Origin of the sequence: Mesorhizobium sp. BR1-1-4, from assembly GCF_020165375.1 — a bacterium.
GTDB lineage: Bacteria > Pseudomonadota > Alphaproteobacteria > Rhizobiales > Rhizobiaceae > Mesorhizobium > Mesorhizobium australicum.
Genome location: NZ_JAIUIB010000002.1, coordinates 399168 through 455190, shown reverse-complemented (window position 1 = coordinate 455190; position 56023 = coordinate 399168). Strand labels below are relative to the sequence as shown.

56 protein-coding genes (1 of these 56 running past the window's edge) are annotated in these 56023 nt (G+C 63.7%); 30 read left to right on the top strand and 26 right to left on the bottom strand.

Going from position 1 to position 56023, the window contains the following annotated elements:
• Positions 1–364, top strand: the 3' portion of a protein-coding gene (locus tag LB571_RS05425; RefSeq protein WP_224592787.1) for a CapA family protein. It extends 710 nt beyond the left edge of the window; only the last 364 of its 1074 coding nucleotides appear in the window; its start codon lies off the left edge, out of view; it ends in the stop codon at positions 362–364.
• A gap of 95 nt (positions 365–459) precedes the next feature.
• Positions 460–1419: a DUF3137 domain-containing protein gene (locus tag LB571_RS05420; RefSeq protein ID WP_140721749.1), complete on the top strand. Its 960-nt coding sequence runs from the start codon at positions 460–462 to the stop codon at positions 1417–1419.
• Between the two features lie 17 nt (positions 1420–1436).
• Here the strand turns inward: LB571_RS05420 and LB571_RS05415 are convergent, their stop codons facing one another.
• Complete coding sequence (locus tag LB571_RS05415) at positions 1437–1934, bottom strand: YegJ family protein (RefSeq protein ID WP_140823230.1); 498 nt, start codon at positions 1932–1934, stop codon at positions 1437–1439.
• Positions 1935–2014: 80 nt separating this feature from the next.
• Positions 2015–2374, bottom strand: coding sequence for a hypothetical protein (locus LB571_RS05410; RefSeq protein ID WP_224592785.1), 360 nt, complete (start codon positions 2372–2374; stop codon positions 2015–2017).
• Between LB571_RS05410 and LB571_RS05405 the strand changes: the two genes are divergently transcribed.
• Together LB571_RS05405 and LB571_RS05400 are read left to right on the top strand one after the other, a co-directional pair.
• Complete coding sequence (locus LB571_RS05405; RefSeq protein WP_015316128.1) at positions 2373–2615, top strand: DUF1344 domain-containing protein; 243 nt, start codon at positions 2373–2375, stop codon at positions 2613–2615. The two genes, LB571_RS05410 and LB571_RS05405, sit on opposite strands and share 2 nt — an antisense overlap.
• Positions 2616–2795: 180 nt before the next feature.
• Complete coding sequence (locus LB571_RS05400) at positions 2796–4418, top strand: FAD-binding oxidoreductase (RefSeq protein ID WP_224592784.1); 1623 nt, start codon at positions 2796–2798, stop codon at positions 4416–4418.
• A 17-nt stretch (positions 4419–4435) separates the two neighbouring features.
• Here the strand turns inward: LB571_RS05400 and LB571_RS05395 are convergent, their stop codons facing one another.
• From LB571_RS05395 to LB571_RS05385, 3 genes are all read right to left on the bottom strand, one after another.
• Positions 4436–4957 carry a hypothetical protein gene (locus tag LB571_RS05395; protein WP_140664885.1) on the bottom strand — a complete coding sequence of 174 codons (522 nt, stop codon included), beginning with the start codon at positions 4955–4957 and terminating at the stop codon, positions 4436–4438.
• Between the two features lie 162 nt (positions 4958–5119).
• Positions 5120–6250, bottom strand: a complete 1131-nt coding sequence (locus LB571_RS05390; RefSeq protein ID WP_224592782.1) for a hypothetical protein — start codon at positions 6248–6250, stop codon at positions 5120–5122.
• 6 nt (positions 6251–6256) lie between these two features.
• Positions 6257–6691, bottom strand: coding sequence for a hypothetical protein (locus LB571_RS05385; protein ID WP_224592780.1), 435 nt, complete (start codon positions 6689–6691; stop codon positions 6257–6259).
• Positions 6692–7575: 884 nt separating this feature from the next.
• On the opposite strand from LB571_RS05385, the gene LB571_RS05380 reads away from it, so the two are divergent.
• A complete protein-coding gene (locus tag LB571_RS05380) occupies positions 7576–8514 on the top strand; it encodes a diacylglycerol/lipid kinase family protein (protein ID WP_224592778.1) in 939 nt (312 codons plus the stop codon).
• Positions 8515–8857: 343 nt separating this feature from the next.
• Here LB571_RS05380 and LB571_RS05375 read toward each other — a convergent pair whose 3' ends face one another.
• The 3 genes from LB571_RS05375 to LB571_RS05365 are packed head-to-tail and all read right to left on the bottom strand — an operon-like array spanning position 8858 to position 12599.
• A complete protein-coding gene (locus LB571_RS05375; RefSeq protein ID WP_224592776.1) occupies positions 8858–9775 on the bottom strand; it encodes an NAD(P)-dependent oxidoreductase in 918 nt (305 codons plus the stop codon).
• Positions 9772–10986, bottom strand: a complete 1215-nt coding sequence (locus tag LB571_RS05370; protein ID WP_015316135.1) for a mandelate racemase/muconate lactonizing enzyme family protein — start codon at positions 10984–10986, stop codon at positions 9772–9774. The genes LB571_RS05375 and LB571_RS05370 overlap by 4 nt, the downstream gene beginning before the upstream one ends.
• Positions 10983–12599, bottom strand: coding sequence for a GMC family oxidoreductase (locus LB571_RS05365; RefSeq protein ID WP_140665064.1), 1617 nt, complete (start codon positions 12597–12599; stop codon positions 10983–10985). Before LB571_RS05365 ends, LB571_RS05370 begins: the two co-directional genes overlap by 4 nt.
• Positions 12600–12856: 257 nt before the next feature.
• Between LB571_RS05365 and LB571_RS05360 the strand changes: the two genes are divergently transcribed.
• Together LB571_RS05360 and LB571_RS05355 are read left to right on the top strand one after the other, a co-directional pair.
• Positions 12857–13798 (top strand): phosphoribosylaminoimidazolesuccinocarboxamide synthase, encoded by a 942-nt coding sequence (locus tag LB571_RS05360; RefSeq protein WP_140721768.1) that lies wholly within the window; start codon positions 12857–12859, stop codon positions 13796–13798.
• A gap of 425 nt (positions 13799–14223) precedes the next feature.
• Positions 14224–14619, top strand: coding sequence for an acyl-CoA thioesterase (locus LB571_RS05355; RefSeq protein ID WP_013893544.1), 396 nt, complete (start codon positions 14224–14226; stop codon positions 14617–14619).
• A 495-nt stretch (positions 14620–15114) separates the two neighbouring features.
• On the opposite strand, the gene LB571_RS05350 is transcribed toward LB571_RS05355, so the two are convergent.
• Positions 15115–15483: a winged helix-turn-helix transcriptional regulator gene (locus tag LB571_RS05350; protein WP_015316139.1), complete on the bottom strand. Its 369-nt coding sequence runs from the start codon at positions 15481–15483 to the stop codon at positions 15115–15117.
• 90 nt (positions 15484–15573) lie between these two features.
• Between LB571_RS05350 and LB571_RS05345 the strand changes: the two genes are divergently transcribed.
• Complete coding sequence (locus tag LB571_RS05345; protein ID WP_015316140.1) at positions 15574–16179, top strand: NADPH-dependent FMN reductase; 606 nt, start codon at positions 15574–15576, stop codon at positions 16177–16179.
• A 327-nt stretch (positions 16180–16506) separates the two neighbouring features.
• Here LB571_RS05345 and LB571_RS05340 read toward each other — a convergent pair whose 3' ends face one another.
• Positions 16507–17028 (bottom strand): hypothetical protein, encoded by a 522-nt coding sequence (locus LB571_RS05340; RefSeq protein WP_224592774.1) that lies wholly within the window; start codon positions 17026–17028, stop codon positions 16507–16509.
• Positions 17029–17693: 665 nt separating this feature from the next.
• On the opposite strand from LB571_RS05340, the gene LB571_RS05330 reads away from it, so the two are divergent.
• The 4 genes from LB571_RS05330 to LB571_RS05315 all read left to right on the top strand — a co-directional run bounded on the left by LB571_RS05330 (position 17694) and on the right by LB571_RS05315 (position 23517).
• A complete protein-coding gene (locus LB571_RS05330) occupies positions 17694–18620 on the top strand; it encodes a DMT family transporter (protein ID WP_140617724.1) in 927 nt (308 codons plus the stop codon).
• 323 nt (positions 18621–18943) lie between these two features.
• Positions 18944–20425 (top strand): family 16 glycosylhydrolase, encoded by a 1482-nt coding sequence (locus LB571_RS05325; protein WP_224592772.1) that lies wholly within the window; start codon positions 18944–18946, stop codon positions 20423–20425.
• 34 nt (positions 20426–20459) lie between these two features.
• On the top strand, positions 20460–22196 hold the full coding sequence (locus LB571_RS05320; protein ID WP_224592753.1) for a type I secretion system permease/ATPase: 1737 nt from the start codon (positions 20460–20462) through the stop codon (positions 22194–22196).
• A gap of 1 nt (position 22197) precedes the next feature.
• Positions 22198–23517 carry an HlyD family type I secretion periplasmic adaptor subunit gene (locus LB571_RS05315; protein WP_224592750.1) on the top strand — a complete coding sequence of 440 codons (1320 nt, stop codon included), beginning with the start codon at positions 22198–22200 and terminating at the stop codon, positions 23515–23517.
• A 67-nt stretch (positions 23518–23584) separates the two neighbouring features.
• On the opposite strand, the gene LB571_RS05310 is transcribed toward LB571_RS05315, so the two are convergent.
• Entirely contained in the window at positions 23585–24895 is a 1311-nt protein-coding gene (locus LB571_RS05310; RefSeq protein ID WP_015316146.1) for a hemolysin family protein, read from the bottom strand.
• A 254-nt stretch (positions 24896–25149) separates the two neighbouring features.
• Positions 25150–25857, bottom strand: coding sequence for an LssY C-terminal domain-containing protein (locus LB571_RS05305; protein ID WP_224592747.1), 708 nt, complete (start codon positions 25855–25857; stop codon positions 25150–25152).
• Positions 25858–25968: 111 nt separating this feature from the next.
• Here LB571_RS05305 and LB571_RS05300 point away from each other — a divergent pair, with 111 nt between their 5' ends.
• The gene (locus tag LB571_RS05300; protein ID WP_224593032.1) at positions 25969–26679 is read left to right on the top strand and encodes a gamma-glutamylcyclotransferase; all 711 of its coding nucleotides are present in this window, start codon (positions 25969–25971) and stop codon (positions 26677–26679) included.
• A 7-nt stretch (positions 26680–26686) separates the two neighbouring features.
• Here LB571_RS05300 and LB571_RS05295 read toward each other — a convergent pair whose 3' ends face one another.
• The 3 genes from LB571_RS05295 to LB571_RS05285 form a co-directional block, all read right to left on the bottom strand.
• Complete coding sequence (locus LB571_RS05295; protein WP_140617732.1) at positions 26687–27493, bottom strand: extensin family protein; 807 nt, start codon at positions 27491–27493, stop codon at positions 26687–26689.
• Positions 27494–27609: 116 nt separating this feature from the next.
• On the bottom strand, positions 27610–28737 hold the full coding sequence (locus tag LB571_RS05290) for an extensin family protein (RefSeq protein ID WP_411961401.1): 1128 nt from the start codon (positions 28735–28737) through the stop codon (positions 27610–27612).
• Between the two features lie 116 nt (positions 28738–28853).
• Positions 28854–29279 (bottom strand): DUF3775 domain-containing protein, encoded by a 426-nt coding sequence (locus tag LB571_RS05285; protein WP_140664934.1) that lies wholly within the window; start codon positions 29277–29279, stop codon positions 28854–28856.
• A 141-nt stretch (positions 29280–29420) separates the two neighbouring features.
• On the opposite strand from LB571_RS05285, the gene LB571_RS05280 reads away from it, so the two are divergent.
• Both LB571_RS05280 and greA read left to right on the top strand, forming a co-directional pair.
• On the top strand, positions 29421–29957 hold the full coding sequence (locus tag LB571_RS05280; protein WP_140617735.1) for a tetratricopeptide repeat protein: 537 nt from the start codon (positions 29421–29423) through the stop codon (positions 29955–29957).
• A gap of 269 nt (positions 29958–30226) precedes the next feature.
• Complete coding sequence (greA, locus tag LB571_RS05275) at positions 30227–30700, top strand: transcription elongation factor GreA (RefSeq protein WP_015316152.1); 474 nt, start codon at positions 30227–30229, stop codon at positions 30698–30700.
• A 118-nt stretch (positions 30701–30818) separates the two neighbouring features.
• Here the strand turns inward: greA and waaC are convergent, their stop codons facing one another.
• Genes waaC through rfaD form a run of 3 tightly spaced genes read right to left on the bottom strand, consistent with a single transcriptional unit; the run spans position 30819 to position 33726 of the window.
• Entirely contained in the window at positions 30819–31799 is a 981-nt protein-coding gene (gene waaC, locus LB571_RS05270) for a lipopolysaccharide heptosyltransferase I (RefSeq protein ID WP_224592741.1), read from the bottom strand.
• Positions 31796–32803, bottom strand: coding sequence for a lipopolysaccharide heptosyltransferase II (gene waaF / locus LB571_RS05265; protein ID WP_224592737.1), 1008 nt, complete (start codon positions 32801–32803; stop codon positions 31796–31798). The genes waaC and waaF overlap by 4 nt, the downstream gene beginning before the upstream one ends.
• Positions 32776–33726 carry an ADP-glyceromanno-heptose 6-epimerase gene (gene rfaD / locus LB571_RS05260; protein WP_224592734.1) on the bottom strand — a complete coding sequence of 317 codons (951 nt, stop codon included), beginning with the start codon at positions 33724–33726 and terminating at the stop codon, positions 32776–32778. Before rfaD ends, waaF begins: the two co-directional genes overlap by 28 nt.
• A gap of 143 nt (positions 33727–33869) precedes the next feature.
• Between rfaD and LB571_RS05255 the strand changes: the two genes are divergently transcribed.
• The 5 genes from LB571_RS05255 to gmhB all read left to right on the top strand — a co-directional run bounded on the left by LB571_RS05255 (position 33870) and on the right by gmhB (position 38027).
• On the top strand, positions 33870–34106 hold the full coding sequence (locus LB571_RS05255; RefSeq protein WP_015316156.1) for a type II toxin-antitoxin system Phd/YefM family antitoxin: 237 nt from the start codon (positions 33870–33872) through the stop codon (positions 34104–34106).
• 446 nt (positions 34107–34552) lie between these two features.
• The gene (locus LB571_RS05245) at positions 34553–35185 is read left to right on the top strand and encodes a LysE family translocator (protein WP_224592731.1); all 633 of its coding nucleotides are present in this window, start codon (positions 34553–34555) and stop codon (positions 35183–35185) included.
• A gap of 136 nt (positions 35186–35321) precedes the next feature.
• Complete coding sequence (rfaE1, locus tag LB571_RS05240; protein ID WP_224592728.1) at positions 35322–36815, top strand: D-glycero-beta-D-manno-heptose-7-phosphate kinase; 1494 nt, start codon at positions 35322–35324, stop codon at positions 36813–36815.
• A gap of 8 nt (positions 36816–36823) precedes the next feature.
• Positions 36824–37396 (top strand): SIS domain-containing protein, encoded by a 573-nt coding sequence (locus LB571_RS05235; protein ID WP_140823249.1) that lies wholly within the window; start codon positions 36824–36826, stop codon positions 37394–37396.
• A complete protein-coding gene (gene gmhB, locus LB571_RS05230; RefSeq protein WP_224592726.1) occupies positions 37389–38027 on the top strand; it encodes a D-glycero-beta-D-manno-heptose 1,7-bisphosphate 7-phosphatase in 639 nt (212 codons plus the stop codon). The genes LB571_RS05235 and gmhB overlap by 8 nt, the downstream gene beginning before the upstream one ends.
• Before the next feature lie 3 nt (positions 38028–38030).
• Here gmhB and LB571_RS05225 read toward each other — a convergent pair whose 3' ends face one another.
• Together LB571_RS05225 and LB571_RS05220 are read right to left on the bottom strand one after the other, a co-directional pair.
• Positions 38031–38825, bottom strand: coding sequence for a glycosyltransferase family 2 protein (locus LB571_RS05225; RefSeq protein WP_015316162.1), 795 nt, complete (start codon positions 38823–38825; stop codon positions 38031–38033).
• Between the two features lie 241 nt (positions 38826–39066).
• A complete protein-coding gene (locus tag LB571_RS05220; protein ID WP_023770207.1) occupies positions 39067–39546 on the bottom strand; it encodes an Lrp/AsnC family transcriptional regulator in 480 nt (159 codons plus the stop codon).
• 263 nt (positions 39547–39809) lie between these two features.
• On the opposite strand from LB571_RS05220, the gene trxB reads away from it, so the two are divergent.
• A complete protein-coding gene (gene trxB, locus LB571_RS05215; RefSeq protein WP_127873462.1) occupies positions 39810–40784 on the top strand; it encodes a thioredoxin-disulfide reductase in 975 nt (324 codons plus the stop codon).
• Positions 40785–40874: 90 nt separating this feature from the next.
• A complete protein-coding gene (locus tag LB571_RS05210; protein ID WP_015316165.1) occupies positions 40875–41771 on the top strand; it encodes a LysR family transcriptional regulator in 897 nt (298 codons plus the stop codon).
• 1 nt (position 41772) lies between these two features.
• Here LB571_RS05210 and LB571_RS05205 read toward each other — a convergent pair whose 3' ends face one another.
• From LB571_RS05205 to LB571_RS05195, 3 genes are all read right to left on the bottom strand, one after another.
• Positions 41773–42270: a methyltransferase family protein gene (locus LB571_RS05205; RefSeq protein ID WP_224592723.1), complete on the bottom strand. Its 498-nt coding sequence runs from the start codon at positions 42268–42270 to the stop codon at positions 41773–41775.
• A 741-nt stretch (positions 42271–43011) separates the two neighbouring features.
• Positions 43012–45063, bottom strand: coding sequence for an elongation factor G (locus LB571_RS05200; protein ID WP_140713701.1), 2052 nt, complete (start codon positions 45061–45063; stop codon positions 43012–43014).
• Positions 45064–45253: 190 nt separating this feature from the next.
• On the bottom strand, positions 45254–46783 hold the full coding sequence (locus LB571_RS05195) for a putative bifunctional diguanylate cyclase/phosphodiesterase (protein ID WP_224592720.1): 1530 nt from the start codon (positions 46781–46783) through the stop codon (positions 45254–45256).
• 234 nt (positions 46784–47017) lie between these two features.
• Here LB571_RS05195 and LB571_RS05190 point away from each other — a divergent pair, with 234 nt between their 5' ends.
• The gene (locus LB571_RS05190) at positions 47018–47413 is read left to right on the top strand and encodes a cupin domain-containing protein (RefSeq protein ID WP_140617749.1); all 396 of its coding nucleotides are present in this window, start codon (positions 47018–47020) and stop codon (positions 47411–47413) included.
• A 72-nt stretch (positions 47414–47485) separates the two neighbouring features.
• Here LB571_RS05190 and LB571_RS05185 read toward each other — a convergent pair whose 3' ends face one another.
• Positions 47486–48688: a pyridoxal phosphate-dependent aminotransferase gene (locus tag LB571_RS05185; protein WP_224529284.1), complete on the bottom strand. Its 1203-nt coding sequence runs from the start codon at positions 48686–48688 to the stop codon at positions 47486–47488.
• 216 nt (positions 48689–48904) lie between these two features.
• Between LB571_RS05185 and LB571_RS05180 the strand changes: the two genes are divergently transcribed.
• The 3 genes from LB571_RS05180 (at position 48905) to LB571_RS05170 (ending at position 51344) form a co-directional block, all read left to right on the top strand.
• The gene (locus LB571_RS05180) at positions 48905–49801 is read left to right on the top strand and encodes an EAL domain-containing protein (protein ID WP_224592717.1); all 897 of its coding nucleotides are present in this window, start codon (positions 48905–48907) and stop codon (positions 49799–49801) included.
• On the top strand, positions 49798–50652 hold the full coding sequence (locus tag LB571_RS05175) for an EAL domain-containing protein (RefSeq protein WP_140713721.1): 855 nt from the start codon (positions 49798–49800) through the stop codon (positions 50650–50652). The genes LB571_RS05180 and LB571_RS05175 overlap by 4 nt, the downstream gene beginning before the upstream one ends.
• A gap of 83 nt (positions 50653–50735) precedes the next feature.
• Complete coding sequence (locus LB571_RS05170; RefSeq protein WP_015316173.1) at positions 50736–51344, top strand: glutathione S-transferase family protein; 609 nt, start codon at positions 50736–50738, stop codon at positions 51342–51344.
• A gap of 249 nt (positions 51345–51593) precedes the next feature.
• On the opposite strand, the gene LB571_RS05165 is transcribed toward LB571_RS05170, so the two are convergent.
• A complete protein-coding gene (locus LB571_RS05165; RefSeq protein ID WP_015316174.1) occupies positions 51594–51806 on the bottom strand; it encodes a cold-shock protein in 213 nt (70 codons plus the stop codon).
• A 275-nt stretch (positions 51807–52081) separates the two neighbouring features.
• Between LB571_RS05165 and LB571_RS05160 the strand changes: the two genes are divergently transcribed.
• Positions 52082–52408, top strand: coding sequence for a hypothetical protein (locus tag LB571_RS05160; protein WP_224592714.1), 327 nt, complete (start codon positions 52082–52084; stop codon positions 52406–52408).
• 23 nt (positions 52409–52431) lie between these two features.
• Here LB571_RS05160 and LB571_RS05155 read toward each other — a convergent pair whose 3' ends face one another.
• The gene (locus LB571_RS05155) at positions 52432–53001 is read right to left on the bottom strand and encodes a methylated-DNA--[protein]-cysteine S-methyltransferase (RefSeq protein WP_224592711.1); all 570 of its coding nucleotides are present in this window, start codon (positions 52999–53001) and stop codon (positions 52432–52434) included.
• A 181-nt stretch (positions 53002–53182) separates the two neighbouring features.
• Between LB571_RS05155 and LB571_RS05150 the strand changes: the two genes are divergently transcribed.
• The 3 genes from LB571_RS05150 to LB571_RS05140 all read left to right on the top strand — a co-directional run bounded on the left by LB571_RS05150 (position 53183) and on the right by LB571_RS05140 (position 55992).
• Positions 53183–54115, top strand: a complete 933-nt coding sequence (locus LB571_RS05150; RefSeq protein WP_224592708.1) for a lytic transglycosylase domain-containing protein — start codon at positions 53183–53185, stop codon at positions 54113–54115.
• Between the two features lie 5 nt (positions 54116–54120).
• Positions 54121–54609, top strand: a complete 489-nt coding sequence (locus LB571_RS05145; protein WP_224592706.1) for a GNAT family N-acetyltransferase — start codon at positions 54121–54123, stop codon at positions 54607–54609.
• A gap of 114 nt (positions 54610–54723) precedes the next feature.
• On the top strand, positions 54724–55992 hold the full coding sequence (locus LB571_RS05140) for an ABC transporter substrate-binding protein (RefSeq protein ID WP_224592703.1): 1269 nt from the start codon (positions 54724–54726) through the stop codon (positions 55990–55992).
• The last annotated feature ends 31 nt before the right edge of the window (positions 55993–56023 follow it).

Genomic DNA, 56023 nt, shown 5'->3' with positions numbered 1-56023 from the left:
GGCGCGGCGGCTGGCCGGGCAGGGCGTCGGTCTGATCGCCGGCCATCACGCCCATGTCGTGCAGCCGGTGGAGCGGATCGGCGGGACGGTGATTGCCTATGGGCTCGGCGATTTCCTCGGCACGGCTTTTGCCCGGCAGCCATGGCCGGGGCGGATTGGCGGGATTTTCATCGTGGACGTCAGCGCCGATGCGGAGACGCGCGGCGCTGTCGCGTCCTACTGGTTTCATCCCTTTGTGCGCTTGCGTGCGGGAGACCACGAACGGCTGCTGCCGGTCGAGGCATTGGACGAGCCCATGCGGCAAAAAATCGAGGGCCGGCTGGACGCGATCTTTCCTGCTTCGCTTGTGGACGCGTCGCCCTGACCGCGTGACAGGTCCACGACAGGGCAGGGGTAAGCGCTGGCGACTTTCCCGCGAAAATGGCTATCATGCGGCAACACTGGCGGCGGGGATTGGCGATGGAGACAGCGGATTTCATGCCGGGCGCGGCTGCTATCGCAGCCATTAAGAAAGACATTGAGGTCTACGAAGCGAAAAGGGCCTCGGTGGCACGCGCGGCCAAGTGGCGCGCACCGTTGTTCGTTGGCCTGGTGGTCGTCTTCGTGGCGCTCATTGCGTGGCTGTTCAACAAGGTCGCCGATCCCAACGAGCAATGGTTCTCAACGCCGCACGTATTTCTGTACGTGGTCGGCTTCGTGGTGGCGATCGTGCTCTATTTCCGGGCGATCAGGCCGGCGGCGAGGCTGCAGCAATCATTTCGCCAGACGCTGATGCCGATCATCTTCGGCTTCATTGGGGATATGCGCTACCAGCATGACGTGACGCCGCATTCCTTTGACCGACTGCCGCGCGAGACTGTCGGCGGTTTCACCATGAGCCGCTTCGATGACATCATCTCCGGACGCTATGACGGATTTGCGTTCGAACTGTACGAAGCCGACCTATGGGACGGGGGCGCCACCAAGAACAAGGCGACCACATTCAAGGGCGTCGTCGTCGCCTTCGAAACCATCGAGCCGTTTCCAGGTATACTGGTCGCGGCGCGACGTGCCAGTGGCGTGATCGGCTTTTTCCGCGGCATGTTCGCGCCCAGGATGCAGGAACTGCCGTCCGGCGTGCCGGAGCTCGACGCCGCCTACGAGTTCCGCACCAACAATGTCGAGGCGGCGCGGCCGCTGGTGACCGGCCGGCTGGCGCAAGCGTTGAAATGGCTCGGCGAAACCTGGCCGGACGAGCCCGCGCGCGTCGCGCTCAACGGCAGCGACGGCTTTCTGCTCCTGCCGCAACCGAAGAACTTTTTTGAGCTACCTGATATTTCGGTGCCGCTCGACTACGCCAGCCATGTCGCACCGATGATTTCGGACCTGGGTGCCATGCTGGCGACCGCGGCACTGGTGCGCAAGATCGGCGCAAGCTAGTCCGGCTGGGCAAACGATCAACAATCGTAACCGGATTTGTCGCGCAGGTAGTCCGCTTCTTCCTTCGACATCCTCTTGAACATCACACACACCGTGAAGCTCCCTACTTGCCGCCCGTCGTGTCTGTATCCCCAGTCCGAAATATCGTCCCTGGTGAATTCTATCTCCTGGCCGAGGACGACATTGCGCACAGCTGCCGGTTCGTTTGCCAATATGCCGACGAACCCCGTTTCGGTACGCTGGAACGGGATGACCCAGAAGTGCTCGCTGATATCCCCATCGCGCACCTCGACCTTCAATTTGAACCTGTCCGTCCCAGAGGGCGGCGTTCCGGCCAGGGCCAGGAACTCATCCAGGCTGGCAAGAGCCTTTGCAGTCGCCGTCGCCATCTCGGGGTCGTCCGTAGCAAACATAAGCGCTTTGTCATCGTTAGGATTCGCGGCTTGCGCGCCGGCCGATCCCGGAGCACACGCCAATATCATCAAGGACATCATCGACCGAACTGCAAGCTTCATGGAAAGGGCCCCTTCATGGTAACGGCGCACCATCCTGCATCCGTTCCAGATTTGCAACCGGAGCGCGAGTTTCGTCCATTTCAATTGGCGATCTGAACTGATCCATGACACAAAATGTGTATCGATAACCGCTCGGCGGTCTGTTTCGTGATGCTGCTCGAGACGGATTGCGGCGGCCGCGCCGTAATCGCAAACGCGCGCCACAATCCGTCTAAACGACTCTTTTCACGAACGGAAATGCGCTCGCCGGGGGAACCGAAGCGGCCTGAAATGATGTCGGCCGCAGACAATATGTCGGAATTAAGCCTATGATATCCTTTGCGAAAATTCGCCCAACGTGATTTGCCGATGATGACTGTTTCGTTCCAGTTTCGGGCCGTTCGGTGCTGCCCTCTCCCAAGCGGTACCGGAAAACCGAAACAGCACGGAGTGATATCCATGAAGAAGACCCTCGCAACCACCGCCGCTTTGCTCGCCTTCCTCGGCACGGCCTATGCCGCGACCGTTCAGGGCACCATCCAGGCCGTCGATCCGACAACCAAGTCGGTCACTCTCGACGACGGCAAGATCTACCAGCTGTCGCCCGATGCGTCGGTCGGGAAACTGAAGGTCGGCGCCAAGGTGGCGGTGACCGTCGACGACAAGACCGGCATGGTGACGTCGATCAAGAAGGCCTCATAGAGACTGCCGACCGGACTTTGAGACCCTGCTCCAATCTGGCCGGTTCCTTGGGGAACCGGCCATTTTCATTGGCTTGGACACTCACCGCCGGGCGACGACGGTGGCGGAACGCCGTTGCGGCAGCGCCGCTATGGTCTTTGCCAAAAGGCCGCGCTATTCCTTGGCTGCCGGGGGATCCGCATGGCCGAGGAACAAAAGGGATTTCGCCTGTCGCGGCGGCTGCTGCTGGGTGCTGCGGTCGTCGGCGGCGCGGTGCTGTGGGGCGGCACGACCATGGCGCGGCTGGCGCGAGGCCCGTCAGGGCCGAAGAACAGCGGACGCATCGCCGATGTAGACGGCATCGCGCTGCCGCTGAAGCCGATCGCGAGCCCGCCCGCCTTCGATCCGTCGCTGCCCTGGCTGGTCAAGGGCGGCGACATCAACGATGCCAGCGGTCTGTCGAGGACGCCGATCTATGGCGTCGTCGAGGTCAGCGAGGAAGAGCATATCACCAAGGCGCTCGCCTTCGCGCGCGCCAACGGGCTGAAAGTGTCGCTGGCGGCCATCCGCCATTCGATGGGCGGGCATGCTTTCGACGACAATGCGCTGGTCCTGGATATGAGAAAGTTCAACAAGGTTACGGTGGACGCCGCGGCCAAGACCATGACCTTGCAGCCGGGCGCGTGCTGGCACGACATCCAGACCATGCTGCATCCGCGCTTCGCGGTGAAGGCGATGCAGTCGACCGACATCTTTTCAGTCGGCGGCTCGCTGTCGGTGAACGCGCATGGCATGGACCATCAGGCGGGCTCGGTAGCCGGCTCCATCCGCTCGATGCGGGTGATGCTGGCGGACGGGTCGGTGACCACCTGCTCGCCAACCGAAAACATCGAGCTGTTCCGACATGTCGTCGGCGGCTACGGTCTGTTCGGCGTGGTGCTGGAGGCGACGCTCGATATCGTCGACAATGCCGTCTACCGCACCTTGCGCGAGATCATCAGATCCGACGATTTCCCGAAATTCTTCGCCGAGGTGCTGGAGCCGAACAAGGACATTGGCCTGTTCTACGGGCACCTGTCGACGGCGCCGGGCAATTTCCTCGAGGACATGATCGTCTACCGCTACGATAGAGTGGCGGAGCAGCCGCCGGCCGACCAGCCGGCGCTCGGCGAACCCGATGGCGTCGGCCTGAAGCGGGTGATCATGAACATGGCCAAATGGGGCAGCGCGTTCCAGGAACTGAAATGGTTCACTGAAAAGACGCTGGAGCCGAAATTCGAAAGCTGCACGGTGCCGCGTAGCTCGGCGCTTGCCCAGGGCGAGGCCTGTCTCGTCACCCGCAACAACCCGATGCACGATTCGGTGCCGTATCTGTTCAACGACCTGATGAACGAGACCGACATACTGCACGAATATTTTATTCCTCGCGCGAGCTATAATTCATTCGTCGCGGAAGCGCGCGAGATCCTGCGCAACCAGGATCTGCCGGTGCTCAACGCCTCGGTGCGCATCGTCCACAAGGAGGACGTGGCGCTGACCTACGCGCCGGAGCCGGCCTATTCGCTGGTGCTCTATATCAACCAGCCGGCCGATGCCGATGGCAATGCCAGGATGCGGGCGCTGACGCGGGCGCTGATCGACGTGACGATCAAGCATGGCGGGCGCTTCTTCCTGCCTTACCAATTGCACTATACGGCCAAGGAATTGCTGGCGTCCTATCCCGAACTGCCGGCCTTCCTGACGGCAAAGCGGCACTATGACCCGGCGGAATTGTTTTCCTCGACCTTCTACCGTGCCATCAAGGCGCTGAGCGGGACGGTGTAGACGGCATGCGGGCCGTCCTACAGGCCCGTCGGCATCAGCCCAGCCAGCCAGTTCACGGAGCGCTTTGCCGCGTCGGCGGTTGCCGAGGCGGCGCGGCCGAGATCGGTCTTGACCACGGCGTAGCCGTTCTTCGTGCGATAGAGCACGCCGGTTCCGCCGTCGACCACCTGTTCATAGGCGACGGGTCGGGCAGCGGCCGCGTCCAGGGCCGTCGTGGGCGAACCGACCGGGACGCTCGGCCGATGGCTGAGCTCTGGCGGCAGCGGGCTTTCCGTCCTGACGGCCCGGCTGGCGGGCTTCAGTTCCGGGCCCGACGCGATCGCGGCCAGGTGCGAGGAGGACGCCGAGCCCTTCGCGCGGCAGATGCCGGACACCAGCGGATAATTGAAATTGCGCTCGTGCAGGATCTGGCTCTTCATCGCCGCTTCGCAATCGGCGATGGTCGACCACTTGGCCGGCGTCTCGCCGATATATTCGCACAGCTTGGCGTCGCAGTCGCAGCCGACAATGGTCATGGCGACAAGGGCGGTCTTGATCACGGTCTCGTCCCTTCGAGATGCCCCCCGGCAGCCCAGTCAGGCATGTCGCGCCTTCAGGCCGACATGCGATCTTCCATTGCGCGCGAACAAGGCGGGATTTTGCCGCGATTGTGGAATGAGCATGACGGCTCGCCGATCCAGGCCAGGCGTGGCTGAAAAACCTCAGTAATCGTAGACGTGTTCGAGCCTGGCGCCGGCCTTGATCAGCGACGGCAGCACCAGATGCAGCTTGCGCACGGCCACGACCATGCCGGTGCGGCGCGTCGAGGGCTCCGCCGGCAGCGGATAGCTGAAAAGGATGCGCATGCCTTCGGGAATGGCGATCGAATCGGTCGACAGCACCGTGACCATGATCTCGTCATTGCCGCCGATCTCGACAAAGGAGACTCCCTTGTCGATCAGCCGCGGGATCATGTCGGTGAACACCTGGTAGCGCCTGGTGACGAAGACGGTGCCGTCCGCGCCGTAATCGCGTTCCAGCAAGGTGTCGGGCTCGTTGCGGGTGGCTTCGCCGACCGGCCCCCTGGCCCAGACATGGACATCGAGGAAGGCTGGGTCGGAGGTCGCGGCAAGCGCCTTGGTGATCAGGTCGGCATAGCCTTGCTTGATGGTGTCGGCGAGACCGAAGGCAAGCTTGCGTTCGCTGGTGCGGATGGAACTGTCACCAGGCGCCGGCTGCACCGCGAACAGCCCGGCGCGCTTCTCGGCATAAGGGAACTGGTACCACGGCACCTGATCGAGGAAAGAGGCATACTCCGCGGCCACCTTGGCCTGGTAGATGTCGGCCGCCGTGCGCTTGGCTGACGTCGCCTCGGTGATGCGACCGACCGTGTTCTCATAGGCCCATTGCAGCATATGCTCGATCGAATGGCTGGTGCCGATGACGACCAGCATCTGGTGGTTGGCGTAGTTGAACTTGTAGGGAGAACTGGCGCGGATCACCGTGGCATAGTCTTGCCAGAAGCGGCCGACGTAAGACCAATAGGGAAAGCCGCTCGGCTGGTCCTTGGCGACGAAGCCGGCATATTCGCGCGCGGCGTAGACGATCGCCCATTCCGGGTAGGTGAGGAAGGTCGACTCCTCCGGCCGCTGGTAGCCGGGGATTTCGGCGCGCACCTTGTCGGCCAGTGCCTTGGGCGGCGCGCCGTCGGCAATGCCTGGCAGCGGCGTCCTGTCGAGCGCCGGCGTCGTCAGGAAGCCATAGGCCAGCCCGGCGATCGGGATCAGGATGACGATGACGATCAGCCAGAGGATCGCCTTGACGATGCGCTTTATCAAGCGGAACAGGAACATGGCCCGTCAGGCCGTGGCGAAGTGGTCGTAGATGCGCTTCGACAGCCAGAAGCCGATATAGACGGCGATGCCGCCAATGACGATGTGCGGCAGGTTGGCGAAGAAGCGGGCAGGGAATTCGATGTCGTTGAGGGAGCGGAAGCCGTTGATGAAGATACCGGCATCGAGGCAGCCTGAGCCGGTGATCAGCCCGAGCACGCCGTCGAACAGGTAGAGCGAGCCGAACAGCTTGAAATAGAACACCGCCTGGCGATGCGAGATGAAGGCGGCGGCCAACGCCCAGACGCCGGAGAAGGCGTGCAGCAGGTCGTCGTACCATTGCAATGAGAACAGGCCGAACAGATTGCCGTCTGCATCGTTGAAGGCCGGAATGTAGCCGATGGCCACGACGCCGAAGAACAAGAACGCGTAGGCGACTGCAAGCTTCTGGATCAGCGTCATGAAGTATCCCCCTTCTACGAGCCCATTTGTAAACGCTACTCTGCCAGCCGCCTGACGCGGTTTTCTGCGCTTCCGCGTTCTACTGCACCGCAGTAGAACTGTGCTCACGGACCCAAAGGTCCGCTGTGCTTCGGTTCTCGAAAACCACGCCATCCGACTCGGCAGAGCGCGTTTTCAAACGGGCTCTGACGACGTCGAACGTTAGCTGATTTTGCCGCCGGTTGCAGCCCCAACCGGAAACACCGTAAAAATTGCGTGGGAGAGCCAAAAGACAGTCGGCGCCGGGATTTCTCCCAGCGCCTCCCTGTCAGATCAGGACACGGTCGCGGCAGCAACTTCCGTAAAGTCGTCGCGCCATGCCGGCCTTGATTTTGACGGTCCTGCCAGAAGCCACCCGAGAGCAGCATCCGTTCCAGACCACGCCGGTCTTGGCCCTCGCGGGCCTTTGCCCTGCGTGCCATCGAAGGTTTTTGCCGTCCTTCATGGCAGCATCGGTCCGCCGTCGGCGTTGGCACGCTTTCCGCGGCCCCGTAGGTCTCGGCTTCCGTCCCTTGAACAAGCAAGCCTGCTCTCGTTCCGGGCCGTACGGGCCTCAGGAAATCCGCCTTTCACTTCGCCTTTCGGCTTGATGATCGGTAGCCGCCTGAGATGGGTTCAACTTACGCCGGGTAAGGGGTTTGGGGAATGGCCGCGCCCCTGTGGATAGCGGGATTATCGGGGACCAATGCCAGAAGCCAGGGAAGTTCAAGCGCGAAGGCCTTAGACAGCCTGCCCCGCGCTTTTTGGCATCCATGGCAGAACGCGCCCTTGCTCCGCCGGCCGGTACGAGTTTGAATGCCGGCAAAGGATCGGGCATCCAGGTCCGGCGCCGGGGAGGGCGAAACTTGAAGGTCGGGGTGGTGCTCAATCCGATTGCCGGCGGCGGCCGGCTGAAACGGCATTGGCCTGACGTCGCCGCCGCGCTGAAAAAACACTTCGGCGATTTCGAACTGCGCGAGACGCAGGCCGAAGGCGACGCCGAGCGGCTGGCGCTCGATCTCGCGGCAAACGGCTTCGATCTGGTGATCGCGGCCGGCGGCGACGGCACGGCGAGCGAGGTGGCCGACGGCTTGCTGCAGGTCCGCGAGGAGGGCGGCAGGACGACCGAGCTCGGCCTGCTGCCGTGCGGCACCGGCATCGATTTCGCGCGTGGCCTCGGCCTGCCGAAGGAGATCGGCGCGACGTTGGAACGGATTGCCGGGGCGAAGGCCAGGGCGGTCGATGCCGGCCGCATCTGCTATATCGACGACCATGGCGCGCTGGCCAGCCGCCACTTCATCAACATCGCCAGCCTTGGTCTGTCGGGCGCCACTGATCGCGCCGTCAATGCCGACAAGCGCAAGGGCAGGATGTCGGCCAAGGCGCTGTTCCTGTGGCGCACCGTGGTCGAGTTCATCCGCTACCGCTTCCAGGACGTGCGGATCACCGTCGATGACGGCGACGCGGTCGAGGCGCGCATGGCGCTGGTGGCGGTGGCCAACGGCAAATTCTTCGGCGGCGGCATGATGGTCGCGCCCGATGCGGAACTGACCGATGGACAGTTCGACATCGTCATCCTGCGCGCGGCGGGCAAGCTGAAGCTGATCTGGGACATCCGCCTGCTCTATGGTGGGCGGCACCGCAACCATCCAGCGATCACCATCCTGCGCGGCAGGAAAGTAGTTGTCGAACCGCTCGGCGACGTCGAGAAGAATGGCGCGCTGGTCGACATAGACGGCGAGTCACCGGGGCGCATACCCGCCACCTTCGAGATCCTGCCTGGTGCGTTGCTGGTGAGATATTGAATCAAGGCACAGCCCGGCGGTGGAGCGTCTCAACGTCGTCATCCCAGGGCGAAGCAGGAGCGAAGCTCCGTCGCGGAGACCCTGGGATCCATGCCGTGATATTGGCCGAAGAGTGCGGCGGAGCCGAAATCAGCACCGTTGCAGCGCCTTGATGTTACGGGATGGATCCTCGGGTCAAGCCCGAGGATGACGAAAGGAAGGGGTGTCTCCCGCCAATCGCCGAGCCATGCAGTCCGATCGAAACTCTCGCCCGAGAAACCGGTCGAGATGTTGCAGCTCTGATTCAAATTGTTGCCGCTATGATTCTAGATGCTCGCCCAACATCTTGATTTTATTTGCTAGTTCATATTTCCAGCCTGGCCGGAAAGCCCGGCGCGCGCAGGTCGGTGCCGACGGTATCTTCAAGCAATTTGACGATCTGGGTCGACCAGGCATCGCCGCCATAAGCCGCCTTGCCTTGCTCGAAGATCGCGTTGACGCGCGACGCCAGATTGAGCGGCACGCCGAATTGTTCGGCCATGGTCAGCGCAAAGCCAAGGTCCTTCAGCGCAAGGTCCATGGTGAAGCCGATATCGTAGGAGCCGTTCAGCACCAACTGGCTTTCGGTCTCGTGGACGAAGCTGTTGCCTGAAGACGCGACGATGGCGTGGTAGGATTGCGCGAGGTCGAGCCCGCCTTGCTTGGCCAGCATCAGCGCCTCGCCGGCGGCGACCAGATGGATGAAGGCCAGCATGTTGGTGATAACCTTGATCACCGCCGCCGAGCCGATCGGGCCCATCAGGAACGACTTGGCGCACATCGCTTCGATGGCCGGGCGGTGACGCTCGTAGAGGGGGGCGTCGCCGCCGACCAGCGCGGTGATCTTGCCAGCCGCCGCCAGATGCACACCGCCGGTGACCGGGCATTCCAGCGTCTCGATCCCCTTGGCCGAGGCGAGGGCGGCCAGCCGCAAAATCTCGTCCCGGCCGTTGGTCGACATCTCGATCCAGGTGCCGCCCCTGGGCAGACCTTCCAGCAATCCGCCCGGGCCGCCCAGCACCGCCTCGCTGACTTTTGGCGAAGGCAGGCAGGTGATGGCATTGCCGGCCCGCGCCGCGGCTTCGGCCGGGCTATTGGCGGCCGTCGCGCCGAGCGCGACAAGGCGCTCGACGGCGGCGGGGTCGCGGTCGACGACGGTGACGTCAAAGCCGTTGCGGATCAGCCTGGCGGCAAGATTGCCGCCGAGATGGCCAAGGCCGATGAAGGCGTAGCTTTCGCTCACGGCATCAGCGGCGTCTGCATCATCTGCAGATGCAGGTCCTTGCCGGTGTAGGGATGGGCGTCGCAGACCGCCTCGTTCAGCTCGACGCCGAGGCCCGGCTCCTTCGACGGGATGACATTGCCGTCCTGCCATTCGATCTTCTTCTTCAACAGCGTGGCGTGGAAACCGTCCCACTGCTTCAGCGATTCCAGGATCAGGAAGTTGGGCAGCGTCACCGCGAGCTGGATGTTGGCGGCACCGACGATCGGCCCGCAATAGCAGTGCGGCGCGACCTGGATGTGATAGGCCTCGGCCATGGCCGCGATCTTCTTGGTTTCCAGAATGCCACCGGAGCGGCCGAGGTCCGGCTGCAGGATGGTGGCGGCGCGGTTCTCGATGACACGGGCGAATTCGGATTTGGTCGTCAGCCGCTCGCCGGTGGCGATCGGGATCGAAGTCGCGCGGGCGACCTGCGCCATCACTTCGGGCATGTCGGGCGGCACCGGCTCCTCGAACCACAGCGGATCATAAGGCTCGATGGCGCGCGCCATGCGCAGCGCGCCCGATGCCGTGAATTGGCCGTGCGTGCCGAACAGGATATCGGCGCGGGTGCCGACCGCCTCGCGGATCGCCTTGATCATGCGGGTCGAGACATCGATGTCGACGAGGCGCGGCTGATGGCCGTCGAAGGCGGTGTAGGGGCCGGCCGGGTCGAGCTTGACGGCATTGAACCCCTGCTCGACATATTCGAGCGCGCAAGCCGCCGCCATCTCCGGGTCGTTATAGACATTCCTGCCATCCGGCGCGTCCTCGGAATGGACGCTGCCGGTGTGCGGATAGAGATAGGTGTAGGAGCGCAGCGTCTCGTGCACCTGGCCGCCAAGGAGCTTGTAGACCGGCTTGTTGGCTTCCTTGCCGACGATGTCCCAACAAGCCATTTCGAGTGCGGAAAAACAGCCCATGCCGGTCACGTCGGGGCGCTGGGTAAAGCCGGAGGAATAGGCGCGGCGGAAGAAGTTCTCGATGTCGTGCGGATCGTGGCCGATCAGATAGCGCTCGGCCATGTCCTCGACGAGCTTGGCCGTGACATGGGCGGAGAAGGTGGCGTTGTAGGCCTCGCCATAGCCGACCACGCCGCCATCGGTGGTGAGCTTGACGAAGATGAAATACTTGCCGCCGATGCCGGGTGGCGGGTTGCCGACAACCCAGGTCTTGACGTCGGTGATCTTCATGTGTGGTCCTCCAGAACCAGTTCGGCGCCCTTCCACCCGGTCATGACAGAGGCGGCGTTGGTGTTGCCGGTGATGTTGTCGGGAAAGATCGAGGCGTCTATGATGCGCAAGCCTTCGAGCCCGTGCGCCTTGAGGCGCGGATCGACGACGGAGCGCGAGGGATCGGGTCCCATGCGGCAGGTCGAGACCGGGTGATAGACGGTGCCGGAGCGTTTCCTGAAATCGGTGATCAGGTCGGCGTCGGACCGGATCGACGGACCGGGCAGCACCTCTTCGGCGATGATCTCGGCCATGGCGGGCATCGAGGCGATCTTGCGCACGAATTTCACCGCCGACAGCATTTCGTCGACATCGGCATTGGTGGAATAGGCGTTGGCGACGATCTTGGGATAATCGAGCGGATTGCTGGAGCGGATCATGATCTCGCCGCGGCTCGATGGCCGGCAGTTGGACAGGCCGATGGAGAAGCCCGGCCACGGATCCGGCGTCAGGATCGGCCGCTCGCCGTTCTTCGGGATGAGGGTCGAAAAGGCCTGGAAATAGAGCTGCATGTTGGGGCGCGAGAAGGCCGGATCGGTGCGGAAGAAGCCGCCGCCATGGTTCATCGACAGCGACAGCGGCCCGGAGCGGGTCAGGATGTACTGCATGCCGACCAAAAGCTTGCCCCACCAGGGACGCAGGATCTGGTTCAGCGTCGGCAGCTTGCCCTTGAAGGTGTAGTTGATGCCGACATGGTCCTGCAGATTGGCGCCGACATTCTCGTTGGCATGCACGACCGGGATGCCCAAGCCTTCAAGCAGCGCCGCCGGACCCACCCCGGAGAGCTGCATGAGCTGCGGCGAGTTGATCGAACCCGCGGACAGGATGATTTCGCGGCCGGCGCGGGCCGTCCTGGTCTGACCGTTCTGCAAATACTCGACGCCGACGGCGCGCTTGCCTTCGAACAGGACGCGGCTTGCCAGCGCGTTAGTCTCCACGCGTACATTGGCGCGCTTCATCGCCGGGCGCAGGAAGGCACGGGCGGCCGACATGCGGCGGCCGTTCTTGGTGGAGATCTGGTAGATGCCGACGCCTTCCTGGGCAGCACCATTGAAATCGGGGTTGAGCGGCAGACCGGCCTGCTGGCCGGCGGTGAGATAGCGCTTCGTCAGCGGGTGGACGGCATCAGTGGTGTCGCTGATGTGCAGGGGACCGCCGCTGCCGCGCCATGCGTCGGCGCCGGCTTCATTGTCCTCGAGCGCCTTGAAGGCCGGCAACAGATCGTCATAGCCCCAGCCGGGATTGCCGGCGGCGCGCCAGTCATCGAAGTCTTCGCGGGCGCCGCGGATCCAGACCATGGCGTTGATCGAGCTCGACCCGCCAAGCAGCTTGCCGCGCGGCCAGTGGTCGACATTGCCGCCGAGGCCGGGATCCGGCTCGGTCTTGTAGTTCCAGTTCACCGTGGGATCGAAGAAGGTCTTGCCGTAGCCGAGCGGCATCTGCACGTAGAAGCGCCGGTCGCTGCCGCCGGCTTCCAGCACCAGCACCGAGAAGCGGCCCGAAGCCGACAGTTTGTCGGCCAGAACCGAGCCGGCCGAGCCGGAGCCGACGATGATGAAGTCATAGGTCTGCATGATGAAAATGGCGGCTCCGGAAATCTGGCGCAGCCTAGACGCCATGGGTTCGCCGCGTCGCCGCGCCTTCCGGCATCGGTTGTGAAAAAAGCGACTGGTATACCGGCCGGCTTTCGGGGAATGCCGACAATCGCGCTTGATATGCATGGGGTCGACGGACTATGCGGATAGCATCATTTCGGCATGATTTTTTCCGATAAGTCTGCAACTTTTCGGAATCATGCCCCTGGCCACTCCGCGCAAAGGCAGGAGAACCCATGCGTGTCCTGTCGGATGCTTTCATTCCCGAACTGCCGGGCTATTACAAAGGCAAGGTCCGCGAGAATTACGACCTGGCCGACGGCAGGCGTATCATCATCGCCACCGACCGTCTCAGCGCCTTCGACATCATCCTGACCTCGATCCCGTTCAAGGGAGAGATCCTCACCCGGACGGCGCGGTACTGGTTCGAGGAAACCGCCGACATCTGCCCGAACCATGTGCTGGAATATCCCGACCCCAACGTCGTCGTCGGCACAAGGCTCGACATACTGCCGGTCGAGATCGTCGTGCGCGGCTATCTGGCGGGGACCACCAGCACCTCGATCCTGACCCGCTACCGACGCGGCGAACGGGACATGTATGGAATGCGCCTGCCAGACGGCCTGCGCGACAATGAGAGGCTGGCCGAGCCGGTCATCACGCCGACCAGCAAGGCGGCCGACGGCGGCCATGACGAGCCGCTGTCCAGGGCCGAGATCCTGGAGCAGGGCCTGCTCACGCAGGAGCAGTGGGACACGGTTTCGGATTATGCCTTGAAGCTGTTCGCCCGCGGCCAGGCGCGCGCAGCCGAACGCGGCCTGATCCTGGCCGACACGAAATACGAATTCGGGACAGACAAGGACGGGACGATCATTCTCGCCGACGAAATCCACACGCCCGACAGCAGCCGGTACTGGATCGCGGCGAGCTACCAACAGGCGCTGGCTGATGGCACGCGGCCGGAGAGCTTCGACAAGGATTTCATCCGCTCATGGGTGACGGCGCGCTGCGATCCCTACAAGGACCCGATCCCGAGGATTCCGGACGAGATCGTCGAACAGGCCTCTGGGGTGTATGCCCAGGCTTACGAGGCGATCACCGGCAAGGCATTCGTTCCCGACATTTCCGGGGATACGGTTCTCGACCGCATCCGCGCTAACCTTGCACGTTATTTCTGAGAGGTGCGATCTCCAGGAACCGCGTTCCTCGGCGATTGGAGGAAACCCTCCCTGACACCCGAAGCCGCTGAAAATCAGGCACAACCGGGCGTATGCCAATTCCACGCCGAGCCGTCGACCCCCACTCCGTCGCCGCTTGCGGCGCCACCTCTCCCCCGATCGACGGGGTAGAGGAAGGGGCGCTAGCCTTGTCCGGCCTGGCTCCTTCCTCTCCCTCCGGAGGGGGGAGAGGTGGCGCTGCGAAGCAGCGACGGAGTGGGGGAAGCCCGTTCCAGAACCCGAAGCCGCTGAAAATCGGCCACAACCGGGCGAATGCCGGGTTAGCCTATGGCCTTGGGGCGAGGAAACAGCAGCGGCGGCGCGTTGACCTATTCCCGTAGCGGCGATACGGGATCGATGACCATCACTGCTTAAGGATTCTGCCCATGGTGCAGTACGCGGACGGACGGCCGATCGGAGACCTGACGCTGCGCACCCTGGCCATGCCTTCGGACGCCAATGCCGCAGGCGACATTTTCGGCGGCTGGGTGATGGCGCAGATGGATCTTGCCTGCGGCATCCGCGCCGCCGAGCGCGCCAGGGGCCGCGTGGTGACGGCGGCGGTCAAGGAAATGTCCTTCGCCAAGCCGATGAAGATCGGCGACACGCTGTGCATCTACACCCATGTCGAACGCGTCGGCCGCACCTCGATGACGCTCAAGGTCGAGGCCTGGGCGCAGCGCTATCTTTCCGACCTGATGGAAAAGGTGACGCACGCCGATTTTGTCATGGTGGCGCTCGACGGCGAGGGCAAGCCGAAGGCGGTTCCGGCCGAGAGCTGATTCGATACCCGCCAAGCCGGGAGCATTTGTAACATCGCCCGAGTGAAGCGATGCGTTCAGCGACATGCTGCCGTTGCCTTCCACGCGCAATTCTCCCGGACACCGGAGGAAGACAATGCGTCAACACCTGTTGAACGGCTGGCTTGCGGCGGCTCTCGTGGCCCTTGTCTGCCTGCTCGGTATAACCGCTTACGCCGAAGTCAAACAGGACCTTGGGCGCACCGCCTGCCTGCATGACACGACGGATGCGAAGCAGCGAACAGCGACGTGCACGATCTGCAGCCAGACGCCTTGCCTGGCGCGAAGGGCCTGACTGGCTGCCGTTGGAATGTGGGTTACCGTCGAGAGGGGGGCCGGGCGCGTCGGGCCGGCATCGAGCGCCATAGACTGTTTCCAAGTCGCCTTTAGGTCCAGTCGCTTTCAGGGAGCCGTGACTTCGCTTGGGCAGCTAGAGCCGCTCAGTGCAGGTCCCGAATCCCTTGCCGCGCATGGGCTTCAGGCGTGCATGTCGTCGAATCTGGCGCGTGCCGACTGGACACGCTGGGTGTTCTTGCGGGCCCATTCGCCGAGCGCGCCGACCGGCACCAGCAACTCGTGACCGAGCTCCGTCAGCTCGTAATCGACGCGCGGCGGAATGGTTGGAAACACCTTGCGGGTGATGAAGCCGTCACGCTCCAGGCCGCGCAAGGTGGTGGTCAGCATCTTCTGGGAGATGCCGCCGACGGCGGCGCGCAATTCGTTGAAACGCAGCGGTCCGCCGCCCAGCTTGCCGACCACGAGCACGGTCCATTTGTCGCCGACGCGCTGCAGGATTTCCGACACGGCGCGGCAGTCCTCGGTGTTATGCGGGTGCCTCAGTAACAAAAACGTGCCTCCTTGCGCATCAAATTGTCAGTATCACATATAGCGCCGGTATCCAAACGATACCAAAAATTCCCGCAAGGAGAGCCCCTTATGTCCAAGCCCAAAATCGCCATTGTCATCGGTTCGACGCGCGCTGCCCGCTTCGCCGACGTGCCGACGCAGTGGATCGCCAAGATCGCCAAGGCACATGCCGACATCGATGTCGAAATTGTCGATCTGCGCGACTTTCCGCTGCCCTTCTTCGATGAGGTCGCGTCTTCCGCCTGGGCGCCGTCGCAGAACGAAGTCGCACAGCGCTGGCAGAAGAAGGTCGCCGGATTCGACGGCTTCATCTTCACCGCCGCCGAATACAATCACGGCCCGACGGCCGTGCTGAAGAATGCGATCGACTACGCCGCCAACGAGTGGAACAAGAAGCCGGCCGGCTTTGTCGGCTATGGCAGCGTCGGTGGCGCCCGCGCCGTCGAACAGCTTCGTCTCCACGCCGTCGAATTGCAGATGGCGCCGGTCAAGTCCGCGGTCCATATCGCCTGGGGCGATTTCCTGGCCGTGCGCCAGGGCGAGAAGAAGCTCGAAGATCTCGAGCACCTGAACCAGGCCGCCACCGCGCTGGTCAACGACGTCGCCTGGTGGGCCAAGGTGCTGAAGGCCGCCCGCGCCGCCGATGCCGTCGCCGGAGAAGCCCAGGCGGCCTGATCCGCCGGATCGGATTGTCCTCCCAAGGGATACGGGGCGGCGCTTGCGTCGCCCTTTTTTCGCGTTCCTGCAAGGAGTTGCGGCTGCGCGAAAGACCTGCATGCAACGCCGCGCCGCCCCTCAGCGCCTCGCAAGCAGGTGAGGGCGCCCCAGACACAGCGCTCTTGCGAAGGCGCCCGTCCCGGGAGCCACGTGCTCGTCCTTTGCCCGAAGAGGGCGGCTCGACCGGCAAGGTCGTGCTGATGCCTTAGTTCCCGAAGCTGCTCGTCGGCAGACTGCCACCTCGGTCGTCGGTCCAGGTCGGGTCGGCTTCGAATATCGAACGGCTCAAATACCCGCGATCGCGAAAAGCCAGGCCAGGATGTCGAACAACAGAAGGACCAGCGCAATCTGCAATGCCACCCGAAGCCGCTGGATAATGCGCCAGTTGCTGACCATGTCCGCCTTGATGCGAAGGGCGAGCGCGCGCTGCATGGCCGACATGTTTGCTGGCCTGTCGCCGTCGACATATTGATGGAGCAGCTCTTCTGGGTCGAAGCGGAACATGTATTTGTGGTAGGGCCAAAGCAAGAAGACGATCAGCCCGCCGATGACGAACAGCAGAACCACCGCGATCCAGTCCCAAAGCCCAAGCCCGTCGGAAAGCGCCCTTCCGCCAAGCAGCGAGTTGGCGAACGCAGTGGCGAAGATGAGGCTGCCGGCGCGGGCGTTCATGTTCTCGACGAGGTTCTGCTGGTGATTGAGGCCTCTCACTGCCTCCTGATAAATGAAGGCAAGGCGGGGATCGCCGTCGGCAAGGTCGCTCGCGACTGCTGTGTTGCTGTCTGCTCTACTGGCAGATTCGTTCATAAGGGTGCTCTATAGCGCGCCAGTGCTGCGTCATCCTAACTCAAATCTCTTGCCGCCAAAACGTTGGCCGTACAGGACAGCTCCTCGACTCTTCCACCGGCCTCCATTTATGGGCCGACTGTTTTTGACGGCACTCTGGCGGAGATCTTTGATCTCGAGGATCAGATCGCCTCAAACATAGTCGGCGCAATCACGCCGAAGGTCGAGGAGGCTGAAATCGAACGTGCCAAGCGCAAACCGAGATCTTTGCGCTCGCAGCCGAACTACGCGAGCGCGATGGCAAGTCATGCCTTGGCGAGACAGCTTTCTGAAGCGGAGAAGATGCGCGCCTGCGCGAACTCGATCCCACATTGCGGCTTTCGGACCTCGCGGAGGTGCTGCCCCGTTTCAACGGGTGGAAGACCGTGACAACTATATCGAGGGCCTTCGGAAGGCGGACTTGCCAGAATAGCGCAAAAGCCGGTCCGTCATGCCATGGCCGAAACTCGATGCTCAGATATCCGCTTTCGCGGTCACGCGCCGCTAGACAAGCCGGCAATGGTTGGCGGGCTCGCTGCGAGCTTTCCCAGCCATTCCACAAGTCGCCATGGTTGGACCGCCATATCGGCGGGGCTGCCATCTGGCCCCGCCGGTCCGCCCTGATATATCCGGCTGCGATCCGTCACATGAGGGGCCTCGTGAAGTCATCCAGCCTGGCAGGCGCCGTTTCTCCCATGATCCCGGTGCTTGTCTGCGCGCTTGGCATCTTCCTGCTGTCGGGGATGGACGCGGCGATGAAGGTCCTGGTCCTTGCCGTCGGCGTCTACAACACGGTGCTGTGGCGCAGCATGCTCGCGACCGTGGTTGCCGGCGCCGGCTGGTCGGCGGGACCGCGCACGCTGCCCACGCCTTCCGTGCTCAGGCTGCATGCGCTGCGTGCCGCGGTCGTCGGCTTTGTCCTGCTGTCCTTCTTCTGGGGGCTTGCCCGGCTGCCGCTGGCGGAGGCGATCGGGCTCAGTTTCGTGGCGCCGCTGTTCGCCCTGCTGCTGGCGGCGTTGCTGCTCGGCGAACGCATACAGCGTCAGGCGATCTGGGCTTCGCTGGCCGGCATTGCGGGCGTCGCAATCATCGTCGGTGGACAGTTCGGGCAGACAAGCCATGCCAGGGATGCCTTGCTCGGCACGGCGGCGGTGCTGGTGTCGACGGTGTTCTATGCCTACAATCTGATCCTTGCGCGGCAGCAGGCGCTGGTGGCCAAGCCGATCGAGATCATGCTGTTCCAGAACCTTTGCGTGGCGGTCTTCCTTGGTCTCGCGTCACCCTGGCTGGCCATTACCCTGCCGCGCGAGCTCTGGCTTCCGCTCGCCGGCGTGACGGCGCTGTCGCTCGCCGGCCAATTCCTGATGAGCTGGGCCTATGCGCGGGCGGAAGCGCAGTATCTGATCCCGACGGAATACTCCGCCTTCATCTGGGCGATCGCACTTGGCTTCCTCTTCTTCGACGAGGCGGTGACCTGGACCACGCTGGCGGGAGCGGGTCTCATCGTCACCAGTTGCCTGATCGCGGCACGCTCAAATCCCAGGCTTGCCGAGCCGATCGAAGCCGCTCTCTGATGGCCTAAGCTTCCCGCCCACCATGCGCCGAGGAGGGAGGCTGATGGGCTCGGACGGGTAGCCGTCATCTAAGTAGATCATTCATCTAAGTAGATCCTTTGCAATTTCTAGTTTATACACCATTTTACTAAATATCTTTGCTTAAGCGCCGCTCTTTTCCCGGACAATAAGTATATGTCTTCCGAAAGATCGATGTTATGGTGGATTGTGTAATGATTCCCCGGAACGAAATCGTTCCTTTCAGCATTGATCCGACGTGGCCATCCGGAAGTCCGTAAGCGAACGGTTCGAGGCGGCCATGCCTCACGAGGAGGATGTATCCGATGAGCTTCTTCGTCAACGCCGTGGGTGTTCCTCTTCCCTATAGCGGTACGTCCAACCACTGGTTCTCGGCGCCTGGGGCCGGGCCCGACTTGTATGGCAGCGCGGGAAATGACTCGTTTTACGGAGCGGGCAATCTCAACGTCACCATGCATGGCGGCACGGGCGATGACATCTATTACCTCTATGGGGCGGGCAACAAGGTGGCCGAGGGCGCCGGGGCAGGCATCGACACGATCAGCACATGGATGAGCTACAAGCTCCCCGCCAATGTCGAGAACCTCATCGTCACAAACCCCAATAACTACGCTTTCGGAAACGGGTTGGACAACATCATCACCGCCAAGGCCGGGCACCAGACGATCGACGGCGGCGCGGGAAACGACGTGCTGATCGACGGCGGCGGCGGTTACGACACGTTCGTCATCTCGAAAGGCAATGGCAGCGACCTGATCGCGAATTTTGCCGCCACCGACACGGTCCGCCTCAACGGCTACGGGTTCACGTCGTTCGACGCGATCCATTCCAGCATGATCCAGGCGGGGTCGAATGTGCTGTTGAACCTCGGATCAGGCGAGATCCTGGAGTTCAAGGACACGACCATCGACAAGATGCAGCCCGCCCAGTTCGAATTGCCGATCGACATGTCCGGCATGAAGCTGTCCTTCAGCGACGACTTCAACGCGCTCAATCTTCACAACGCTCAGGGCGGCACGTGGGATACCAACTTCTCATGGGGAGCGCCGAACGGCAGCACATTGACCAGCAATGGCGAGCTGCAATGGTACATCGACGCCAATTACGGGCCGACGAGTTCCGTCCACCCGTTCAGCGTGAATAACGGCGTGCTCACCATCACCGCCGCGCCGGCGCCGGCCGACATCAAGCCGCTGATCAACAACTACGAATACACGTCAGGTATCCTCAATACGCACAGCACCTTCTCACAAACCTACGGCTATTTCGAAATGCGCGCCGACCTGCCCGAGAACGCCGGCGCCTGGCCCGCCTTCTGGCTGCTGCCGGCAGACGGCTCGTGGCCGCCGGAACTGGATGTGGTCGAGACGCGCGGGCAGGACCCGAACTCGTTGATCATGACGGCGCATTCGAATGAAACGGGAACCCACACCAAGGTGACGTCGACGGTAAACACCATGGATACCGCCGGCTTCCACACCTATGGGCTGCTGTGGACGCCGGACAAGCTCGTCTGGACTTATGACGGTGTCCAGGTCGCGGAAGCGGCGACGCCATCCGATATGCACAAGCCCATGTACATGCTGGCCGATCTCGCGGTCGGCGGTCTTGCCGGCGCGCCTCCCGATCATCTGGCGACGCCTGCCGAGATGAAGATCGACTATATCCGCGCCTATACGCTGGACAACGCGCCGGCGAGCGCTTTGCACACCACCACCAGCACCGCCACGCATAGCATCGCCAGCAGCACGCTGCACGGCGGTTCCGAATTCGGGGGCCACGCGTAAGGGCCGGGATCATGCAGCGGCGGGAAATGCGGAAATGACTGGACCGTCCGGCCTGCGTCCGGTCTTCCTGCGCGCTATCGCCGATGTCGGCGTCTTCTCGCTGCTGATCAACATCCTGCTGTTGGTGATTCCGCTCTACCTGCTGCAGGTGTATGACCGCGTGCTGCCGTCCTCCAGCGTCGAGACGCTTGTCTATCTGTCAGCTATCGCGGTGCTCGCGCTCGCCTTCCTCGGACTGCTGGACGCGATCCGCGCCGTCTACACGCAGCGCGTCGCGGCGACCGTCGACCGCAAGCTGGGTGCCAGCACCTTCGCCGTTTCGCTCGGCGCGAGATATGCCGGCGGCCTGTCGCCGCTGCGCGATCTCGCTTCGGTCTGCGCCTTCATCAGGTCACGCGGCGTGGCGGTGCTGTTCGACCTGCCTTTCGCCCCTGTCTTCCTCGCCTTGCTCTATCTCATCCATCCGGTGCTGTTCTGGGTAACGGTCGCCGGCGCGGTGCTTCTGCTATTCCTCGTCGTGGCCAACCAGCTTGCGATCGGCAGGAACGATGCCTTGTCCGCGGAGCGTTCGGCGTTGGCCAGCCAGGCGGAACAGGCCTTTGCCCGCAATGCCGAGACGCTGCGAGCCATGGGCATGGTGCGGAATGCCTCGCTGGTCTGGGGACGGCACGTGGCGGCGGCGCTCACTTTCCATGACCGTTCCTCGAGCGCCAACGCGATCTTCAGCGGCGCCTCGCGGGCGCTGCGCATGATGCTGCAACTGGCGATCCTCGGCGCCGGCGCATGGCTGGTGCTGCAGGGTCAGATGACGGCCGGCATGATCTTCGCCTCCTCGCTGGTGTCGTCGCGCGCGCTGCAGCCGCTCGACCAGCTGATCGGCGCCTGGCGGCAGATCGCCGACGCGCGGCGGGCGTGGGCGCGGCTGGAAAAAGCGCTCGCAATGCGTCCGACGGAGCCGCGAAAACTGATCCTGCCCGATCCGGCCGGCGCGATTTCCGTGCAGGACGTCTTCTTCATGGCGCCGAACGCCCAACCCGGCACGGAACCCATCCTCAAGCGGCTCAACTTTGCGATCGGCGCGGGCGAAGCGCTGGCCATCGTCGGCCCGAGTGGGGCTGGCAAATCGACACTGGCGCGGTTGCTCGTGGGGGCCGCCCAACCGACCGGCGGCTCAATCAGGATCGACGGCGCCGACCTCAGGACCTGGGACGAGAGCCAGCTTGGAAAGCATGTCGGCTACCTCGCGCAGGAGGTTGAGCTCTTTCCTGGATCGATCGCGCAAAACGTCGCCCGCTTCGACCCGCAAGCGGACGACGCCGCAATCGTCGAGGCGGCAAGGCGCGCCCAGGTGCACGAGCTGATCCTGGCGCAGCGCGACGGCTACCAGACCATGATCGGCCCGTCGGACAGGGCGCTGTCGGGGGGCGAGCGCCAGCGAATTGGCCTGGCGCGCGCCTTCTACGGCAATCCGCGGCTCCTGGTGCTCGACGAGCCCAGCTCCCATCTCGACGGCAGCGGCGAGGCCGCGCTCGAGGCGGTGCTTTCGGCCGCGCGGGCGGCGGGCGTCACGGTCATCGTGATCACCCATCGCCCTTCGATCGCCGCCGCTTGCGACCGCGTGATGCTTTTGCGCGCCGGCATGGTCGAAGCCTTCGGCCCTGCCGACGAGGTGCTGCGGCGCTCGGTGATCGGCAAGGCCCCCCAGCAGAGCACGGTGGTGACCGGGTCATTCGTCCCGACAATCCGCGCGGGTGGCAGTTTCGGATCGTGAGATGACGACACAGAGCCTCGCCTGGGACAGCCAGCCGCGCACCGACATAAGACGCGTGGCCCTGACCGGCTACGTCGCCATAGCGGTGCTGGCGGGCGGCTTCGGCTATTGGGCCGTCAGCGCTCCCTTGTCGGGAGCGGTGATCACGCAAGGCACGATCTCGGCGACCGGCGGAAACATCCGCATCCAGCATCGCGAGGGCGGGATCATCAGGGAATTACCGGTCCATGAAGGCGATCGCGTGCAACAGGGCCAGGACCTGGTCTTGCTGGACCCAACGGCCGCGCAGGCCGAGCTCAACCGGCTGGTGAGGCAGTCGATCGCGCTCAGGGCAAGTGCGGCGCGGCTGGAGGCGGAACGCGACGGATTGGACAGGATGGCGCCCATCACCGAAGCGGCGCCGGCACCTTTCCAGCACGATTTCGAGATCCTGGTTCGCGAACAGCAAAAGGAATTCGACGCTAGGCTGGCCCGGTTCCGGTCGGAAAAATCGATCCTGGCACAACGCGTCGCCATGCATCGGCAGTCGGTGGTGGGGTTGCAGGCCCAGCAACAGGCCATTCAGCAGCAAGCCGACGTCGTGAAGAACGAACTCGGCATCAAGACCGGCCTGCTGGACAAGGGCCTCACCAACCGCACCGAGTACTCCCAGCTATTGCGCAGCGAGGCCGATCTCGTCGGGCAGGCCGGGGCGTTGGAGGCCAATCTGGCGACGGCCAACACCCAGATCGTCGAGGCCCAGGAGCAGATCGAGCGCCAGACCACGCAACGCGTCGAGGAGGCGCTGACGAAGCTGGACGACGTTCGCTCCAATCTGGCCGACGTCGAGGAGCAGACCAGGGCGGCGGAGGCGGTGCTGCGGCGCACGACGATCAAGGCGCCGGCGCCAGGCATCGTGGTGTCGTCGGCCTATAATTCCAAGGGAAGCGTGATCGCCCCGGGCGAAAAGATCATGGAGATCCTGCCCACGGCATCGGGCCTCGTCGTCGATGCAAGGCTGCGGCCGAAAGACCTCGATCAGGTCCGCGTCGGCCAGCCGGCGAAACTGCGGCTATCGGCCTTGAATGCGCGGCTCACTCCCGAGGTCTCAGCCACGGTGGCGCAAATCTCAGCGGACCGGCTCGTCGACGAGGCAACGCATGAGCCCTATTTCCGAGCCAAGCTGAGGATCGCGGCCGACCTGCCGCCCGGCGTAAAGCCCGAGCAGCTTTATCCCGGAACGCCAGTCGAGGCGTTCATCAACACCGGTGATCGGACTTTCCTGGAGTATCTGGCACGGCCGATGCTCGATTCCTTCGCCCGCGCCTTCACCGAGCGGTAGAGTTCGCGGTCCGCGCAGTATATTGGCCGCCGTCGAGGGCCGCCGAACCGAAACCAGGCATATGCCGTCAGCGCACCATCTCGCGGTGACCGCTGGGCAGGCGGGTGGCGATCAGCTTATCGATGCGGCGGCCATCGAGGTCGACGACCTCGAAACGCCAGCCCTGCGCGTCGACACATTCGCCGGTCGCCGGCAGATGGTGCATGTGCGACAGCACATAGCCGGCGACGGTCTCGTAGTCGCGGTTCTCCGGCAGGTCGATGCCGAGCACCTCGGCCATCTCGTCGGCCTGCATGTAGCCGGCGAGAAGCCATGAGCCGTCGTCGCGCTGGACGGCGTTTTCTTCCTCGCCGGCCTCGAGATCCGAGCGGAAGACGCCGGTGATGGCTTCTAGGATGTCGGCGGGGGTGACGATGCCTTCGAAGTGGCCGTATTCGTCATGCACCAGCGCCATCGGCACGTCGCTCTCCTTCAGCTTCTGCAACACATCAAGCGCATCGGCCTGGTCGTGCACGATCGGTGCCGCGCGCACATATTTGCGCGGGTCGAGCGCGCGGCCGCCGAGCAGTGCCGCCAGCACGTCGCGTGTCTGGATGACGCCGATCATGGCGTCCACCCCGCCGTCGCCGGCGGGCAGGCGCGAATGCTGGGTGTCCATCAGAAGCTTGCGGATCGTGGCATCGTCGGACTGCAGGTTGATCCAGTCGACATCGGTGCGCGGTGACATGACGGCGCGCACGGCGCGGTCGCCAAGCCGCATGACGCCGGCGATCATGCGCCGCTCGTCGGATTCGATGGTGCCGTGATGCTCGGCCTCGGCGACCAGCATCTTGATCTCCTCGTCGGTGACCTTCTCCTCGCTTTCGCCGCGCTGGCCGAGCAGCCAGAGCACGGCACGGCCCGAAATATCGAGCAGGAAGACCAGAGGGGCCGAGATGGTGGCCAGGATGGTCATTGCCGGCGCCGCCCGTGCCGCGACCCGCTCGGGATCGCGCAACGCGATCTGCTTGGGCACGAGTTCGCCGATAATCAGCGAGGCATAGGTGATGATGGCCACGACGATGCCGACGCCGAGCGGATCGGCTATGTTCTCGCGGATGCCTGCCGTAGCCAGATATTGCGCCAGCCTCTGGCCGAGCGTGGCGCCGGAAAAGGCACCCGAGAGCACGCCGACCAGCGTGATGCCGATCTGCACGGAGGACAGGAATTTGCCGGGATTGGAGCCAAGCGCCAAAGCGCGGCCGGCACCCTTGACGTTGCGGTCGATCATCGCCTTCAGGCGAGCCGGCCGCGATGAGACGATGGCGAGTTCGGACATCGACAGAAGGCCGTTCACGCAGATGAGGACGACCACGGTGGCGATTTCAACGTATAGCATGAGGGCTCAATAGCATTGCCGCACGGCTTTCGAAAATAGTCGGCGGCCATTTTAGAAAGATGACAGCGGATGCGGGTGGATCAGACAGCATCCCAGGGCGGCGCGCCTTCGAGCGGATGAACCAGGCGATCGAGGCGCTCGCGATCAAGCCGGTCGTCGACAGGGTCTTCGGTTCGACGAGGTGCTGCGGGCCTTCGAGCATCTGGAGAAGGGGCCGTTCGGCAAGATCGTCATCGCGACGACCTGACCTGCCGTCACGGCAACTGCTTCAGCACGCCGACGATCGCCTTGCCGTCGGTGAAATAAGGGTCGCCGCCGCCATTGCGGCCGCTCCGGGTGGGGCCGATGCCCGCCAGGCCGCTGGTCGAGGCCAACAGGCCGGCGGCATTGAGATCGCCGATCATAAAGTCGCGCTCGGCATCGAGGTCGGGACCGATGTGATGGGTGATGGCGCCCGTGTCATGGCTCAGACCGACGCCGCGATCGAAGCTGGCGGCACCCAGCCAGAGCGGCCTGCCATCGTCGCCAACCATATCCGTTCGCCAAAAACGGACGTGATGGCGTCGGTCGGCACTGTCGCCGACCGGCTTTTCGAAAGCGAGTTCCTGGGCGCGGCCTTCGAACAGCAGACGGCTTATCGGTGCGTCGGGATAGGGGCGGGAAAACAGTATACTTTCGCCGATGTCGATGGCGGTTCTCAAGGTGACGGCGTCGGCGGTGTCCCAGCCGGCGACGGCGAAAGCGTGCACCAGCTCCTTCTCCGTGCCGATCAGGCCGACATTGATGGGGTCGCCGGGAATGCCTTGCGACGTGTGGGTGACCATCTCGAAATGCCGATCGCGAAAGCCGCGATCACGGAATGTCCAGAATTCCGGCGCCGCGACATAGGCGAGCGCCAGATAGCCGCCCAGCACGGCCACTACCCAGATCGCAATGCGTCGCTGGAGGCTTCGTTGGCTCATAAAGGCGGCTCGATCCGAGCGCTATCTGTTGCCTGACGGTTCCCTGGAAATCAATGGCCAGAGATGAGCAGACGGTTTATCGTCAGCCATCATTTTTTCGTGGGGGCGGGAATGAAACGGAAGCCGACGGGCCCGAGAACGATGGCGTTGACCGCGGATCTTGTCGCCCGGGTCGAGCGCGTTGAACTGGATCCCGGGCCTGAGCCTGGAACGGCCGAGCACACCAACGCGGAGTTCGATGAGTTGGTCGCTCGACTGCTTGCCGAATATCGGCCCGAAATGCTGTGGGTCTTCGCCTATGGTTCGTTGATCTGGAATCCCGAATTCGTTCCTGTCGAGCAGTGCCCGGCGACGGCGCCTGGATGGCACCGTTCGTTCTGCCTGAAGCTGACGCGTTGGCGGGGCACGCGCGAATTGCCTGCCCTGATGCTGGCGCTGGACCGCGGCGGCAGCTGCAACGGGATCGTCTACCGGCTTCCCGATGAAGATCATTTCGGGCAGCTCGGCCAGCTGATGCGCCGGGAAATCGATGCCAACCCACCAACCAACGTGCCCTGCTGGATCAAGGTCAAGACCAAGCAGGGTCCGCTGCGCGCTCTGGCTTTCGTCGCCGCGCCGGGTGGCAAGGCCTATGCCGGACGGTTGCCGTTGGAGCAGGTTGCGGACACGCTGGCGCGAGCCGCCGGACACTGGGGGTCGTCGGCGCAGTATCTGTTCCGGACCGTCAGCAAGCTGGAAGAAAGCGGTATTCGGGACAAGAATCTCTGGCGCATCCAGGATCTCGTGGCTCGGCAAATTATCGCGTCCACCGGTGACGCATGATCTTTTCCTACCGGCAGGCGCGGTAACCGTTCCTGCGGTTCTTGATGTCGAAATGGAAATGGTTGCGGTGGTCGTAATTGTAGCCGGGGCCGAGCACGGTGGTGAAATACTGGCAGCCGTCGGCGCGCACATTGTTGAGGAAGCCGCGGGTGCGGAAGGCGAACAGGCCGGGTTTGCGCACGTCGATGTCGTCGCCATTGTTGAGTTCGATGCTCATGACATCGAGCGCGTTGCCCTTGCCGTGCTCCGACAGCACGCCTTCGCCGGCAATGTTGCGGCAGGAGTAGCTTGAGCCCTGGTGGATGGTCCTGACGCCGGAGAAATAGCGCCAGCGGGCGGAGGGAACGAGTTCGTTCTTGGTCCAGGCGGCGAAGGTGGCGGCCATGTCGCAGGTCAGGGTCGCGGCGGGTTTCATCTCGATGCTGCCGATAGCCGTGACCTTGACCGGATAGTCGATGCCGCACTGGCCCTCATGGATCGGTGCCAGATCGGTGTAGGCGACATCGAGGCGCTTCAGCTGCTGGCGGCAATCGGTTTCGCTGGCTGGAATCTGCTCCACCGGCGACATCGGCTCGTCCATGCGCGGATAGGCGGCCTGCGTCATGTAGGGATTGGACGGAACAAGCTTCTGCATGCCCTGATATTGCGGCACGGCCGCGGTCTGCGAGCCGACATCGACGGCAGGCTGCAGCGACAGCACGCTGCCGGTGTTGCAGGCGGAAACCGTGGCCAATGCAAGACCGGCGGCCATAAGCGCCGCAGGTTTCAGTTGGTGTGCGGCGGCGAGGAAAACGGCGCGAAATTTGCCGGCCATTGGCGGAATCCTACTTCGGGATATCCGGCATTTTAACGATCAAGGGTAAAGGAAAACTCAGCGTCCGCGTTCATGCCTGCGGCGGAATTGCGGCGGCGATCCTGCGACAACCGCGTTTATTGGCAGAACGTGCCGCCATGCCGCCGGGGCTCCAGGTCGAGATGGAAGTGCAGCGCGTGGTCGGCGTCGGCGCCTGGGCCGAGCACGGTCTTGAACGGGCCGCAGGCGGCCTTGCGCACGGCGTCGAGGAATTTGCCGTCTTTTTCCGGCGGCGCCGGCCCGACCTCGATCGTCCTGCCATCGGACAGCGTAAAGCTGGCAATGTCGAGCGCGTTGCCGAAAGCATGTTCCGACAGTTTGCGTGTGCCATTGCGCGGCCGGCAGACGAAGGCCGACGCTTGGCCGATCGATTTCAGGTCGGCGCCGAATTCGGCTTTGGCCGCCGGCTGGATGACGTCGGCGGCAAAACGCGCCGCCGCCTCGGCCATCGGGCAGTTGAGCTCGGTGCCCGGAGCAATCGCGATCGATTTGCCAAGCGACTTCAGCACGATGGGGTAGGGGATCGAGCAGCCGATTTCGGGGTTGCTTTCGGCCTTGTGCTCCTCGAATTCGACCCCGAGTGTCTTCAGGCGCTCGCGGCAGGCGACTTCCTCAGCCGGCATCTTGTCGGCGGGAAGATCGGCCGAGCGTGGATCGGGCAGCATCTTCTCCTCGTCACCTGCTTCCGCCGGCTTTGGCGTTGGCTGCGGGGCGACGGCCGGCGGTTGAGGTTCGGGCGTCGTGGTGGCGGGCTTTGGCGTCGGCGTCGGCGCCACGGCAGGCGGCTGCGGCTCGCTTTCGGTTTCGGCTGGTGGTTCCGGTGGTTTCGGGCTTTTCTGATGGGACTCTTCGTCGCTGGGTAGATCGGGGTCCTTGGGCGGGTTGGGCGCCGCGCCGCTCTTTGGATTTTCAGCGTTCTGGTCTTGCGACTTTGGGGTGTCCACTTTCTGAGTGTCCACCGGGCGTGGCTCGGGCACCGGAACATCGGCGGACGGCCGAGCATCCTGCGTTGCCGGCGGTGCCGGATTGGGCGCGAGATGCTGCCTGGCTCGCGCTCTCGACTGCCGCTTGCCTCGCGGTTTCAGCGGCTGATCGGCCCGCTGTGTCAGCGGCTGCTCCACGCGCGGGCTCAGTGGCCTATGGTGTTTGTGACGATGTCTGGCGTGGGCCGGCATGACCAGCAGAGCCGTGACGGCCAAGGCCAATGCAATCCTGTACCCTCGGGAAAAGCTCAGCTTTGCCATCATCCACAAAACGGCACCGGTCGGCTGAAGTTGCCTGGACAGGCGCTTAGACCCGATCACAATCGGTTACCTCCGCGTTACGCGCCGATCGCTTCCAGTCCCTCTTCCAGCCAGTCGGCGAGCAACGGCATGCCGAGCAGGTATTTTGCCGTGCGCTTGTTGGCGCGCTCGCGTGCCGCGGTTACGGCGTCGGCCCATTCCGAGGCGTCGTAGTCGCCGCGGCCGACCCAGGCCAGCGCGATCAGCTCGGCGGCCTCATCGATATTGAGGTCGTTGATCAGCTCGCGCAGCTCTTCCTCGGTGAGATTCTCCGAGCTTTCCTCGGCAAGGCCGTCATGGTGGTGGTTGTCATGCGTGTCGCCGTCGAACTCGACCTCGTGTTCGGCGCCGTCGGCATAGTCCTCGTTAACGCCCGCGCTCAGCGCCTTGGCCTTGAGAATGAACAGCCGTACGGTATCGGGGCCGATCGTGAGATCCCAGTCCTTTTCGAGCCGTCGCTGCACGGGCCCTCTCCGTCAGTCGTTTGCCGGATGATACCGGATTTGCGGCATCCGTCACCTAATGTTCTCCAGGCGATCTTTTCCGGGATGAAACGCGGACCGCTCGGCGTTAGTGTTGCATTGTCACACCCTCAGGAGGTTTCCATGCATAAAAGAGTGCTGATCCAGGCGGCGAGCGCGCTTATCGCTCTGCAGTTCCTTGCCGTTCCGGCGTTCGCCGCCGGCAGCAGTGGTGGTAGCGACCAGACTGTCACCCAGTGCAAGAAAGGCGAGGTCTGGGACAAGAAGAAGCAGAAATGCGTACCGCCGAAGGAAGGCATGCTGGACGACGACAGCATCTACGATGCAGGCCATGCGCTGGCGATGGCCGGCCGCTATGACGAGGCGATCTCGGTTCTCGTTCTTGCCGCCAACAAGCAGGATCCGCGCATCCTCAACTATCTCGGCTATTCGCACCGCCATTCCGGCCGCGTCACCGTCGGCCTCGGCTATTACGAGGAAGCGCTGCGCATCGATCCCGATTACACGCTGGTGCGCGAATATCTCGGCGAGGCGCATCTGCAGATCGGCGATCTGGCCGGCGCCCAGCAGCAGCTGATGGAAATCGAAAAGCGCACCGGCAAGGGTTCGCGCGAATACGGCATGCTGTCCGAGCAGATCGACCATTTCATGAGGAGCTGATCGGGCCCTCCTGATGTCTCAAAGCGGCTGCGAGCGATCGCGGCCGTTTTTGTTCGGCTCCGTCCCACGGCCGCCCCTGCTACAAAAGAAGGGATGATTTTTACAAAACCGATTTTTGGGCGTGAAAAGCCCGCAAAGATTGCTATATTCAAGGAAATTGCGGTGAAACGGTTCCGTTAGCCCGAGGCTGCCGGACCGTTTTCTTTTTGTACCCCAACGACAAGGCTTCCCCCGAAATGCGGGGGCGGCAGCAGGAAAGGTCAGGCACTATGAACAAGGTCCCGATGACAGGCGAGGGGTTCGCGTCATTGAAGGAAGAACTGCGTTGGCGCCAGCAGGAAGAGCGGCCTCGCATCATCGAGGCGATCTCCGAGGCGCGCTCGCATGGCGACCTGTCCGAAAATGCCGAATACCATGCCGCCAAAGAGGCGCAGAGCCTCAATGAAGGCCGCATCAACGAGCTCGAGGATTATATCGCGCGCGCCGAAGTGATCGACGTGACCAAGCTTAGCGGCGAAAAGGTCAAGTTCGGCGCCACCGTGGTGCTGGTCGACGAGGACACCGAGGAGAAGAAGACCTACCAGATCGTCGGCGACCAGGAAGCCGACGTGAAATCCGGCCGCATCTCGATCTCCTCGCCCATCGCGCGCGCGCTCATCGGCAAGGAAGTCGGCGACGCCATCGAGGTGAATGCGCCGGGCGGCGCCAGGGGTTACGAGATCGTCCAGGTGCAGTTCATCTGAGGGCGTCGGCTGGGCGCAGCTCCGCGCTGACAGGTGCTATTCGCGCGAGGTTGGCGCCGCCCCTGCCGGCAGGCAGATGAGGGGCAGCGCCAACCCTGCCAATCGTTCGATCGAAAATTCAGTCTTTCCCGGTAGTTGTCCGCCTAAGCTCTAAAAGTCGTTCAGCCTCCGCCATCACGTCCGAGGGCGTCACGCGTCTGCCACCAGGCGCCAGCAACGTCGACGCATACGGCCCGCGCGGTCCGGTCAAACCCGGCTCCGTCGCCAGGAACACGGCGACCGTCGGCAGGCCGAAGGCGCTGGCGAGATGGGTCAGCCCGGTATCGGCGCCGATGACCAGCGTCGAGCGGCCGAGGATGGCGGCGATGGCGTCCAGCGGCGACTTTGGCATCACGACCGTGGCTGGCACGGCCTTGGCGATCGCTTCGGCCACCACCTTCTCCCGTTCGTTCGACCAGGTTGTGACCGGAATCATGCCGCGCTCGACCAGCAGGCGGGCGGTTCCGATCCAGTCCTCGACCGGCCATTTCTTGTCCTCGCGGCTGGTGCCGTGCAGCAGGAACGCGGTCCTGCCGTCGACGCCGGCGATCATGCCCGCTGGCGCCACGATGCCCGAGTCGAGCGTCAAAAGGTCCGGCCGATAGCCGAGCGCCAGCCCGAACAGCCGCCGTGTCCGCTCGATGGCGTGCAGGTCGCGCGGCACCGCATAGGTGATATCATAGAACAGCGTCGCCGAGGGCTCGCGCACGCTCGACCGGTCGAAGCCGGCGATCGGCGCGCGCGCCTGGCGTGCCACCAGGGCCGACTTCAGCAGGCCTTGCGCATCGATGACGAGGTCGTAGCGGCATTTGCGCAAGGTTCGGCGCAAGGCCGCCGCCTCGCGCCAGGTGTTCGTGTCGAAGAGGTTCTTTCGCCAGCGCCTTATCGCCACCGTGTGAATGGTGCCGATCGCCGGATGCAGCGCGAGGATGCCGGCAAACGCCTCCTCCACGCACCAGTCGAAAGCGATATCGCGCCGTGCGCGGCAGGCATCCTGAAGTGCCGGAAAAGTGTGGATGACATCGCCCATCGACGAAGTCTTGACGATCAGTACCTTCATGCCGCGGCCGGCACTTCCAGCAGGCGGTCCGCTGCCGCGGCGACCTGCGCGACTTCCAATGTCTTCAGACAGTTGAGATGACCGAGCGGACAGATTTTCCGGTGGCAGGGCGAGCAGGACAGGCCGAGCCAGACCAGTTCGCGACGCTCCGCCAGCGGCGGCGTGTTTTCAGGCGAGGTCGAGCCATAGACGGCCACGATGGATGTACCGACAGCGGCCGCGACATGCATCAGCCCGCTGTCGTTGGAGACCGCGAGCCTTGCCGCCGCGATCAGGTCGATGGCGTCCTCCAGCCGCGTCTGGCCGGCGAGGTCGACGACGCCGGGGGCAAGGGCTGCGATCTCCGCGGTCACGTCGCGGTCGTTCTTCGAGCCAAACAGGGCGACCTCCAGGCCCTTGGCCATGAATTCGCGGGCAAGGCCGGCATAGCTCTCGCTTGGCCAGCGCTTGGCCGGGCCGAACTCGGCCCCGGGCATGAGGGCCACGAATGTCCGCGGCGCCAGGCCGAAACGATCGAGCAGGGCGGCCTGGTTTTTTACGTGCACGGTCAGCCGGGGCGCGCGGAAACTACCACCCTGGGCGAGACCGAAATAGGCCTGCGCGGTGCGTCGTTTCACGGCATCGGGCAGCGGCACGATGTCGGTCAAGAGGCCGTAGCGCATTTCGCGCAGATGGCCGAAACGGCGCGGAATGCGGGCAAAGAACGGGATCAGCGCCGACTTCCAGCTGCCCGGCAGGACATAGGCCATGTCGTAGCGGCCGCGCAGCAGACGGCCGAAACGGCGGCGATGGCTGAATTCCAGCGCGCCGGGCTTCAGCGGAAAGTCGATCTGCTGTCGGATTTCGGGCATGCGCTTGACCAGAGGTGCCGCCCAGGCGGGCGCCAGCACATCGATCGCGGCATCGGGATGGAGTTCCTTCAGCGCCGAGAACAGGCACTGCGCCATCACCATATCGCCCACCCAGCGTGGGCCGATCACGAGGATCGTTGGGCTTTCAGCCATTCGACATAGTCTCTGACGCCGGTTTCTACAGTGCGGAATTGCCCGTTATAGCCGGCCGCGCGCAAGCGGGACATATCAGCCTGGGTAAAACTCTGGTAGCTGCCCTTGAGGTGGTCGGGGAAGGGGATGAACTCGATCTCGCCCTTGCCCAACGTGTCGATGACCGTTTCGGCGATCGCACGGAACGGCTGCGCGCGGCCGGTGCCGCAGTTGAAGATGCCGCTGGCGCCGCGCTTCCACAGCCACAAATTGACGTCGGCGACATCGCCGACATGGATGAAGTCGCGGCTCTGTTCGCCCGGCCCGAAGCCATCGTAAGCGCCGAACAGCTTTGGATTCTCGCCGCGCTCGACCTGATTGAACAGATGGAAGGCGACCGAGGCCATGGCTCCCTTATGCGCCTCGCGCGGGCCATAGACATTGAAGTAGCGCAAGCCGGCGACCTGGGAATGATCGCTGTCGAACACCTTGCGCCTGACATAATCGTCGAAGAGTTTCTTGGAATAGGCATAGACGTTGAGCGGCCGCTCCAGCGCCGGCTCCTCGCGAAATTCGGCGCCGCCGCCATAGACCGAAGCGGAGGAGGCGTAGAGGAAGGGCACGCGCAGCGCCTGGCAGGCATGCAGCAGCCGTTTCGAATAGGCGTAATTCACCTCCATCATGAACTTGCCGTTCCACTCGGTGGTGGTCGAGCAGGCGCCCTGATGGAAGACGACCTCGACGCGGCCAAGCGAGCCGGCCTCCATGCCGGCCAGGAAATCGTCCTTGTCGAGATAGTCGGCTATCGTCAAATCGGCCAGGTTGGCGATCTTGTGGCCGTCGGTGAGGTCGTCGACGACCAGGATGTCGTCATGGCCTTCCGCATTGAGCGCGGCGACGATGTTGGAGCCGATCATGCCGGCGCCGCCCGTGACGATGATCATGAAGGCCTCTGGTTGCGTGCGATTCCGGTCCTTATAAGGGAGGCTGGCCGGGCTGTCGACAAAGCAGGCGGTCGCTCGGGCCTCGCCCGCTCAGGCTTGTCTGTTTTGTCCATTTTGTCTATTATGGGCAAACGGAGTTTCCAATGAAACACTATCCATCCACTGATCTGAAACAGAATCTCGGCGATGTGCTCGCGGCTGCCAGCCAGCAGCCGGTCTCCATCACTCGCCACAACAAACCGAGATACGTCCTGATGAGCATCGAGGCCTACGAAGCGCGCTTCGGCAACGATAGCCGTCGCGTCTACGCGGCCGAGGATGCACCGCTGCAACATGTCGAGATGCTGGAGGAGTACGCCGCGGAATTGGACCGTGATTAAACCAGTGGCCGCGGACGTCTGGCGATATCCATATCTGTGGCATCGCCAACATGGAGACGGCGAGACCGAAGGTCGCAAGGCGAGGCCTGTCGCCTTTGTCGCCGTTCTTCCCGGAAAGCCGGAGGGACGAACCTTTTCATCCTTGCAATCACCTCCACCCAGCCGGGCCGTGATCGCGTCGCGGTTGGCGTTCCTGAAATTGAACGCCGCCGCGCCGGCCTTGACGCTATCCCGCTTTGGATCATAGTCGACGAGTACAATCACGATATTCTGGAATCGTCGGCTTATTTCGAACCGGGTGCGCGTATCGGCGCATTCAGTCCGTCATTCCACAAAAAAGTCATGTCGGCTTTCATGGCAACTGTTCGCGCAGGCCAATCCAAAGCCATCCACGGGCTGACTGAAAGGCCTGCAATCGGGCAGGGCAGGATCATGAGGGACAAGAAATGCCGCCGACCGAACTGCTGATCGCGTTTTTCGCCACCACGGCGATCTTCGCCTACATTCCGGGCCCCGCCATGCTTTATGCCGCCGCGCAGACGATGGCGCGGGGGCGCTGGTCGGGGCTGACGGCGGCACTCGGCATTCATCTCGGCGGCTATGTCCATGTCTTTGCCGCCGCAGCCGGCTTGTCAGTGCTGTTCCACGCCGTGCCGCCGCTCTACATGGCCGTCAAGCTGGTCGGCGCGCTGTACCTGATCTGGTTGGGTATCTCGCTGTTTCGCAAGCGCGTGGAGGGCGACGTGGCGCTGCCCGCGATCGAGCGGAAGTCGGCGCGGCGCGCGTTCTTCGAGAGCATCACGGTCGAGGTGCTCAATCCCAAGACCGCGATCTTCTTCATGGCATTTCTGCCGCAGTTCATCGATGCCTCGGCGGGGTTGCCGGTCTGGATGCAATTCGTGGTGCTGGGCACCATCGTCAACCTGATGTTCTCGTCGGCAGATGTCGTGTGCGTGTTCCTGGCCGGTCTCGTGATCGGCCGGCTGCGGCGTTCGAGCCGTGCGCAGCGGCTGATGCAGAAGGCCGGCGGCGCGGTGCTGGTCGGGCTGGGCGTCCACGTCGCCTTGCAGAAGGCCTGACCTGTCCGGGTTTGCCTCCGCCCCGGCGTTGCGCTGGTGCCCAATTGCGGTATATCGGCAGGCATGACCGGCCGGCCTCGCAAATCTGGTGTTTCGACTTATCCGAGATCGGCGTTTCCCGCGCGTGGCAGATGACATGATCAAGCACAATCCACCTTCACCCGAGCCTCTGCACCGCGCCATTGCGCGCTTCGGCGACGTCGCCGTGCTGGTGGTCGGCGATATCATCCTCGACCGCTTCGTCAATGGCGTCATCGAGCGGATCTCGCCGGAAGCGCCGATCCCGGTGCTGCATGGGCGTGGCGAAAGCTCGGCCATGGGCGGCGCCGGCAACGTCGTGGCCAACATCGTCTCGCTTGGCGCGCGCGCCATTCCGGTCTCGGTGATCGGCACCGATCCCGCCGGTGACAGTCTGGTGCGGATGCTGGGCGAGCTTGGCGCCGAGACACTGGGCCTTTCACAGCAGCGCGGCCGCATGACCTCATCGAAGAGCCGCTTCAGCGCGCTCAACCAGCAGGTGCTGCGTTTCGACGAGGAAGAGATCAAGCCGCTCGGCGAAGCGGAACGGGCGGAGCTGATCCGCCGCTTCCGGAACGCATTGCAACAGGCCGACATCGTCATCCTGTCCGATTACGGCAAGGGCATATTGCTGGACGGCGTCGCCGCCGAATTGATCGCCATCTGCCGCGAGGCGGGCAAGCCGGTGCTGGTCGACCCGAAGGGCCGCGATTACGCGCGCTACGCCGGGGCGACCGCCGTCACCCCCAACCGCAAGGAGCTTGGCGAGGCCGTCGGCCATGCGGTGTTCGCCGATGACGAGATCGTTGCGTCGGCACGGGAACTGATTGCGGCGCATGGCTTCGACTTCGTCGTCGCCACGCGCAGCGAGAAGGGCATGAGTGTGGTCGGTCCCGACGAGGCGAGCCACATCGCCACCCAGGCACGTGAGGTGTTCGATGTCTCGGGCGCTGGCGATACGGTGATCGCGAGCTTCGCGCTGGCGCTTGCCGCCGGTGCCGATCCTGTCGCCGCTGCCTCCATCGCCAACGCCGCCGGCGGCGTCGTGGTCGGAAAACGCGGCACCGCGCGACTGAGCGTCGAGGAACTCACCGGCGCGCTGTTCCGCTCGCACGGACCGACCGCGCACAAGGACGCTATCCTGGACGCCACTTCGGCCGCGCGCATGGTGGCGGGATGGAAGGCGGAGGGCCTGAGCGTCGGCTTCACCAATGGCTGCTTCGACATCCTGCATGCCGGCCATGTCAGCCTGCTGCACGCGGCGCGCAGCCAGTGCGACCGGCTGGTGCTCGGCCTCAACAGCGACGCCTCGGTGCGACGGCTGAAAGGGCCGGGCCGACCGGTCAACGACCAGCATGACCGCGCCTGCGTGCTTGCCGCGCTCGCTTCGGTCGATGCCGTCATTGTCTTCGATGAGGATACGCCGCTGGCTCTGATCGAGGCGCTTCTGCCCGACATACTGGTCAAGGGCGCCGACTACACGGTCGACACCGTGGTCGGCGCCGATGTGGTGCAAAAGGCGGGCGGGCGCGTCGTTCTGGTCGATCTCGTCGCCGGCAAGAGCACCACTGGCACCATCGGCAAACTGCGCGCCGGCGGCGCCACCAACTGAGGGAATTCATGTCCGAATTGAACGACTATCTGGTCCGCTCGGCGGCCGCCATCACTGCCACGGTCGAGCGAGATCTGACCGGCGAGATGGACCGTGCGGTGAATGCTGTCGTGGCGGCGCTTTCCCAGGGAAAGGCCCTGCTGGTCTGCGGCAATGGCGGCTCGGCCAGCGACGCCATCCATATCGCCACCGAACTGGTCGGCCGCTTCCTGAAGGAACGCAAGGCCTACAATGTGATCGCGCTGCCGGCCAACGCCGGGATGCTGACCGCCTGGGGCAATGATTACGGCTTCGACACGGTGTTTTCGCGCCAGGTCGAAGCGCATGGCGCCGCGGGCGGCGTGCTTTTGGCAATCTCGACCAGCGGCAATTCGCCGAGCATTCTCGCCGCGGCCGAACAGGCGCGCATGATGGACATGACGGTGATCAGCCTGACCGGCGATGCCGGCGGCAAGCTCAAGCCGCTCACCGACATCCTGCTCAACGTCCCCTCGACCTCGACGCCGATCATCCAGCAGGGGCATCTGTGCCTCTATCACTATCTGTGCGAGGCGGTCGAAGCGCGCCTGTCGAATGGCTGACGAGACAGCGCCGTTTCCGCTGGCCGAGCCGGGCTTGTGGGTGGAGCAGGTCGGCGGGCGGGTTTTTCCCGCACGCTCGCCGGCGCTGTTCCTGGACCGTGACGGCACCATCAATGTCGACACCGACTATCCCAGCGACCCGGACGAGATAGAACTCAGGCCGCAGATGCTGCCGGCGATCGCCGCCGCCAACCGGATCGGCATTCCGGTGGTCGTGGTCACCAATCAGTCCGGCATCGCGCGCGGCTATTTCGACTGGGGCGTCTTTGCCGCGGTAAACGACCGCGTGCTCCATTTGCTGGACAGGCAGGGCGCGTTCGTCGACATGGTGCTGGCCTGCGCCTATCACGAGGCGGGCGTCGGGCCGCTCGCCATAACGGACCATCCGATGCGCAAGCCCAATCCGGGCATGCTGATCGAGGCGGGCAGGCGCCTTGATCTTGACCTCCAGCGCTCCCTGATGGTCGGCGACAAGCTGGCCGACATGCAGGCGGCCCAACGCGCAGGGCTGGCACAGGGCTGGCTGGTCGACGGTGAGGCGGCGCTTCAGCCTGGCTTCGCCATCAGGTGCTTGCATGACGACCACGATCTCGGCGGCCTGCTCGCCGCTATCGACGCGCTCGGATCGTAGGGCCTAAGCCTGGTCGTTTTGCTGCGAGGCTTCGTAGAGCTTGGCTTCGGTGGCGAAGGAATAGATCATCACCGACATCGAGTAGACGAAGCCATGCCGGCCGCACAGGAAGTAGCGCTTGGCCAGGTAGAATTTGAGGAAGTTGCCGAACGGCGACAGCACCAGCCGCACCAGGCCGGGCTTCTTGCCTCTCTCGACCAGCGTCACCGCCTTGAGGCTGGAATAGGTGTTGGCCCGGGCAAGATCCTCCTCGACCGATATTTCACGGCGATGCAGCAAGAGACCCTCTTCGATCGTGTCGGTCTCGCCCGGCACGTGAACGGATTCATGCACCCGCGCCGTTAGATCCATGCTGGCGCCTTCCCTGCGGAAAAGCCTGAGCAGCCTGTTGTGCAGCACCCAGCGATGGGCATAACCGTAGCCCTTCAGCCAGTCGCGGCGGCGCATGTACCATCCGCTGGCCTTGCCGCCGGCCGCCTGGGTGATGGCCACGATCGACTGCCGCAATCGGTCGTCGACGCGCTCGTCCGGGTCGATCGAAAGGCACCAAGGCTGGTTGGCGTGGTCGAGCGCGAATTGCCGCTGGCGGGGGAAGCCCGGCCAGTCATTGTGCAGCAGCGTTATCGGATAGCCCCTGGCGATATAGCTTTCAACGCATTCGACGGTGCCGTCCGTCGAGCCGGAATCGACGATGATGATCTCGGCACAGAAATCGATGCTTTCCAGGCACGGGCCGATCATATCGGCCTCGTTCACGCAGATGATCAGCGCCGAGACCGGGCTTGCAAAACGGGTCATGGTCCCCTTCCCATGGCGGATTCTTCCCGGAATATACGCTGCTGGCGCCATCTGTTCTCAAGCAATTCCGGGCGGAAAACCGTTACACATGCTGGAATGCTCGGGAAACCAATGAAGCGTCAGTTGAGCGGCGAATCCGGCAGAGCCGTCCAGCCTTGTACATCAGCGTCTTTCGAATACCAACGCGGCACCGGTATGGCGAATGTCGGGAATTTGCCCATCGCGCAGGCGTTCGCCTGGCTCAGGAGCGCTCGAACGACACCAGGCCCTCATCCTTGACGCGGCGGATGGTGAGCGCGGTGCGCACCGTGTCGACGTTCGGCGTCGAGGTCAGTTCCTCGATGACGAAGGTCTGGAAGGCGCCGAGGTCGCTCGCCACGCAATGCAGCAGAAAGTCGGATTCGCCCGATACCATCCAGGCATCGCGCACGATCGGCCAGCCGCGCGTACGCTCGGCGAAGATGCGCAGTTCGGCATCGGCCTGGTGATGCAGCCCGACCAGGCAGAAGGCAACGACATCGAGGCCCAGCGCCGGGGCGTTGAGCAGCGCGCGGTAGCCGCGGATGATGCCGGCTTCTTCCAGCCGCTTGACCCGGCGCAGGCAGGGCGGTGCCGAAATGCCGACGCGGTTCGAGAGCTCGACATTGGTCATGCGCCCATCCGACTGAAGCTCGCGCAGGATCTTCCAGTCGATGGCGTCAAGATCGGCCTTGAGGGGCATCAGGGTTCTCGATGATCAGTGTGGCGCAAGAATCTTTCGCTATTTTGTAATTAAACGACTTTTGCGTCGAAGCCAGCCCTCGTCGATGCGATTGTGGACAGGTAACGAAAGCGACCATCGCGCGAATATCCATAGGGGCCGAAGCTTTCCGGGGACGACGGTCCGTTCGTCTTGCTGGCGTGGTTGGCAGCCCTTACATTAAGCGCGATATTCCACGTCTTTTTCCAAGGCACACTCGCTGTCCGCCCCCGCAGAGGCTCCAAATGACCACCAAGCACGCGCCCGTTCTCATCATCGGTTCCGGTCCGGCCGGCTATACGGCGGCGGTCTATGCCGCGCGCGCCATGCTGAAGCCTATGCTGGTCGCCGGTCTGCAGCAGGGCGGCCAATTGATGATCACCACGGATGTCGAGAACTACCCCGGCTTCGCCGATCCGATCCAGGGACCGTGGCTGATGGAGCAGATGCTCAAGCAGGCCGAGCATGTCGGCACCGACATCATCAACGACATCATCACCGAGGTTGACCTCAACGTGCGGCCGTTCCGCGCCAAGGGCGATTCCGGCACGACCTACACGGCCGATGCGCTGATCATCGCCACCGGCGCGCAAGCCAAGTGGCTGGGCATTCCGACCGAGCAGGACTTCATGGGCTTCGGCGTTTCCGCCTGCGCCACCTGCGACGGCTTCTTCTATCGCGGCAAGGATGTCGCGGTGGTCGGCGGCGGCAATTCGGCGGTGGAGGAGGCGCTCTATCTGTCCAACCTCGCCAAGAGCGTCACCGTCATCCACAGGCGCTCGGATTTCCGTGCCGAACGCATCCTGCGCGAACGGTTGTTGAAAAAGGACAATGTCCGCGTCATCTGGGACACGATCGTCGATGAGATCACCGGCCGCCCCGGCAAGGCACCGCTGCCGCCTTCGGTCGAAGGGCTGAAGCTCAGGCATGCCGTGACCGGAGCCGAGAGCCACCTCAAGATCGACGGTGTCTTCGTGGCCATCGGCCATGCGCCCGCGGTCGAGCTGTTCGCGGGCAAGCTGAAGCAGAAGCCGAACGGCTATCTGTGGACAGCGCCGGATTCGACGCGCACCGACGTGCCCGGCGTGTTCGCCGCCGGCGACGTGACCGACGATATCTATCGGCAGGCCGTGACAGCGGCGGGGCTGGGCTGCATGGCCGCGCTCGAAGCGGAAAAGTATCTGGCCGGCATCGAGGTACATCGCGAAGCAGCGGAATAAGGGCCGCCGCAGACTGTAAAAAAACGGCTTAGAAACGCCGTGTAAAAGCCTGATTTTTCATTCAGACGCCAACCGGAACGAGGGGAAATCATGGCGTTGGACTGGGACAAGCTACGCGTGTTTCACGCCGCGGCGGAAGCGGGGTCGTTCACCCATGCGGCCGAGACGCTGCATCTGTCGCAATCGGCGATCTCGAGGCAGGTCAGCGCGCTCGAACATGATGTCGGCGTGCCGCTGTTCAACCGCCATGCGCGCGGCTTGGTGCTGACCGAACAGGGCGAGATGCTGTTCCGCACGGCGCATGACGTGCTGATGAAGCTCGAGACCATCAAGTCGCGGCTGACCGAGACCAAGGACCGGCCGTCCGGCGTGCTCAGGGTAACGACGACCGTTGGCCTCGGCGCCGGCTGGCTGACCGAGCGGGTGCAGGAGTTCATCGAACTCTATCCCGAAATCAGCCTGCAGCTGATCCTCGCCAACGAGGAACTCGACCTCACCATGCGCCAGGCGGATTGCGCCATCCGGCTGCGCCAGCCGCAACAGCCGGACCTGATCCAGCGCCGCCTGTTCACCGTGCATTTCCACCTTTACGCAGCCCCATCCTATGTCGCCAAGCACGGCAAGCCGGGCTCGGTCGCGGAGCTGAGAACCCATCGCATCGTCACCTTCGGCCTGCCCGTGCCGTCGCATCTGTCGGAGTTGAACTGGCTGGAGACGGTCGGCGATTTCGAGAGCGGCCAGCGCGTGCCGTCGCTGCAGATCAACGACATCCTGTCGATCAAGCGCGCCGTGCAGGGCGGCGCCGGCATCGCCATGCTGCCGGATTATGTGATCAGCAAGGATTCCGGCCTGGTGCAGCTGCTGCCGGAGACCGAGGTGCCGTCCTTCGACACCTATTTCGCCTACCCCGACGCGATGAAAAACCAGGCCAAGCTGCACGTGTTTCGCGACTTCATCATCGCCAAGGCCAGAAGCTGGTCGTTCTAGCTTATCCTTTCCAAGGCGTAATCCGCGGCAGCCAGCCCGGTACGTTGCGGCGGTAGGCCTCGTATTCGGCGCCATAGCGGCCGGCGAGCGTCGGCTCCTCGTAGAGCTTGGCGAAGGTGACCATGGCAGCCGCCGCGATTGCCGCGTAGGCAGCAATCGACCAGCTCGAGAACAGCAGCGCCTGACCCAGAATGATCGACAGCACGGCGACATACATGGGATTGCGGACATGGCGGTAGATGCCGCCGATCACCAGCCTTTCGGTCGGTGCGACGGGGGCGGGCGTGCCCAGCCCCTCCAGCGCGAAGCGGGCGAAGGCATGCAGCAGCACCGCGGCCGCGGCAATGACGAGCATGCCGCCGGTGAGCGCAAACAAGGGCAGGGGCGACCATGGCAGGCCCCAGCGATCGCTAAGCAGCCAGGGAACCAGCCCGGCGACAACGCCGGGAGCCGCAATCAGGAAAATGCCGCTGCCGGCGAGCGCCGAAAACCTGCGCAATGGTCGATCCTCGCTTGACTGCCTTGGAATTGAACCGCCGCTGCCTCATTCCACATCATCAGTGTTTTTTGACATTCGGGAGCAAAATCGGTCGGGATCGGCGTTTTCGAGACGGCAATGACCCGAAATCGCGCCTCATTTTCACGATTCTGCTGGTCCTATTGGCTTCTGGAATGGGTTGGACCACAGCCTGTGCCTTTTTGCATGTGTGTGTTGCAAAATAGATGCTTGTTTCTTGGGCATGAAGAGCACATATAGAGATCATCTCCTGGACGCGTTCTCCTCCCATTAGCGTCCTCGAGTGTTCCCCTCTGGAGGTTAGCCTTAACAGGCACTTCCAATCAAACTCAGCCGGATCTTCGTTGATCCGGCTTTTTTGTTGCCTGCATGCCACTGGGATGGCTGAAAAATTCACCAGAATTGCCGCGTAACAGTGTCATGTAACCTCTGGTAACATGACAAGGACACCCTCCATCTGCTAAGTGGATGATAGGACGCGGTGTGGTTCGGACGGGAGATGGGGGCATCACTCGTACGGCCCGGGCTCAGGCGGCTACCGCGTCCGAACCTTTTCCGCCGAAGCGCGGTGACCTCGACATGCGGCGGACCTACCGTTTTTCCTCCCGAGAAAACGGTCCGCAAACAAAACGGCGTCTGGCCCCCCGGGCGTCGTTTTTGGTTTTCGCCCCCTCGATCGTTCGAGGGGGCTTCATATGATTCGGAATCTGGTCCCGGGCGAAATCAGGCAGCCTTGCCGTTGGCGTTCATCGCTTCGTCGGCGAGACGGCCAGTCAGCTCGGCCATGTGGTCGAAAGCGGCGCGGTAGCTGGCAACGCCCGAGGTGGCCGAGCGCAGCTCGATAATCAGATCGCCGATCTCGGCCTGCGGCATGGTCGCCTCGACGACGTCCCATCCCGGCCAGTCGGGCCGCGCGTCATAGCCGAGGATCTGGCCGCGCCGCTGCGGGATCAGCGCGATGATCTTCGATGTCGCGTCCGACGGCGTGACGATCTCTACCTTCATCACCGGTTCCAGAAGCACCGGCGAGCAGGCGGCCATGCCTTCCTTCATGGCGAGCTTGGCCGCCATCTGGAAGGCCATGTCGGAGGAATCGACCGCATGGTACGAGCCGTCCGACAGGTTGACCGCGACATCGACCACGGGGAAGCCGAGCGGGCCGGATTTCAGGTAGTCACGTATGCCTGTCTCGACCGACTGGATGTAGGTCTTGGGCACGACGCCGCCGGTGATGGTGTCGGTGAACTGGAAGCCGGAGCCGCGCGGCAGCGGCTTGATCTCGATGACGACATCGCCGAACTGGCCATGGCCGCCCGACTGTTTCTTGTGGCGGCCGCGCTGCTGCACCGGCTTTCGGATCGTCTCGCGATAGGGCACCGCCGGCGCATGGCCTTCCACCGGTATCTGGTTCTTGCCCTCCAGCCGCTCGCGCACGACGCGCAGATGCATCTCGCCATGCCCTGACAGCACGGTCTCGGCCGAATCCTGGTTGTGGCGCAGGCTGAGCGAGGGATCCTCCTCTGCCAGGCGCTGGATGGCGGCCGACATCTTGACCTCGTCCTTGCGCTCCCTGGGGCGCAGCGCGAAGGCGAAGACCGGCTGCGGCGGCTCGACATCGAAGAGCTGTTTGGCACCGCCCTTGGCCGAGGTGAGCGTCTGGCCGGTCTTGACCGCGTCTAGTTTGCCGAGCGCCACGGTGTCGCCGGTCCTGGCGGCGCTCAGCTTGACCTGTTCCTTGCCCAGCATCCTGTAGATGCCGGAAACCTTGGCGGTGTCGCCGCCGGGCAGCCACAGTTCCGAGCCGTCGGCGACCTGGCCGGACAGGATGCGCGACACCGACAGCTTGCCGCCATGCGGCGTGTGAATGGTCTTCATCACCTGGACCACCGTCGCATTGCCATCCGGGGCGCCGAGCCGCTTGCGGGTCGCCTCGATGTCGGGCGCATCGTGGCGGATCGTCTTCAAGAGGCGCAGCACGCCATTGCCTTTCTCGGCGGTGCCGATCAGCACCGGCGTCACCGCGCCTTCGCGCAGATCGGCGGCGAGATCGTCGAAGATCGCGTCCTTCGGCGGCTCTATCTCTTCCAGCAGCTGCTCCATCAACTCATCGTCGTGATCGGCCAGCGTCTCCAGCATCGAGAAGCGCGCCTCCAGTTCGCGCGCCTTGTCGTCGCCCGGTATCTCGGCCACCTCGCTTTCGGCATATTCGCGGTAGATGTAGGCGCGCTCCAGCGCCAGATCGATCGAGCCGATCACGACGCCGTCCTTGCGCAGCGGGATCTGGCGCAGAAGCAGCGGCGCCGCGCTTGTCGGCTGCAGCATCTTCAGCGTATCGCGCACGCCCGCGATCGCCTTGTCGACCTTGTTGAGGAACAGGATGCGCGGCACGCCGAGATCGTCGAGCTTGCGCATGATGAGCTGCAAGGCGGGGATTTTCTTTTCGTCGGCCTCGGCCACGACCACCGCGACGTCGCAGGCGGCCAGCACCGGTTCGGCCTCGAAGGAGAATTCGATCGATCCGGGGCAGTCGATGAAGGTGAACTGCTCGCCCATGAACTCGGTGGTGGCGATCGACGCCTCGACGCTCATGGCGTGGGCGCGGGCCTCGGGCGAATGATCTGAAACGGTATTGCCTGAGGAAACCGGGTTTTGACGGGGAATGGCGCCGGTACGGGCCAATATGGCTTCGAGAAGTGTCGTCTTACCGCTTGCGAAGGGACCGACTATGGCAATGCATTTCGGTCCCGTGCGTCGTCCTCCGGCGCGAGTACCCATGACTGACCTCCACTCAGGCGTTTCCTGGGGACCGACTGGCATTCATGGTTCAGGCCAGGGTCAATCGGTCCTGAGCGGCGGCCGGCCTGTTCGACCGTCGCGGGCGGTCTGTTTCGACCTGCCCGCGATTATCGTCCCACTTGTTTGCCGGCAGGGCAAGAAAAATAGGGAGCAGGCACGGCCGGCCGTCTCAGGCGCTGAGCGCGAGCGGTTCAACCGAGCGCCCGTCAAGCAGCGCGAGCTTGCCGCGAGGCACCGGCCTGCCGAAGAAATAACCTTGGAAGCGATTGCACCCGGCCGCCTTGGCGAGAGCGAATTCTTCTGCCGTCTCCACGCCTTCCGCCACGATGGTGACCTCCTGGATGCGCGCGATCTGCGCCAGCGCCGAGACGAATATCTGTGCTACCTGATCGTGAGCGAGGGCGCGGATGTAGGAGCGATCGATCTTGATGATATCGACGGGCAAGGTCTTCAGATAGTTGAAGCCGCAATGGCCGGTGCCGAAATCGTCGAGGGCGATGTGAAAGCCGAGGCCACGCAATGCTTCGAGGCGTCGCAGGATCTCGGGCGTGGCGGCGGTCGCCACCGTCTCGGTGATCTCGATGATGAACTGTGATGCCGACCGGCCAGTGTCCTTCAGCACGCGGTCGCACATGGTCACGATCTCGTCACGCTTGAGCTGCTCGCCGGAGACGTTGATGGAAATGCGGCGGCCGGCGAACTGGCCGATGTCGGCACAAGCCCGCTTGAACACCCATTCGCCGAGCATGTCGATCAACGTCGATCGCTCGGCGATCGCAATGAACTCGGCCGGCGCGATCAGCCCGCGAACCGGGTGGCGCCAGCGGATCAGCCCCTCGAACGCCTCGGTGGAACCGTCCGGGCCGACGATCGGCTGATAATGCAGTTCGAGTTCGCCCAGATAGACCGCGGCGCGCAATTCCCGTTCGACCAGCCGCCGGTAGCGCTTGTCGGACAGCATCTCCTCGTCGAAGACGGTGACGCGGCCACGGCCCGCCGCCTTGCTTTCATAAAGCGCCAGATCGGCAACCAGCATCAATTCCGTCGTGTTCGAGGCATGGGCCGGCGCCAGGGCGACGCCGATCGAAATGGAGAGCGGAATGGTCTTGCCTTCATGCGATTTGCCGGCGCGCATGGCATCCAGCAATCGTCTGACATCCTTGTTGATGGCCGCCAGGTCGCCATGGGGAATGATAACACCGAATTCGTCGCCGCCGAGGCGTCCTACCATGGCGCCGGCAAAGATGCGCTCCGCGGTCTTGACCAGATGCGCCAAGGTGAGGTCGCCGAACTGGTGTCCGAACGTGTCGTTCAACTGCTTGAAATGGTCGAGGTCGATCAAGAGCAAGGCTGCCTCGCGCCTGTCGCGCCTGGTGCCCAGGCCTTCGCGCAGCGCTTCGAGGAAATAGCGTCTCGTCGTGGCGCCGGTCATCGCATCCCTGGTGAGGAAATGATGTTTCTCGGCTTCCGCAGCGGCGGCCGACTGGAGACGATGGACGACGCTGCTGCGCATGTACATCAATGCCAGCAAGGCCAGGCTCGTGGCCAGGATCGAGATGGCGAAGGCACCGCCGGCTGACAGGTCTTGCGAGACGTCGAAAGCGCCAAGCACCGCCGCGCCGGTGCTGATCACGAGCAGCGACTGGATACCGCGATAGATCCGGCCGCTATGGTCCTTGATCGTCGCCAGTATGCTCATCCGCCAGCCCCCGCAATGCAGGCCAACGGCTAGTGCGCAGCCGTTAAGAAGACATTGAATTCCCGGGCATTTCGCTTGGCGGTCCCGTGCCGGCAAGTGTCATGGTTAAGAAATCAGGCCTTCGTCCAAGCGAGGTGACAAGGGCGGTTGCATCAGAGCCGATCCAGACCGAGAATGCGGCTCACTTCGCGGGCCGGCATCTCACCGGCAACCACCAGTTCCAGGGAACAGACGATGAAGATCATTGCTTGCGGCAGCGTGCCGACCGTTATAGCGCCGGAAAAATATTTCACCGGCCGGGTTCTGCAGACGCCAATCATCGAGAAGGAGCCGCCAGCGCGGCTCAGGGCCACGCTGGTCAGTTTCGAGCCCGGCGCGCGCACCCACTGGCACACGCATCCGCTTGGCCAGACGCTTTATGTCACCGCAGGCGCCGGCCTGGTCCAGACATGGGACGGGCCGATCCAGGAAATCAGGGCCGGTGACGTCATCTCCTTCGCGCCTGGCGAGAAGCATTGGCATGGCGCGGCGCCGAAATCGGCAATGACGCACATCGCCATGCAGGAGGCACTCGACGGCGTCCATGCCGACTGGCTGGAAGAGGTGACCGCGGCGCAATATGGCGGCTGATTGCCGTATCCCACAAAACCCGGCGCCAACGCCTGACAGCGGTGACGCCGGGGTTGTTTCGGATCTACCAGATCAGGTCAGCGATGCCGTGAAGCGCTGGATGCGCGTGCAGGCTTCCTCCAGCAGCGTCTCCGAGGTGGCGTAGGAGATGCGGAAGTTGGGGCCAAGGCCGAAGGCCGAGCCGAACACCACCGCGACGCCCTCGGCCTCGAGCAGTTCCGAGCAGAAGGCCTCGTCGCTGTCGATCATCTTGCCGGCCTTGGTCTTCTTCCCGATCAGCTGGGCGCAGGACGGATAGACATAGAAGGCGCCTTCCGGCGACGGGCAGGTGATGCCGCGCGCCTGGTTGAGCATCGAGACGACGAGGTCCCGCCTGCCTTGAAAGATCGCCTTGTTCTTGGCGATGAAATCCTGCGGGCCATTCAACGCCTCGACCGAAGCCCATTGCGCGATGGTGCAGGCGCCGGAGGTCTGCTGGCCCTGGATCATGTCCATCGCCTTGATCAGCTGGACGGGACCGGCGGCGTAGCCGATGCGCCAGCCGGTCATGGCATAGGCTTTCGAGACGCCGTTCATGGTCAGCGTGCGCTCGTAGAGCTTGGGCTCGACCTCGGCGATAGTCTTGAAGACGAAGTCGCCATAGGTCAGGTGTTCGTACATGTCGTCGGTCAGCGTCCAGACCTGCGGGTGCTTCAACAGCACGTCGGCGAGCGCCCGCAGTTCGGCCTCGCTATAGGCCGCGCCCGACGGGTTCGACGGCGAGTTCATCAGCAGCCATTTGGTCTTCGGTGTGATTGCCTTTTCCAGCACCGCCGGCGTCAGCTTGAAGCCATTGTCGATCGAGGTGTCGGCAAATACCGACGTGCCGCCGCAGATCGCCACCATTTCGGGATAGCTGACCCAGTAGGGGCGGGGGATGATGACCTCGTCGCCGGGGTTCAGCGTCGCCATGAAGGCGTTGAACAGGATCTGCTTGCCGCCGGTGCCGACGATGGTCTGCTCGGGCTTGTAGTCGAGATTGTTCTCGCGCTTGAATTTTTTCGCGATCGCCTCGCGCAGCGGCACGATGCCCGAAACCGGCGGGTATTTGGTCTCGCCACGGCGAATGGCCTCGATCGCCGCATTCTTGATGTTGTCGGGCGTGTCGAAATCGGGCTCGCCGGCGCCAAGGCCAATGATGTCCCGGCCGGCATTTTTCAGCTCGCGCGCTTTCTGCGTCACCGCGATGGTGGCGGAAGGCTTAACGCGGGAAAGGGTGTCGGCAAGAAAGGCCATGACCTTTTGTCTCTCCAAAGGATCGGCGCGGCCAGGAGCGGCCGCGGCGCTTCTCATGTCGCAACATTCCCGTCAGCGCAAGCCTTGTCGGCTGGGCCAGGTGGGGCGGCGCGGTCAATGAGGCGTGATCGGCAAAAGAAAGTTCATTAACGGGCGGTAGAGGCTTGCATGGCAGGATCGCGGTTCAATTCCGCCAGGTCGCGGAGCGAGGAACCTTTGTCGCGCAGCATCGGACTTGCCCATATCACCCGTCATAATGACGGCACCTCGAGTGGTGTCTGGGGCATTTATACGCTGCAAAGCGCTTTTCAGCCGATCTTTGCCTTCAACGAGGGCAAGCTTTCGGTTGCCGCCTTCGAAGGGCTGATCCGTCCGTTTCGCGACGGCGAGCCGCAATCGCCGATGAGCTTTTTTTCGACCTGTCCGGCGGCCGACCGTCTGCATGTCGAGGCGCTGACCAGGACGCTGCATCTGCTCAATGCCGGCGCCTGCCTGCCGCAAGAGGCGTCGATCTTCATCAATTTCGACCCGTCGGTGTTCACCGAGCGCGCTGTCGCCGACAATGCCTTGCGTGACATGCGGCTGGTGCTGCAGGAAGCCGGCATCGATCCGGGCCGCGTCGTTTGCGAGGTGACGGAGCAGAGATCGGCATCGCAGGAAACCCTGCACGGCTTCGTCGCCGCGCTCAGGGCCAACGGCTTCCGGATTGCCGTCGACGACTATGGCGCCGACGATTCCGACATCACCCGCGTCAAGGAATTGCGCCCCGACATCGTCAAGTTCGATGCGCACTGGATCACGCAACTGATGGAATCGGGCGCCGGTTTCGCGCTGCTGACATCCATGGTGAGGAGCTTCGAGGACCAGGGCATCCGCACGGTGTTCGAAGGCATCGAGGAAGGCTGGCAACTGGAGCTGGCGGAACGATCGGGCGCCTCGATGGTCCAGGGCTATGTGCTGGCTCGCCCAGAACTGGCGCCGACGAGTTTCCGCGCTTTCGGCCAGGGCAGTCCCGAGCCGGTTCCTCCTCCGAGCCATGCGTCCGCTCCCGCCGCCGTCGCGCCGCGCACCGGGCGGCCCGCAAAAGCCTTCGGGCGCAAGGTGGCGCCATGAGCGTCGAGCGGCGGCGCACCGTGGGCGATGCGATCTTCGTCGACGAGATCGGCATCGAATGTGGCATCCATGGCGACTTCCGCCTGCGCAGCGCCTACCAGCCGATCTACGCCCCGCGCGGCGGCAGCTTGCATCCGGTCGCCGTCGAGGGCCTGATCGAACCGCACCGCGCCGGCCGGCCGGTGTCGCCGCGGATGTTCTTCGACAGCGTCGCGGCTCCGGAGCGGCTGTACGTCGAAACAATGTGCCGGGTGCTGCATCTGAGGAATTTCCACAATATCGGGGTCGACGGGCTCGACCTGTTCTTCAATTACAATCCCCTGGTCAACGACCATGCTGGACGGGCGCTGGCCGAGATCCGGCTGATGAGCCGGCACCTCGACGAACTTGGCCTGGCTCCGGCAATGCTCGTGTGTGAAATCACCGAGCAGGCGGCGGACGATGCGCTGCTGGCCAGACTGGTGCGTGAAATGCGGCGCGACGGCATCCGCATCGCCATTGACGATTTCGGCACCGGCCATTCGACCGTGGAGCGGGTGAGCCTGCTTCAGCCCGACATCGTCAAGATCGATGGCGGCTGGTTCGCGGAATTCTGCCGCCACGCCGCCGCGGAACGCTTCTTCCGCCCGCTGGTGTCCAGCCTCCACGATCGCGGTGCCAAGGTGCTGGTCGAGGGCATCGAGCAGCCCACCCATTTGCGTGTCGCGCTCGAAGGCGGGGTCGATTTGCTGCAGGGCTTTCTGCTTGGGCGTCCGGCGCTGGCCGGCACCATCTTCAACGAAGAGCCGCTTGCCGTCGATGCGCTGCTGGGCTTCGACAACAAGGTCGTGCCATTGCATAAGCGGCGCTGATGGTCGCGCCAAAACAAATCATTGGTTGAGGATGGCGCCGCTGCGATAATCGGCTCGCAGAAGCAGCGCTCCGGGGAACCATGATGATACTTTACAGCATGATCGATAGCGGCAATTGCTACAAGCCGCGTTTGCTGATGGCCAAGCTCGGCCTGGCCTTCACCACTGTCGAGGTGAGTTCGCATACCGGCGATACGCGCAAGGCCGATTTCGTCGCCAAGAACCCGAACGCCATGGTGCCACTGCTGGAACTGGACGACGGCCGGCGGCTGGCAGAATCCAACGCCATCCTGCTCTATCTCGCCGAAGGCACACGCTTGCTGCCCGCGGACAAATATGAGCGCGGGCTCGCTTATCAGTGGCTGTTCTTCGAACAATACAGCCACGAGCCCTATATCGCCGTGCGCAAGGCGCTGCTGACCTTTCCGGAACGCGCAGCGGATGCCACGCCGGAGCGGCTGGCTGTGACGCTGGAGCGCGGCAACAAGGCGCTTGGCGTCATGAACACATATCTCGAAAACAACGCCTTCTTCGCCGGCCGCACATTCAGCATCGCCGACATCGCGCTCTATGCCTATACCCACACGGCGGAGCAGGGCGGGTTCCAGCTCGACGCCTATCCGGCGGTGGTCGCCTGGCTCGGCCGCGTGGAGGCGGACCCGGGGCATGTGCCGATCGAGTGGGTGGGGTAGGCGACGCAGGTGATTGGCGAAAGCGGCAACACAGCGTGATCTCTGAACCCCAGACAAATAAAAAGGCGGGATAAATCCCGCCTTCCCATTTCGGTAGCCTGATTGGGAGCGTCCGGTCCGGGCTGGCAGCTATCTGCTGTTCCAGCTTGTCGGGTCTTTCCGCTCCGGCGCGCTTCTCGCGCGACCGTCAGTACATCCGTGACTTGCCGCGCGCCCCGAACTCTCGTCCGGCGCGCGCCATTTTCAAAATCAGGCTGCCTTGCTCAGAGAACCAGCGGACGACTTGCCAGTGCGGCGGTCCTGCTCGATCTCGAAGTTGATCTTCTGGCCTTCGACCAGGGTCGACAGTCCAGCGCGCTCGACAGCCGAGATGTGGACGAAAACGTCCGCGCCGCCGCTGTCAGGCTGGATGAAGCCGAAACCCTTGGTGGCGTTGAACCACTTGACCGTTCCAGTTGCCATAAAAATAGTCCTTCACATTTGCTTTGGTATGACCGGACCGAAGTCCAGCCGGTGTGCATCGAGATTTTGGAGATAGACGTCAGCAAACGCGAAGATCGCGAGGCCCGGATCGATCGGCCGAAATATCAATGGGGCTGATATAGGCTGCTTTCGCACAAAAAACAAGACTGCGTGAAAACGTCGTGATCCGGGGCCGCCCAACGGCCGCCCCAATCTGGTGAAACCGTGGCACAAGATCGTGCCGTCCCGGGCGGCGGATCGAGGGGAGAGCGACCATGAAAACCATCCTGCTTGCCGCCTGCCTCACGCTGGTGGCCGCCCAGGCGCAGGCGATCTCGCGCTACGACCCGACACGTTTGAGCTGCGGCAAGGTCCAGTCGACGATCGCGCGCCAAGGTGCGGTTATCCTTCGCTATCGGTCGAAGCGGGTGCCGGGGCTGCCGCTCTATGACCGCTATGTGCAGAGCCAGCAGTTCTGCACCATGGGCGAGGTGCGGACACGCGCCTATGTGCCGAGCGCCGACACCAAGTCCTGTCCGGTGTACAACTGCAAGCGGCCGGACAATGAGCATTTCAGGCATCGATTCATCCGGCGCCATTAGCACCCGGGAGCGGCTTACTGCTCTCAAAAGCCGAAGGACACCTGCGCCGGCGGCGGCGGGCCGACATGCACGCCTTCCATGGCCAGCATCTTTTCCTTGGTGGTCGAGCCGCCGGGCGCCGAGAAGCCGCCGATCTTGCCGCCGGCGGCAAGGATGCGGTGGCACGGGATGACCAGCGGCACCGGATTGGCACCCAAGGCGGCCCCGGTTTCACGCGGCAGGCCGGCATGGCCGGCGCGCTTGGCGAGTTCGCCATAGGTAGTGGTTTCGCCGTAGCCGAGTTTTCGTGCCGCGTCGTAGATGGCGAGGCGGAAATCGTCGATGCCGTCGAGATCGACGGGAAAGCCGGTGAAATCGACGTCCTCGCCCGCTGCGTAAGCCTTGATCGAGGCGATCAGTTCGAACACCCATGACGGCTGGGCCGTGGAGGCGGAAATGCCGGCATGGCGCATCAGCCGCCGCTCCACCGCTTCGCGGCTGCGTTCGGGCAGGCAAAGCCGGATCAGGCCCTTTTCGCTCCAGGCGATGCCCATGAAACCGATCACTGTTTCTAACACTGCGTGGCCGGCCGTGATCGAAGATGTCGTTTCCATGCTGCACTCCTTTCCGCAAAGCGGCGAAATCCGGGATTCCTGCCGGTACATATCAGGAACAATATGGCATCGCTGCCTACATCGCGCCACCCGAAAACCACCAGATGGCCCCGATTGCTACCCAGGAATCACTGGTGTAAGGAAAATCTTAACACCCGACAAACCGGACACCGAACGCGGCTTGCCAGCAAAACAAACCCTTATCGCCATCGGCGTGATCGTGGCGGCTGCCGGCATCAGCGGCTGCACCTCGACCTCGCAAATGAAGGCCGCGCCGTCGCTGACCGAAACCGCGACCGTCGCCGGCAGCGATGCCGGCTTCACCATCCCCTTGCCGGAGACGGTTTCGGTGCTGCCGCAATCCTCCGGAATCAGCCCCGTCCAGACCGCCGACTCGACCCCCAGCCCGGCCACGCCTGCCCTCGATGCCGTCGCCCAGCCGGCCGCGGCGACCGCGGCCTTTGCCGGGGCGACCCCAACCGCGCCTGCCGTGCCCGCCGTGATGGCCGCCAATGCCTGGCAGGCGCCGGCCCCGGCGAAAGCCGGCCGACCGATCCAGTCGGCGGAGACCTATACGACCGCCGGGCTCATCGTGCCGGCGGTTGCCAAGGGCGGCCAGAAACTGCCTGGCGTGCAGCAGGTGGCCTATGTCGTGCCGCAGAACCCTGCCGCCCTGGTGCAGTTCCCGTCGGAGCCGGTCGAGCCGGAGCAGCATGCGACCGGCATGCGCGGCGACGTCGACCGGCTGATCGTCAAATACGCCGCCTTCTACCAGGTGCCGGTCGATCTGGTGCGCCATGTCGTCAACCGCGAAAGCACCTATAATCCCAAGGCCTACAATAACGGCCATTGGGGGCTGATGCAGATCAAGCACGCGACGGCGCGCGGCATGGGCTATGATGGGCCGGCCAAGGGCCTGTTCGACGCCGAGACCAACCTCAAATACGCGGTCAAATATCTGCGCGGCGCCTGGCTGGTGTCCAACGGCAACGCCAAGAAGGCCGACTGGCTCTACCAGACCGGCTATTATTTCGACGCCAAGCGCAAGGGCCTGCTCGAGGCGACCGGCCTCGGCGTCGACCGCAAGCGCGGGCGCCTTCAGCCCGACGCCTGAGCGCGATGCCCGAACCGCGCCCGCCGGCTCCGAACGACATCCGGCTGCGCAAGATCCTCGACGAGACACTCGTTCCACCGCATTGGCCGGACGACTTCGTCATGCGCTCGTTCGAGCGCGGCGACGCGCTGCCCCTGCATGCGTTGCTGGGCGAAGTGTTCGACGACGGCACGGACGGCCCCTTCGACGAATGGTGGCCGCGCATATCCGAAGATCCCCAATTCGACCCGGCGCTGTGTTTCCTCGTTATCGACGCCAAGGGCAGGCTGGCGGCGGCTGCACTGTGCTGGAGCTCGGCGTTCGTCAAGGATCTGGCCGTTCATCCCGAGGCGCGCGGCAAGGGTGTCGGCGAAGCGCTGATGTGGCACGCCTTCGCCATTTTTCGCGACCGGGGCGCGGCCCATGTCGACCTCAAGACCAATACGCTCGAGAACCCCGCCGCCGTGCGGCTTTACGAGCGGCTGGGCATGAGGCCCGTCGCCTGGGAAGGCTGACTGGCGACGATGGCTGTTCGGGAACCCAAGGCGCTGCTCCGCATTCAATGAACGGTGGGGTCTGACCGGCTGCCGGTGCCGTGCGCCGCCGGCTGCCAAGGGAGATCCACCGCGATGAAGCTTTTCCACGCATTGCTGGCGTTGAGCGTCGTTGTCGTGCTCGCGGCGGGTCCGGCGCGCGCGGTCGAGCTGTCGATCGTGTCGGGCGACACCGGCAACGGCCTCAAGGTGCTGCGCGAGATCCTCGACCGCTATGAGAAGGAGAGCGGCGACATGGTCACCATCGTCGCCATGCCGTCGTCCGGGACCGACCAGTTCGGCCAGTACAGGCTGTGGCTCGCCGCCGGCAACAGCGACGTCGATGTCTACCAGACCGATGTCATCTGGGCGCCGCAGCTCGCCAGCCAGTTCGTCGACCTGACCCAGGCGACCAGGGATGTCGTGGCCAAGCATTTCCCGTCGATCATCCAGTCGCAGACCGTCGACGGCAGGCTGGTGGCGCTGCCGATCTTCACCGATGCGCCGGCGCTCTACTACCGCAAGGACCTGCTCGACAAATACGGCGCCAAGGTGCCGGCCACCTGGAAGGAGCTGGGCGACACCGCCAGGCTGGTGATGGACAAGGAGCGGGCGTCGGGCAACAGGGATATCTGGGGTTTCGTCTTCCAAGGCAACGCCTATGAGGGGCTGACCTGCGACGCGTTCGAATGGGTGGTGTCGAATGGCGGCGGCCATATCGTCGAGCCGGATGGCGCGATTTCCATCAACAACCCCCAGGCGGCGGCCGCGCTCGACATGGCCAAGGCCTGGATCGGCACCATCGCCCCGCCCGGCGTGCTCGCCTACCAGGAAGAGGAGGCGCGCGGCGTGTGGCAGACCGGCAATGCGGTCTTCATGCGCAACTGGCCCTATGCCTATGCGCTGGGCAACAGCCAGGGGTCGCCGATCAAGGGCAAGTTCGATGTCGCACCGCTGCCGGCGGGCACGGGCGAGGGCGCCCGGCCGGCCGCGACGCTCGGCGGCTGGAACCTCGCGGTCTCGAAATATTCCAAGCACCCGGATGCGGCGATCAAGCTGGTCAAGTTCATCGCCTCGCCGGCAATGCAGAAATACCGCACGCTCAAGACCGCCAACCTGCCGACCATCCAGGCGCTCTATGACGATGCCGACATCGCCCGGCAACAGCCGATCATTCCACACTGGAAAGAGGTCTTCCTCAATGCCGGGCCTCGGCCCTCGGCGGTGACCAGGAACAAGTACAACGAGGCGTCGAGCCAGTTCTGGAACGCCGTCCACAAGACCTTGTCCGGCGAGGGCAGTGCCGCCGACAATCTGGCCGATCTCGAAGCGACGCTGACCCGGCTGAAAGGCAAGGGCTGGTGAGCGCGCACCCGGCCGATGCGCGCCCTGGTTC

Excerpts from the sequence above, each read along its gene's own strand:
- LB571_RS05420 (WP_140721749.1), top strand. The coding sequence starts at position 460 with ATGGAGACAGCGGATTTCATGCCGGGCGCGGCTGCTATCGCAGCCATT.
- LB571_RS05415 (WP_140823230.1), bottom strand. The coding sequence starts at position 1,934 with ATGAAGCTTGCAGTTCGGTCGATGATGTCCTTGATGATATTGGCGTGT.
- LB571_RS05405 (WP_015316128.1), top strand. The coding sequence starts at position 2,373 with ATGAAGAAGACCCTCGCAACCACCGCCGCTTTGCTCGCCTTCCTCGGC.
- LB571_RS05410 (WP_224592785.1), bottom strand. The coding sequence starts at position 2,374 with ATGGATATCACTCCGTGCTGTTTCGGTTTTCCGGTACCGCTTGGGAGA.
- LB571_RS05400 (WP_224592784.1), top strand. The coding sequence starts at position 2,796 with ATGGCCGAGGAACAAAAGGGATTTCGCCTGTCGCGGCGGCTGCTGCTG.
- LB571_RS05390 (WP_224592782.1), bottom strand. The coding sequence starts at position 6,250 with ATGTTCCTGTTCCGCTTGATAAAGCGCATCGTCAAGGCGATCCTCTGG.
- LB571_RS05385 (WP_224592780.1), bottom strand. The coding sequence starts at position 6,691 with ATGACGCTGATCCAGAAGCTTGCAGTCGCCTACGCGTTCTTGTTCTTC.
- LB571_RS05370 (WP_015316135.1), bottom strand. The coding sequence starts at position 10,986 with ATGAAGATCACCGACGTCAAGACCTGGGTTGTCGGCAACCCGCCACCC.
- LB571_RS05365 (WP_140665064.1), bottom strand. The coding sequence starts at position 12,599 with ATGCAGACCTATGACTTCATCATCGTCGGCTCCGGCTCGGCCGGCTCG.
- LB571_RS05360 (WP_140721768.1), top strand. The coding sequence starts at position 12,857 with ATGCGTGTCCTGTCGGATGCTTTCATTCCCGAACTGCCGGGCTATTAC.
- LB571_RS05355 (WP_013893544.1), top strand. The coding sequence starts at position 14,224 with ATGGTGCAGTACGCGGACGGACGGCCGATCGGAGACCTGACGCTGCGC.
- LB571_RS05345 (WP_015316140.1), top strand. The coding sequence starts at position 15,574 with ATGTCCAAGCCCAAAATCGCCATTGTCATCGGTTCGACGCGCGCTGCC.
- LB571_RS05340 (WP_224592774.1), bottom strand. The coding sequence starts at position 17,028 with ATGAACGAATCTGCCAGTAGAGCAGACAGCAACACAGCAGTCGCGAGC.
- LB571_RS05330 (WP_140617724.1), top strand. The coding sequence starts at position 17,694 with ATGAGGGGCCTCGTGAAGTCATCCAGCCTGGCAGGCGCCGTTTCTCCC.
- LB571_RS05325 (WP_224592772.1), top strand. The coding sequence starts at position 18,944 with ATGAGCTTCTTCGTCAACGCCGTGGGTGTTCCTCTTCCCTATAGCGGT.
- LB571_RS05320 (WP_224592753.1), top strand. The coding sequence starts at position 20,460 with ATGACTGGACCGTCCGGCCTGCGTCCGGTCTTCCTGCGCGCTATCGCC.
- LB571_RS05315 (WP_224592750.1), top strand. The coding sequence starts at position 22,198 with ATGACGACACAGAGCCTCGCCTGGGACAGCCAGCCGCGCACCGACATA.
- LB571_RS05310 (WP_015316146.1), bottom strand. The coding sequence starts at position 24,895 with ATGCTATACGTTGAAATCGCCACCGTGGTCGTCCTCATCTGCGTGAAC.
- LB571_RS05305 (WP_224592747.1), bottom strand. The coding sequence starts at position 25,857 with ATGAGCCAACGAAGCCTCCAGCGACGCATTGCGATCTGGGTAGTGGCC.
- LB571_RS05300 (WP_224593032.1), top strand. The coding sequence starts at position 25,969 with ATGAAACGGAAGCCGACGGGCCCGAGAACGATGGCGTTGACCGCGGAT.
- LB571_RS05295 (WP_140617732.1), bottom strand. The coding sequence starts at position 27,493 with ATGGCCGGCAAATTTCGCGCCGTTTTCCTCGCCGCCGCACACCAACTG.
- LB571_RS05280 (WP_140617735.1), top strand. The coding sequence starts at position 29,421 with ATGCATAAAAGAGTGCTGATCCAGGCGGCGAGCGCGCTTATCGCTCTG.
- greA (WP_015316152.1), top strand. The coding sequence starts at position 30,227 with ATGAACAAGGTCCCGATGACAGGCGAGGGGTTCGCGTCATTGAAGGAA.
- waaC (WP_224592741.1), bottom strand. The coding sequence starts at position 31,799 with ATGAAGGTACTGATCGTCAAGACTTCGTCGATGGGCGATGTCATCCAC.
- waaF (WP_224592737.1), bottom strand. The coding sequence starts at position 32,803 with ATGGCTGAAAGCCCAACGATCCTCGTGATCGGCCCACGCTGGGTGGGC.
- rfaD (WP_224592734.1), bottom strand. The coding sequence starts at position 33,726 with ATGATCATCGTCACGGGCGGCGCCGGCATGATCGGCTCCAACATCGTC.
- LB571_RS05255 (WP_015316156.1), top strand. The coding sequence starts at position 33,870 with ATGAAACACTATCCATCCACTGATCTGAAACAGAATCTCGGCGATGTG.
- LB571_RS05245 (WP_224592731.1), top strand. The coding sequence starts at position 34,553 with ATGCCGCCGACCGAACTGCTGATCGCGTTTTTCGCCACCACGGCGATC.
- rfaE1 (WP_224592728.1), top strand. The coding sequence starts at position 35,322 with ATGATCAAGCACAATCCACCTTCACCCGAGCCTCTGCACCGCGCCATT.
- LB571_RS05235 (WP_140823249.1), top strand. The coding sequence starts at position 36,824 with ATGTCCGAATTGAACGACTATCTGGTCCGCTCGGCGGCCGCCATCACT.
- gmhB (WP_224592726.1), top strand. The coding sequence starts at position 37,389 with ATGGCTGACGAGACAGCGCCGTTTCCGCTGGCCGAGCCGGGCTTGTGG.
- LB571_RS05225 (WP_015316162.1), bottom strand. The coding sequence starts at position 38,825 with ATGACCCGTTTTGCAAGCCCGGTCTCGGCGCTGATCATCTGCGTGAAC.
- LB571_RS05220 (WP_023770207.1), bottom strand. The coding sequence starts at position 39,546 with ATGCCCCTCAAGGCCGATCTTGACGCCATCGACTGGAAGATCCTGCGC.
- trxB (WP_127873462.1), top strand. The coding sequence starts at position 39,810 with ATGACCACCAAGCACGCGCCCGTTCTCATCATCGGTTCCGGTCCGGCC.
- LB571_RS05210 (WP_015316165.1), top strand. The coding sequence starts at position 40,875 with ATGGCGTTGGACTGGGACAAGCTACGCGTGTTTCACGCCGCGGCGGAA.
- LB571_RS05200 (WP_140713701.1), bottom strand. The coding sequence starts at position 45,063 with ATGGGTACTCGCGCCGGAGGACGACGCACGGGACCGAAATGCATTGCC.
- LB571_RS05195 (WP_224592720.1), bottom strand. The coding sequence starts at position 46,783 with ATGAGCATACTGGCGACGATCAAGGACCATAGCGGCCGGATCTATCGC.
- LB571_RS05190 (WP_140617749.1), top strand. The coding sequence starts at position 47,018 with ATGAAGATCATTGCTTGCGGCAGCGTGCCGACCGTTATAGCGCCGGAA.
- LB571_RS05185 (WP_224529284.1), bottom strand. The coding sequence starts at position 48,688 with ATGGCCTTTCTTGCCGACACCCTTTCCCGCGTTAAGCCTTCCGCCACC.
- LB571_RS05175 (WP_140713721.1), top strand. The coding sequence starts at position 49,798 with ATGAGCGTCGAGCGGCGGCGCACCGTGGGCGATGCGATCTTCGTCGAC.
- LB571_RS05170 (WP_015316173.1), top strand. The coding sequence starts at position 50,736 with ATGATACTTTACAGCATGATCGATAGCGGCAATTGCTACAAGCCGCGT.
- LB571_RS05165 (WP_015316174.1), bottom strand. The coding sequence starts at position 51,806 with ATGGCAACTGGAACGGTCAAGTGGTTCAACGCCACCAAGGGTTTCGGC.
- LB571_RS05160 (WP_224592714.1), top strand. The coding sequence starts at position 52,082 with ATGAAAACCATCCTGCTTGCCGCCTGCCTCACGCTGGTGGCCGCCCAG.
- LB571_RS05155 (WP_224592711.1), bottom strand. The coding sequence starts at position 53,001 with ATGGAAACGACATCTTCGATCACGGCCGGCCACGCAGTGTTAGAAACA.
- LB571_RS05145 (WP_224592706.1), top strand. The coding sequence starts at position 54,121 with ATGCCCGAACCGCGCCCGCCGGCTCCGAACGACATCCGGCTGCGCAAG.
- LB571_RS05140 (WP_224592703.1), top strand. The coding sequence starts at position 54,724 with ATGAAGCTTTTCCACGCATTGCTGGCGTTGAGCGTCGTTGTCGTGCTC.